Below are 57,302 nucleotides of genomic sequence, written 5' to 3' on the forward strand. Positions count from 1 at the left end.
GCCACGACGTCGATCTCGGGCGCCTCGCCGTCGCGGGAGAAGGTGAACCGCACGGGCAGCGCAGGCCGGGATCGCCGAACGGCACGTGCCCGAACTCGCCGCCGGCTCCGGTGGCGCCGAGCACGGGGGCGCCGCCGACGAGCAGCACCCCGCCGATGCCGACCTCGACGGTGAGGTACAGCGCCACCGGCACGCCGCGCGCCGCGCCCCGCAACGCCTCGGCCACGCCGGCCAGGGATGCGTCGTTGCCGACGGTCAGCGGCACGCCCCCGGCCGACGCGGCCAGACCGGACAGGTCGACGTCGCGCCATCGCAGGGTCGCGGCCTGCCCGACCGTGTGCCCGCGCACCGTGCCCGGCACCGCGACGCCCACAGCGACCAACCGGTCGCCGTGGCGCGCGCGCAGCCCGTCGAGCGCCGCGCCGACCTCGGCGAGCACCTCGCCGGGCGGGCCGCCGCGGTGACGGTGCCCGGGCGCCGGGGCGAGCTCGCCGCCGATGGCCGCGGTGGTCACCGTCCACGTGGCGTGGGTCAGCTCGACGACGGCCACGAGCGGCCCCTCGGGGTGCGGCACGAGCACGGTGCTCGGCCGCCCGCGCCCTCCGGTCGGTGCGGACGCCCGCTCGCCCAGCAGCCGCGCGGCGCGCAGCCGGCCCATGATCTCGGTCGCCGAGCCGCTGCTCAGCCCGAGACCGGCGGCCGCCTCCGCGCGGGTCACGCCTGGGTGCGCGTGCGCGTGGCGCAGCAGCGCGAGCGCGCCCTGCACGCGCAGCGCCTCGGCCCGCATCGTCGTCATCGCACGCTCCCGGTTATTATGCTCGCGAGACGAGTTTATTTATCCGAGGGGGTACGGCCAAATGTGGCGCTTCGCCGCGGTACTGCTGGACATGGACGGCACCCTCGTCGACTCCGACGCCGCCGTGGAGCGCGCCTGGCTGGCCTGGGCCGCCGAGGCCGGCGTCGCCGTGGACCAGATCATCCCGCACATGCACGGCAACCCGGCGCCGACCACGATCCGCGCCGTGCGGCCGCACCTCGACCCGGCTGGCGTGGAGCGGGCCGCGGCGCGGCAGCTGGAGTTGCAGTACGGGGACCTCGACGACGTGGTGCCGATCGGCGGCGCGGCCCGGCTGCTGGTCGCGCTGAAGGAGCTGGACCTGCCGTGGGCGGTGGTCACCAGCGCCGACCGGCGGCTGGCCCTGGCCCGGCTGGGCGCGGCCGGCATCGACCCGCCGCTGCTCGTCACGGTCGAGGACACGCCGCGCGGCAAGCCCGCCCCGGACCCGTACCTCGAGGCCGCCGCCCGGCTCGGGGTCGCGCCGGCCGACTGCCTCGTCGTCGAGGACTCCCAGCCGGGCCTCGACGCGGGCCGCGCGGCCGGGGCGACGGTCGCCGCGCTGCGCGGCCTCGACGGCGACGTGCGCCTCGGCGACCTGGGCGACCTCGCCGACCTGCTCACCGCCGCGGGCCGGTAGCGCCGCCGCGTCGGCGCCGATGCATCCATGCAACCGTGTGAGGCACGGACCGGCGGTAGGGTGTGCGGCTGTGGCTGACGACGAACTGCGGGTGCGACGGCGGTCCAGCTTCAACGAGGACCCGGACAACTACCACGCCGCGCGGCCGGGTTACCCGAGGCGGGTCTACGAGGTCCTCGCCGACTGCGGGCTGCGGCCGGGGGCCCGCGTGCTGGAGGTGGGCCCGGGGACCGGGCAGGTGACCGGCCGGTTGGTGGCCGAGGGCGCGTCGGTGGTGGCGGTGGAGCTGGGTGCTGGCCTGGCGGCCCGGCTGCGGGCGAACCTCGCCGGTCGGGACGTGACGGTGGTGGAGGGCGACTTCGCGACCGCGCAGGTGCCCGGCGACGGGTTTGATCTGGCGGTGTGCGCGACCGCGTTGCACTGGCTGGATGCCGGTGTCGCGGTGCACCGGCTGGCCGGCCTGGTCCGGCCGGGTGGATGGCTGGCGGTGTGGTGGAACTTGTTCGGCGACCCGGATCGCACCCCGGCCTGGCGCGCCGAACTGCAGGAGCTGTACCTGCGGTGGATGCCCGATGAGTGGCGGGATCCGGCCGAGATACCGGCGCCGATGCTGGTCGGTGACCGGACGGCGGAGTTGGCGTCGGGCGGCTGGTTCGGCCCGGTCCAGGTCGAGATGATCCGCTGGGACCATCCGTTGACGCCGGCCGCCGCGCGGGCGTTGTGGGCGACGTTTCCGAACGTGCGTGAGCTCGACCCCGTCCGCCGCGAGGCCTTCCTCGACGACGTGGCCGAGGTCGTCGCCGGCCAGCCCGGCGGCACGGTGGTGGACCACTACGTGACGGCGCTGTACACGGCCGAGCGCCGGCCCGACGCCCTGCCGCAGTGACCCGCGGCAGGTGGTCAGGCAGGCGGCCGTGAGTCACCAGGTCATGTCGATCTGGTTCTGGTAGTTGACGTATCCGGCCCGGGCGAACGCGCGCGCCATCGGCACGTTGCCGACGTCGGTGGTGGCCCGGATCCGCGGGGTGTCGTGCCCGGCCAGGACCCGGGTGCCCGCGGCGAGCACGTCGTCGATGTAGCCGTGCCCGCGGTGGCGCGGCAGGACGCCGATGTACGCGATGATCGGGCCGTAGTCGTTGCGGGCCGGGAAGACGAACCCGACCGGGTCGCCGTCGGGCAGCGTCGCGACCCGCCACCGTTCCCGGGGACTCAGATACCGTTCGAGCTCGCCGTCGAAGTGCTCGGCGGCGACCTTGCGCGCCGGGCGCCGGGCGCCGGGCGAGATCGGCGCGGCCGTGCGCGTCGAGGGTGCCCTCGAGCGCCTCGGTCTTCAGGTCGAGGGCCTCCGCCGTACCGCCGAATTCCCGCAAGTGCAGACGGCCCGGACCGGCCGGGACCGGCGTGCCCGGGCGCCACTCCAGGCGGAGCCGCTCGACGAGTTGCCGGGCGCCGATTCGCTCCAGCGCGGCCATGCGCCGGCGCGCGGGTGCCGGGTCGTCGTGCCAGTCCGGCGGCGCGAACCGGATGTACTCCGGCGGCGTCGCCCCGGCCGGCAGGATCTCGGCCAGCGCGGCGCGGACGAGTTGCTCGCCGGCGTCGGCGTGGCCGTCGGCGAAGTCGAAGAAGTCCATCAGGTGCGGGTGCGGTGACCCGGCGCGCGACCACCACGCGGCGCGGGCCACGACGCGGCCGTCGTCGTCCTGGGCGATCCACATCCAGCCGGGCCGGCGTCGCCCGGCGGCGAGGTCACCGGGCACCTCGTCGTCGAGGACGTACGTCAGGCGGCGGAAGAGGTCCAGCTCGTCAGGCCCAGTGATGGGGCGGAAGGTGAGGTGCATGTGATGCTCCAGAGCTCGGTGCGGTGCTTGCGGGACATGACCGGCTCCTCCCTTCTGGCGATCGCTCGTCGCCGCCTCCCGGTCTATCGGCTCACCGCCGCGCCCGCAACGGACTTTTCGCCCCCCGTCCCCGTTTTCCCATCCGGGCCGACCCTGGCCCGAACGCCTCGGAAGTACCGGTGCCGGCGGTGCAACCGGAACGGGTCGTCGTTGGTCGCAACGGTATGCGCTTCATCATGAGGATTGGCTGCGCGCTGTCGCTCACGGGACTCATGGGACTCACGGCCTGTGGGAGCAAGGCCGGCACGGCGGACACACCGGACGCCACCACCAGCGCCACCACCGCCGCGGCGGCACCGAGTCCGGCCGACCGGCTGTGCGGGGATCAGGAGCTCAACGACAAGCAGGTGGCCTTCGCCGGGCAGGGCGGCACGTACCTGGCCGGCTACGTGCTCGGCGAGGGCGACGTCACGCTGGTGCTCGCGCCACAGGCCGCCGCCACCGGCTGCTCGTGGCTGAGCTGGGCCAAGCAGAAGGCCGCCGCCGGATACCGGGTCCTCGCGTTCGACTTCAACGGCGAGGGCCGCTCGCGGCGCACCGAGACGGGCACCAACTCCGGCGACGTCGCGGCCGCCGCGGCATACGCCCGGGCCAAGGGCGGACGCGGCGTGGTGCTCATCGGCGCCTCGCGGGGCGCCACCGCCGCACTCATCGCCGGGGCGCGGCTGGAGCCGCCCGCCACGGCGGTGATCAGCCTCTCCGGGCCGGACTCGTACGCCCGCGAGAACGCCCTGCAGGCCGTCGCGCGGCTGAGCGTGCCGGTGCTGTACGTCGCGGCGACCGGCGACACCAGCTTCGCGACGGCGGCGCAGGCGATGCACGACGCCACGCCGGGCGACAAGCGCACGCTGTCGATCGTGCCGGGCCAGCTGCACGGCACGGCGTTGCTGACCGTCACCGCCGACGGGACCGCGGAGGCGACCCGCGCCGTCGACGACTTCCTGGCGAAGAACGCCCCGCCGAAGGGCTGAGCGTCCGCTACGGGTGGCACGCCCGACATGGCGCTCACACACACTCGCTCGGCGCGGCCCGCAGCACGGTGCCCAGGTGGTCGGCGGCGGAGCACAGGCTGGCGACGGCGTCGGCCACTATCGGGCCGGAGTCGCGCGAGGCGAGCAGTTCGATGAGCACCCCCAGCGTGGTGGCGACGGCGTCGGCCGCCGGGTCCGGGCGCCGGCCGCGCTGCCGGGCGATGCTCTGCTGCACCCACGCCAGCCGCGCCGTCTGGAGCCGGACCACGCGGCCGGCCCCCGCCGCTTCGCGGTCGGCACGCCAGTGCAGGTCGGCGCGGTCGTCGACGTCGAGGCCGGCGAGGGTCTCCAGCGTCTCGAGGCGGTCGACGAGCGCCGCGGTGATGTGCGCCAGCAGCTCCGCGCGGCGGCGCTCATCGGCATGGTCCTTCATGATGTACAGCGGATCGCCCGCGATCCCCAGGATGGTCATGACCCGCAGCAGATCGTCGGTGCTCGGCAGGGTTCGCACGCCGCCAGCGTAGGCCCGCCCGCCGCACGGGCGCTGTGACGAATCCGGCAGCCCGAACGCGGCCCGTGTGCCGGTTCGGCCGAGCCGGAGGGGGGCGCTCGGCTGGCAGCACGTTCGCTTAGGCTGTGTCGAGTTCGTGGCGGCGAGACGTACGGGTGACCCAGTACATTCCCGTGCGAAGGAGGTGGCACCGTGTCACAGCGTGCGAACGGGGAGAACGAGTCGGCAAGCCGGCGCAAAGCCTGGCTGTATTACCTGCTCGTGGGCGGTGCCGGCATCGTGCTGCTGCCGTTCACGGTCGCGCTGCACGAGCAGCTCTGGCCGGAGTTGCTGTCGGCGGTGCTGCTGGTCGGGACCGGCGTGGCCGGCCTGGTGAAGTCGATCCATGGGCCGAAGCCGCGCTCGTTCGTGATCCGCCCCGGCGAGTTCGTCGCGCCTCCGTCGTACTTCGGACTCGCCAACAACGCCGCGGCCATGCCCGCGATCGTCGGCATCCTGCTGAGCGTGGCGTATTCCGACGACGACTGGGGCGTCTACACCTGGATGCTGTTCGCCGTGACCGTGGCGTTCATGTACTTCGCGGTGTATGGGCTCGTCATGCTCATCCGCGGTACCGGCCGGCTGATCCTGCGCCCGGACGGCCTGACCGTCGTCGACGCCCTCGGCACCTACGACGTGCCGTGGCAGGCCATCATGACCGGACCGCTGCCCACGGTGTTCGGCGTGGGCCGGCTCGGCATCCTGTGGCCGGAGCTGATCAGCGGCGGCGGCCCGCTACGCCGGCGCAACCCGCAGCGCATCCAGCTGCAGCTGCAACGCTCGGCGGTGCACCGCGAGTTCCTGCACGACGCGGTCAACCACTACCTCAGCCATCCGGAGGAGCGGCCGGCGATCGGCACCCGCGAGGGCCTGGACGGCCTGCTCGGGGCGCTGCACGTGCAGCGCGTCTGACCCGTCAGGCGGCCATGCCCAGCGAGCGCAGGTGGCGCGCCTCGCGGGCGGAGCGGGCCAGGGCCTGCGTCGTGCGCGGGCCCGCCACGCCGTCGACCGGCAGGCCGGCGCGGACCTGGAAGCGGCGCAGCGCCTGCGACACCTCGGCCTCGAACGCGTTCGGGCGCAGCAGGCCGAGATCGGCGAGCAGCGCGCGCACCTCGCGCGGGTCCGCGGGCGGGACGGCCTCGTCGGTGGCGGAGACGGTGCCGGCCAGCGCGGCGCCGACGACGGTGAGGATGCGGCGTACGGTCATGCTTCGAGTCTGATGCCCCGGGCCCCGGCCGTCGTCAGGGGAAACCCCGCGAAGACACCCTGATTTCACAGGTCGAGGGCGGCGCGGACCGGGTCGTGCTGCCAGCGGCTCGCGAACGCCTCGCGCACCGTCCAGCCGGCGCGCAGCAGCTCTCGCTGGCGCTCCAGGTGGGCGGCGTCGCCGTCCGGGTGCGGCGCGCAGACATAGCCGGTGCCGTCGACAACGAGGTCGACGGTCCAGTCGCCGACCGCATAGGCCAGGCGCACGTCGCGACCGGCCGCGGCCAGCTCGGCGGCGAGACGTACGGCCCATCGCGGCGCCGCGCCGGCCACGGGGCCGGCGGGCGCGGGCGGCGCCGCGGCGTGCGCGAGGAAGTCCGCGACGAGGCCGTTGCCGCCGGTCAGGGACGTGACCACGACGAGGCGTCGGCGGGCCCGGGTCGTCATGACGTTGAACAGGTTGGGGTCGGCGGCGAAGCGCTGGCGGGCCGGGGTGTCGCCGTCGACGAGGCCGAGGCAGACCACGACGGTGTCGGCCTCGGCGCCCTGGAAGGCGTGCACGGTGCCGGAGCGCAGGCCGAGCCGCTCGATCTCCTCGACGGTGAGCTCCTTGAGCAGCGCCGCCTCGATCGCGTCGGCCTGCGCGCGAAACGGCGTGACGACGCCGATGCCGGTATGCCCGGCCCGCGCGAGGGAGCGCACGGTCGCCAGGACCGCGTCGACCTCGGCGCGGTTGACGCCGTCGCGGACCTCGGCGCCGGGCACCCGCACGACGTCGATGGCGGCCTCGCGCTCCGTGGCCGGGGTGCGGGTCATCAGCGACAGGCGGCCGTCGTAGAAGCGCCGGGCGGCGAACTCGATGAGGTGCGGCGCGCACCGGTAGTGCTCGCCGAGCCAGGTGACCGGGGCCGCGCCGACCGCCACGTCGTACGCGCTGGAGCGCCGCACGTCGACCCGGTCCGGCAGCTCGTGCCGGGCCAGGGTGGCGGCCACGTCGACGTCGGCGACGAACGACACGAACCGCAGCTGGCCGGGGTCGCCGGCGACGAGGGCGCGGCGGGCCCGCGCGAGCACCGGCGCGGCGCGGATCTGGTCGATGTGCGCGGCCTCGTCCAGGATCACCAGGTCGAACAGGCCCGGCGTCGGCGGCAGCAGGTCCTCGACGTCGGCGACCGTGCCGATCCACAGCGGCAACGCGCGCACCAGCGCCGGGCCGTCGAGCGCGGCGAGGGCCTCGCGGCGGCGGTTGCGGCCGGCGCGCAGCGCGGCGGCCAGGGCTGCGGCGCTGCGCCGGGCGTCGCCGCCCCATCGGCCGGCGGCCGCGGCCGCGTCGTGCATCGCGGCGCCGGCCGCGTCCCGCAGGCGCGCGTCGGCGGCCAGCAGCGCGGGCCAGACGGGGGCGAGGTCGGTGCCGCCGTTGACGGCCAGGGTGGCCGCGGCGCGGTCGGCCTCGAGGGCCTCCAGCAGTGCGGGGAGCCGCTCGGGCGCGACACCGGCGAGCCGGCGCACCCGCAGCCGTGCGAAGAACCGCGAGGCGAGGGCCTTCCTCACCTTCGGTACGTCGAAATCGCGGCCGAACACCTTCGGGGCCTCCAGCCGCAGGCCCGCCAGCAGCGGTTCCCAGACGGCCATGGTCGCCGCCCGCCGCTCCAGCCCGAGCGCCGCGGCGACGCCCTGCTCGAGCGCCCGGACGGCGGCCGCGGCGGCGGCGAGCTCGGCCTGGCGGGCCTGCAGCGCGCGGGACGTCACGCTGTCGGGGCGCCCGGATGCCAGCGCCAGCGCGAACCGTCCGCGCCGCTCGGCGTCGCCGAACAGCACCGGCTCGGCGCCCGGGTAGCGGCCGAGGAGCTCGCCGAGCACCTCGGCGGCGTGCGGCGCCTGGGTGGCGACGAGGACGGACCCGCCGCGGTACACCGTGTCGAGGGCCGCGGCGACGACGGCGTGGCTCTTACCGTTGCCCGGTGGCCCGGACACCACGACCACCCGCTCGCGCCGGACCCGCCGGACGACCTCGCGCTGGGCCGCGTTGAGCGGCAGCGGGGAGTGCACGTCGGCCTCGTCGTCGGGCTCTTGCGGCACGGTCGCGTCGCCGTAGACGTGGGCCAGCGCGGTGTCCTCCAGCCCGGGCCGGGCGGCCCAGGCGCGCAGCGTGTCGCGCAGCCCGGCGGAGGACACGTCGCGGACCACGTACAGCGCCGCGGCCGCCTGGCCGAGCAGCTCCCGGTCGGGCAGCCGGGCGATCGGGGTGTCGTCGGCGGCGATGCGGTCCGGCTTCAGCCCGGCGGCCTGCGCCGCGGTGGCGACCCAGGCGGCGGTGCCGGTCGCGGCGAGCCACGCCGCGGTGCCCAGCCCGGGCGAGGACTCCAGCACGGCGGCCAGCTCCCGGTCGCCGATGAGCGGCGTGACCTCGAGGTCGCCGGCCGGCACGATCCGGTGGCCGCGCCGCCCGCCGCCGGAGCGCTCCAGCCGTACCGGCTCGGCGACCAGCGGCAGCCGCAGCCGGCGGACCGACCCGTCGACCTCGGCCGAGCCCAGCAGCCACGCCCAGCCGCGGCGCAGGATCCGCTCGTCGCGGTGCAGGGCGTCCAGGGCGGCGAGCCGGTCGGCGGCCCGGCCGCGCGGCACCCGGTCCGGGTCGGCGAGCCAGACCAGCGGCTGGTCGCCCTTGGCCACGTCGAGCACGCGGTCGCGCCCGGCGGGGGCGAGATCGGCGAGCGCGGCGAGGACGTGATCGGGTCGCATCGGTGCCCGATTCTGTCACCGTCGCGCTCCCCCGGCCCGCCCGGTGTCGTCGCGCTCTCCGGTTGCCGGTCAGCTCGCCGTGATGCCGCCGTCGACGGTCACCACCTGCCCGGTGATGAAGCTGGCGTGGTCCGAGCCGAGGAACACCACGGTGTCGGCGATCTCGTCGGGTGTTCCGATGCGGCCCATCGGCACGCGGGCCGCGAACGCCGCCCGGCCCTGCTCGGTGCCGACGTACCGGTCGAGCATCGCGGTCTGGACGGGCCCGGGCGCGACCGCGTTGACCCGCACCCCGGACGGGGCCGCCTCGAGTGCCGCCGATCGGGTCAGCCCCTCGACGGCGTGCTTGCTGGCCGCGTACACCGACGCCCCGGGCTCCCCGGCGTGCCCGACGACCGAGGACATGTTGATGATGCTGCCGCTGTGCTGGGGCAGCATGGCCCGCAGCTCGTGCTTGAGGCTCAGCATGGTGCCCAGCACGTTGGTCTCGAACGTCTCGGCGTACGTCTCGGGCGTCTGGTCCTCCAGGCGCCCGACGAACCCCTCGGTGCCCGCGTTGTTCACGGCCACGTCGAGCCGCCCGAAGCGCTGGACGGTCCCGTCCACGAGCCGCGCGACCTCGTCGTCGCGCCGGACGTCGGTGTGCACGTACGCGGCCTGGGCCCCGGCGTCGAGCAGGTCGGCGACCAGCTCCTGCCCGGCGTCGTCGTGCCGCCCGGCGACGACCACGGCGGCGTGCCGCTCGGCGAAGGCGAGCGCGGTGGCGCGGCCGATGCCGGTCAGCGCCCCGGTGATGAGTACGACAGGTGTGCTCATGTGCCCGTCTCTGCCCCCGGTGGCGCCGCCCGAACCGGTCAGGGGCGGCGCAATGAGGCCAGGATCGCCTCGCGGACGAACGCGCGGCTGGCCTGCTGGGCGCCGAGCAGCGCGGCGTCGTCCCGCACCCGGGTGGTGGCGATCGTGGTGTCCAGCGGCGCCGCCTCGGCCAGGGCGGTCGCGACCGCTGTGCCGAGCAGTTCGCCGCCGGCCTGGCCGACCTCGCCGCCGATGACGACCAGCGGCGGGTCGAGCACCGCGACCACGGCCGACAGGCCGATCGCGATGCGGCCGGCGAGCACCGTGACGAACTCGCGCGCCGCCGGGTCGCCGGCGTCGGCCCGCGCGACCGCGGTGGCCATCGTCCGGGCCGCGCTCGGGGCGGTGATGCCGTGCGCCGCGGCCAGCTCCAGGACCGCCGGGCCGCCGACCAGGTCCTGGAAGTCGACCCGCGCGGCGCCGCCGCCCGCCACGTTCATCGGCATGTACCCGATCTCGCCCGCCCCGCCCCGGGCGCCCCGCAGCAGGGTGCCGCCGAGGTCGATGGCCAGCCCGAGGCCGGCCTCGCCGAGCCAGAGCAGGGCGAAGCTGTCCGCGTCGCGCCCGGCGCCGTGGGCGCGCTCGGCCACGGCCGCCAGGTTGACGTCGTTGTCGACGCCGACCGGCACGCCGAGCCGGCCACGCAGCTCCTCGACCAGCCCCGCGCGCCCCCACCCGGGCACCTCGACGTGGTGCAGCACGTCGCCGCGCGGGTCGTATGCACCGGCCACCGCGATCTGCACCTGCGCGACCGGGTCGCGGGCGACGCCGGCCTCCTTGCACAGCGACTCGACCGTGTCGGCGATCGCGGCGACCGGGTCGGCGCTGGCGAAGTCCACGGCGGACTCCAGCCGCCCGCGCACCGTTCCGGCCAGGTCGGTCACGGCGGCGGTGACGGTCGGGATGTCGCAGTCCCCGCGGTCGCGCACCGACAGGGCCACGGAGTAGGCGGCGTCGGGGTTCACGGCGTACACCTCGGCGTTGGGCCCGGGCCCCGCGCTGACGTAGCCGACCACGCTCACCAGCCCCGCCTCCGTCAGCCGCCGCAGCGCCTCCGAGATGGTCGGCTTGGACAGCCCGGTGAGCTCGCGCAGCTCACCGCGGGTCAGCGGCCCGCGTTCCAGCACGTGACTCAGGGCGGCCGCGTCGTTCAGGGCTCTGAGCAGCTTCGATGATCCGCCGAGGTGCTTCATGGTGGCTCGAACCGTATGGGGGCCCCAAGTCCGGTGTCAATCGCGGACCCGGCGTAAGCCAACAGAACGGTTGAAACGGAGCGGACAAAGAGGACGGGGCCACCGCCGCGGCGATCTACGCGGGATATCATGAAATGTCTGATACAGCCGGGACACGCGCCCGGGCGTGTCCGGCGGCGGCACGCGGGTCTTCGGTGGCGGCGTAGGCGCGCAGGACGGCCTTGCCCCAGCGTGCCCGGAGAGGGACGGTGGAACCAGAGGGGGTCGCCATGCTGCTGGAACACAGTCCGATCGTCGTCGGCGTCGACGGTTCGACCGCGTCGCTGGGCGCCGTGCGGTGGGCCGCGGACGAGGCCGCCCGGCACTGCCGGTTGCTGCGGGTGGTGCACGCCCTGTCGTGGGAGGGCCCGGCCGACGGGCAGGGCCTCGTGCTCGACGCCGCCGCCGAGGCGAGATCCTGGCAGCCGGGCATCGCGGTGGAGACGATGACCCTCGGCGGGTCGCCCGCCCGCGTGCTGCGCGAGCAGTCCCGCACCGCCGCGCTCGTCGTCATCGGCGGGCGGGTGCACGACGGCGGCCTGTTCGACGCCTCGGTGGGCGCGCATCTCGCCGCGTTCGCGCACTGCCCGGTCCTCGTGGTCAACAACGGCTGGCGGTGGGCCGACCCGATGGCCGCGCTGCCCGCCCACTCCCCCGTCGTGGTGGGCGTCGACGGCTCCCCCTCCAGCCAGCGTGCCCTGGCGTACGGCTACGGCGAGGCGGCATCTCGGCACGTGCCGCTCATCGCCCTGCACGCCGGGCGGGCCCGGCCGCACGAGGCGGTCTCGGCGGAGCTCGAGCCGTGGCTGCGCCGGCACCCGGAGGTCGAGACCCGTTTCGACAGCCGCGACAGCGGCGTGCTGGAGACGCTCACGGAGGCGGCCCGCACGGCGCTGATGCTCATCGTGGGCGCGCACCGGGTCGGGTGGTACGAGCAGCCCCGCCCCAACCCGGTGACCCAGATGGTCGTGCACCACGCCGCCTCGCCGGTGCTGGTGACGCGCAGCGTCTAGCGGGCCCGGGCGGCGCGTGGCCGGTCAGCTGGCGCTGCCCTCCCGGGCCTCCTGGAACACGCCGGCGGCGGCGAGCTCGCCGATCACGTCGTTGAGGTGGTCGATCTGCTCGTCGGTGTTGGCCGCGGTGACCTGCACCCGGAAGCCGACCTGGTCGCGTGGCACGCCCGGGTAGGGCGCGAGGGTCACGAACAGGCCCCGCTCCCACAGCAGCTCGGAGACCTCGACGAGGTCGCGGTCCAGCGCGATCGGCAGCTCGATGATCGGCGTGTCGTCGGTGTTCGGGGTGAACACGCCCAGGCCGCGGACGTGGTTGAGCACGCGCATCGACATGCGGTAGAGCTCGGCGCGCAGCTTGTCGCCGCGCTCGGCGTTGACGTCGAAGCCGGCCAGCACCGTGGCCAGCGACGCCGTCGGCGACGGGCCGGAGTACAGGTAGGGGGCGGCGGACGCCTTGAGCCGATTCTTGAGCACCGTCGGCACCGCCAGGAACGCCAGCAGCGACGAGTACGCCTTGGAGAAGCCGCCGACGAGCACGACGTCGTCGTAGGCCTCCCCGAAGTGCCGCACGATGCTGTTGCCCGCGGCGCCGTAGGGGCTGGTCTCGTCCTCGCGGCGCTCGCCGATGACCCCGAAGCCGTGGGCGTCGTCGACGTAGAGGATGGCGCCGTGCGCCCGGCACAGGTCCAGGTATTTGCGGATATCGGGGATGTTTCCGGTCATGCTGTTCACGCCGTCCATGCACACCAGCACCGGCGCGGCCAGGTTTCCGCCGGCCAGCAGCGACGCGAGCTCGTCCAGGGAGCGGAACCGCGACAGCGTGGCGCCCTGGGCGCGCGCGAAGACGCAGCCGTCCCAGATGGTCTTGTGCGCCCGGGAGTCGACCAGCAGCGTCCCCCGCTGGGCCAGCGCCGGGATCGCCGAGAGGTGGATCTGCGTGATGGTCGGCAGCACGAGCGCGTCGGGCGCGCCGAGCAGCGCGGCGAGGCGCTCCTCGATCCGCGGGTACAGCGCGGGGTTGCCCAGCATCCGCGACCACGACGGATGGGTCCCCCACCGGCGCAGCTCGTCCTGGACGGCGTCGATGATCTGCGGCTCGAGGTCGAAGCCCAGGTAGTTGCAGGAGGCCCAGTCGGTCAGCCAGTGCCCGCCGACGCGGATCCGCCGCCCGTCGATCTCGTCGATGACGGCGTCGTAGAAGCGGGTCTGCGTGCGCAGGCGGGCGATGCCGCTGTACCTCGGGTCAAGATCGACTTCGGTGGCGAGATCTGTGACGTGCACGTGTCCTCCGGATGGTTCAGGCCGCGGTGCGGCCTCGTCGTTGAGGCCCCGACGCATCGTCCGACAACCATTGACTCGCGTCACCGTAGCTCAATGGCCGCGAGAACAAGTAGCCCTGGCCGTGGTCGCACCCCATCGACACGAGGAGTTCCCGCTCGGCGGGAGTCTCGATCCCCTCGGCCACGACCTGCAGTTTCAGCAGCCGGGCCAGCTGAACGATCATGTTCACGACCGCGTGCTGCTCGGTCGAGGAGACGACGGTGTCGATGAAGCTCTTGTCCAGCTTGAGCACGTCGACGGGCAGCCGGCGCAGGTAGGACAGCGACGAGAAGCCGGTGCCGAAGTCGTCGATGGCGATCCGCACGCCGGCCTGGCGCAGCGCGGCGAGCTCCGCGGCGACCTCGCCGTCGTCGTGCAGCAGCAGGCTCTCGGTCATCTCCAGCAGCAGGGCGCCGGGCGGCAGGCCCATCCGGTCGATCTCGGCGAGCACCCACTGGGCGAAGTCCGGCGAGCGGAACTGCCGCGCCGAGACGTTGACCGAGACGTAGACCTCCTCGCCCGGGTACGCGATGCGCCACTGCGCGGCGGCGGTGATGGCGTTGGTCAGCACCCAGGCGCCGAGCGGCACGATGAGGCCGCTCTCCTCGGCGACGGAGATGAACTCGTCGGGCGGCACCATGCCGCGGGTCGGGTGGTTCCACCGCACGAGGGCCTCGAAGCCGCGCGTGCGGTCGTCGGCGAGCGTGACGATCGGCTGGAAGTGCAGCAGGAACGCCTTGTCGGCGATGGCCCGGTCGAGGTCGGCGCGCAGCTTGTGCCGCTCGACGACCGCGCTGTGCAGCGAGGACTCGTAGCGCCGCCAGCGGTCCCGGCCGGCGTCCTTGGCCACGTAGACGGCGAGGTCGGCGTGGCGCAGCAGGTCCTGCGCGCTGGCCGCCTCGGCGGTCGTGGCCACCCCGATGCTGGCGGTGGCGGTGACGGTACCGTGGGCGAGCCCGAACGGCGCCTGGAAGCTGCGCAGCACCCGCTCCGCGACCCGCTCCACGTCGCCGGGCGTGCCCGCCCGGCGCACCAGCGCGGCGAACTCGTCACCGCCGAGCCGGGCGACGGTCCCGGCCGCCCCGTAGGAGCCGTCGACGGCCCGCAGCGCCTCGGTGAGCCGCTGCCCCACCGCGACCAGCAGCGCGTCGCCGGCGCCGTGGCCGAAGGTGTCGTTGACGACCTTGAAGTCGTCGAGCTCGACGATGAGCACGCCGACGGTGGCCCCGGTCTCCGCGCCGGAGGCGACCGCCTCCTGCACCCGGGTCAGGAACACCTCGCGGTTGGGCAGCTTGGTGAGCGCGTCGAAGGTCGCCCGCTGGTACAGCTCGGCCTGCAGCCGGCTGCGCTCGGTCACGTCCCGCAGCGTGACGACCAGGCCGCGCACGGTCGGCTCGTCGCGCAGGTCCCGGAACGTAGCCTCGACCAGCGCCGGCCGCCCGTCCGCGCCGGTCACCCGCAGGTCCTCGCCGGGCCGGTCGGCGCCGCCGGTGCGCACCTCGTGCAGCCGCCGCCCGACCTCGACGGCGCTGCCGCCGGCGAACGCGGACGGCAGCGCGGTGCCGACGAGGTCGGAGCCGAACAGCGCCTGGGCCGAGGGGCTCGCGTAGCGGACCAGGTCGTCGGCGCCGACGATGAGGATCACGTCGGTGGTGTTGAGCACGAGGGTGCGGAAGTACGCCTCGCTGTTGCGCCGCCCGATCTCCTCGCCGAGCGCGATGCGCTCCAGCGCCATGGCGGCCTGGGTGGCGAGGATCTGGGCGACGTCCTGCAGGCCGACCAGCATCACCTCGTCCGCCGCGATGTAGAGCGCCCGCTCGGCGTCCCGCCCGTCGGCGAGCGCGAGCGGGCAGCACAGCGTCACCTCGAAGTCGCCGAGCGCGCCGGCGACCTCGGGGTCCACCGCGGACGTGTATGGCATCGACACCTTGTCGCCCAGGGCCGGGCCGAGCGCGACCGCGTGGGAGCGGCCGGGCGGCAGCAGCTCGGCGACGGCGTCGCGCACGGTGCGGGCGACCGCCTCCTCGTCGGTGGCCATGAGCAGCGCGGCGCCCGCGCTGCGCAGCCGCCGCTCCCGCTGGACGGTGAGCCGTTGCGCGCGAACCGCCCGGCCCAGCCGCAGCAGGACCAGCCCGGACAGCAGCGCCGACACGGCGGCTATGGCGGCGGCGTCGCGCACCCGGCCTCCCCGCATCTCGACGAACAGCACGATCGGTGCGATGAACAGCGACAGGCCCAGCGACAGCAGCCGGCCGAGGCGCTCGTCCCCGCCGCGCTGGACCTTGGGCTCGGTGAGCTGCCGCATGGAAGGGTGCAGCGCCGCGACGCCCCACAGCACGTAGAACCCGGCCCAGCCGATGTCGACCGGGCCGCCGGTCGACCAGTCGCCGGCGAGCTGGCGCAGGCCGTAGCCCACGTCCGAGCTCAGCAGCCCGATCCCGCCGGCAGCCAGCAGCGCGATCGCGGTGTTGAAGCGCACCGAGGCGATGAGCCGCGCGCCGACGAGCAGCACGACCATGTCGGCCAGCGGGTACGCGATGGAGATGGTCCGCTCCAGCGCGGACAGGTTCTCGTTCTCGACGTACGGGCGGATCAGGAAGATGTATGACAGCAGCCCGAGCCCGGCGGTCAGCGTGATGGCGTCGAACAGCCCGGCGGGGTCGCGGCGCACCACGCCGAGACGGTAGAGCCAGATCAGGGCAGCGGCGATGAGTGCGTAGACCGTAAGGTAGAACGCGTCGGCGACCGACGGGAAGCCGGGCCGGTGCAGCAGCCTGGTCAGCACGTCGGCGGCGAGGTCGCCGGTGATGAAACACGCGACCGCGGCGGCCAGCAGCAGCCACGGCGCCCGGCGGCGCGGCCGGTGCAGGTAGACGCCGAGCAGGATCCCCGCGACGCTCGCGAAGCCGATCGCGGACCACAGCACGAGGTGGAGTCCGGGCAGCGCGAAGTTGGCGATCACGAGGACCACCATCGTGCCGACGTACCCCGCCAGCACCCCGCGTGCCGACCCGCTCACTCCCAGCTGCCCTTACCTGAATCCCTTACCGGACCCCGCGCTTGCCTGCGGCCAGGCAGACGCTACCCAGTTCATTGCCGAATGAGGAGTACCTGGCAGGATCGTTCCGAGCGGCCCACACGACGCCATTCACGCCTTTTGCGCATTTGGCGGTTTAGATGGTACTGACGAAGGCCCGCCACATCTACACCGCGCGACGGAATGTTTTACGCACGGCAACCGATTTCCTCATTCATTCACGCGTTCTTTCGCGGTCGTTCGCCCTCGACGACGGGCAGCCTGTTGGATCGCCGCGAGGAACGCCTCCGCGGCAGGGCCGGCGACGTCGGCGGCCGAGCCGGCGAGGTCGCCCTATGTGGACAGCCGGGACACCGACCGGATCTTGTTCATCGCGTCGAGCGCGGCGACCTTGTAGGACTCCGCGAGCGTCGGGTAGTTGAAGACCGCGTCCACCAGGTAGTCGACGGTCCCGCCACAGCCCATCACCGTCTGTCCGATGTGGACGAGCTCGGTCGCGCCCGTGCCGAACACGTGCACGCCGAGGATCTTCCCGTCCTCCGGCGACACGATGAGCTTCAGCATGCCGTACGAGTCGCCGATGATCTGTCCGCGGGCCAGCTCCCGGTAGCGGGCGATGCCGACCTCGAACGGGATGTTGTTGTCGGTCAGGTCGTCCTCGGTGCGCCCGACGAAGCTGATCTCCGGGATCGTGTAGATGCCGATCGGCTGCAACGAGTGCATGCCGCGCACCGGCTCGTCGCAGGCGTGGTGGGCGGCCAGCCGGCCCTGCTCCATCGACGTCGACGCGAGCGCCGGGAAGCCGATGATGTCGCCGACCGCGTAGATGTGCGGTACCTCGGTGCGGAAGTGCTGGTCGACCTTGATCCGCCCGCGCTCGTCGGCGCTCAGGCCCGCCTTGTCCAGCGCGAGCAGGTCGGCGGCGCCCTGCCGCCCGGCCGAGTACATGACCGTGTCCGCCGCGATCCGCTTGCCACTGGCCAGCACCGCGACGGCGCTGCGGCCGTGGCGCTGCACCGAGGCGACCGACTCGCGGAACCGGAACGACACCGACAGGTCGCGCAGGTGGTACTTCAGCGACTCGATGATCTCCAGGTCACAGAAGTCCAGCATGCGCTCGCGCCGCTCGACGACGGTGACCTTGGTGCCGAGCGCGGCGAACATCGACGCGTACTCGATGCCGATGACCCCGGCCCCGACCACGACCATCGACCCGGGCACCTTGTCCAGGTTGAGGATGCCGTCGGAGTCGATGATCGTCTCGTCGTCGAAGTCCACGCTGTCCGGCCGCGCCGGCCGCGTCCCGGCCGCGACGATGATCTTCTCCGCGGACACGTGCGACTCGCCCCCCTGGTCGTCCTCGACCACGAGGGTGTGCGGGTCGGCGAAGCGCCCGGTGCCCGGCAACAGCCGCACCCGGTTGCGGGCCAGCTGGCTGCGAATGACCTCGATCTCCCGCCCGATGACGTGCGTGGTGCGGGCCGCGAGATCGCTGACGGTGATGTCCTCCTTGACGCGGTAGCTCTGGCCGTACATGTCCCGCTGGTTGAGGCCGGTCAGGTACGTCACGGCCTCACGCAGCGTCTTGCTCGGGATGGTGCCGGTGTTGATGCAGACCCCACCGATCATGTTGCGCCGCTCGATGACGGCGACGCGGCGGTCGAGCTTCGCCGCCGCGATGGCGGCCTTCTGTCCACCCGGCCCGGAGCCGAGGACGAGGACATCAAAGTCGTACATGCGCCACAGTGTCCCGGCCGCGCCCAGGATCGTAAAGCAGGCGCCCGTTATGGTCGTCGGCGTGAAACGACTTCTTCAGGCGGTGTCGACCATCCTCGACCTGCTCCGCCCGTCAGGTCCCGGCCCCCAGGCCGCCCCTCCGGTCACGGCGCCGCCCCGCCCGCGCCAGCCGGTGCCCGGCCCGCACCGCCCGGCGCCCGGCCCGCCCCCGCGGCACGAGACGCAGAAGCTGCTGACGTACTCCCCGCAGCTGGACGGCGACGCGGACCCCGGCGAGATCGTGTGGACGTGGGTGCCGTACGAGGACGACCCGAGCCAGGGCAAGGACCGCCCGGTCCTGGTCGTGGGGCGCTCGGGCAGCTCGGTGCTCGGCCTGATGCTGTCGAGCCAGTCCGAGCGCGACGGCCAGCGCAACTGGTTCGCGCTGGGCCCGGGCTCGTGGGATCGCGACAATCGCCCGAGCTGGGTACGCCTGGACCGCGTCCTCACGGTCGAGGCCCACGGCATCCGCCGCGAGGGCGCGATCCTGGACCGCGAGCGCTTCGACCGCGTCGCCGCCCAGCTGCGCTCGGGCTACGGCTGGTCCTGACCGCCCGCCCGTCCGGGCCGCCATGATCGCCGGATCTATCGGCTTTCGGACCGTGCGCCGGGCGGGTCGGGTGCGCCGCGCCCGACCCGCCCGCGGCACCGCGTACGGCTCAGGACTTCGCCGGGGCCATCGACAGCATCCGGCCCAGCTCGTCGCGCATGACCGCGGCCGCGGCGTCGAAGTCCTCGGCCGTGGTCTCGGTGCCGTCGCTGGTCACGACCCGCCAGGTGCCGTCGGCCGACGAGGACAGCGTCGCCCGCGCCGGCTGGGCGCCCAGCGCGAAGTCCGCCGCCGGCGAGGCCGTGAACGTGGCCAGCGCGGGCCGGTGGCGGTGCAGGAACCGGTCCGCGACCGCCAGGAGCGGCTCGCGCGCGTCGGCGCCGGGCGCGAGCGGGGAGACGTCGTAGCAGCGGTACGCCCGCGCGGCCACGAGCACCCGGATCCGCTCGGCGTCGAGCAGCAGCGCGCCGTCCGCGTGGTCGTCGGCGGTCAGCCCGACCTGCACGAACCCGCGCGGCCGGTGCAGCCCGGCGGCCACCGCGGCCACGGCCGGGGCCAGTTCGAGCCGGTTGCCGTCGACCGGGACGGCCAGGTGGCGCAGCAGCAGCGACCCGACCCCGGCGCTGAGCACCGCGTCGGTCCGGTCGGCGTCGGTGAGCCCGAGCAGTCGCGGGGTCTCCCCCGGCCGGTCCCCGCTGGCCAGCAGGAACGACAGTTCGGCGGCGGTCATACTGAGCTGTTCGGTGGCGGTCCCGTCCATGGTGTCCATCCCGTCGCGATCGCGGTAACGACAAGCCGCGGTGATACGCCGCTGCGAGAGGGGCACACACGCGTCGCTGTGCACAACGGCTCGGGGCGCCCGGGGTCACGCGCGGAATCGCCCGGGTCCGTGGTCGCGAGCGCTCGAGCGTCCCCCGGGAAGCGCCCGGACGGCGCGCCGCCGGGATCGGCGCTACCGCGGCTGCAGGACCCGCGGGTGGCGGATGCCGGGGTGGCCCTGCGGCAGCGAGCGGCGCAGCACCCACCAGCTGACCGCCAGGCAGGCCGCCACGAGCGGCCAGGTCAGCACGGTCTGCGCGGCGGCGAGCCACAGCACCTGCCCGGCCCACCAGAGCGGGACGAAGACGAGCAGCCGCACGAGGTACTGTCCGACCCAGACCCAGCTGGCTCGCTGGTACGCCCGCAGCAGGTCCGGGTCGGCGCGCCACCGCGCCTTTTGCCCGAGCACCGTGCCGACGACCAGGCCGAGGAAGGGCCAGCGCACCAGGATGCTCGCCGCCCACGCCAGCGCGCTGGCCGCGTTCGTGAGCACCCGGACCCCGAAGAAGTCCTCGGCCCGCCCGGTCCGCAGCGCCACCAGCGCCCCGACGCACACGACGAGCAGGCTGACCACGGTGCCGATGGGCCGGCGCCGCTCGGCCACCCGCCACGCCGCCACGCCCGCGCCGGCCAGCACCGCCACGCCTGCCCCCAGCGCGATGGAGCGCCCGCCGCCGAGCCAGCCGGCCGCGAACGCGAGCACCGGGACGGCGGTCTCCACGGCCGATCGCCAGCCGCCGAGCAGCTCACTCAGTGTCTCCCCGCCGGCCTCGCCGGCCTCGCCGTCGCGCGCCATCCGTCCCCCGCCCAACCGGTCCAAAACGTAGGTAAGCCTGCCCTATACGCAACGGTCAAGGCAAGGAACGGAAGGCGCGCCGCGGTTCAACCGTGGCTGACGGTGAGGGCGTAGAACTTGACCTTCGCGCCGTTGGTGGTGCTGTCGGAGGAGGACTGGTTGTACGAGCCGGCCTTGAAGTACATCCCGTACTGGTTGAACGACGACGGGATCGCGTAGCTCGTGGTGCTGCCGTTCACGGTCAGCTTGATCGTGTTACCGCCGGAGATGGCGATCACGTAGCTCCACTTGACGCCGAGCGGCACGTTGCCGACCGTGTGCAGGGTCTGGCCGCCGTCCGGGGAGTTCTCGGCGCCGAGGATGATGTCGCCGTTCGGCCGGTAGTACAGCTCCAGCAGCGGTTTCGTCGACGGGCCGCCCGTGCCGAGGTGGACCTGGCCGACGCAGACGTTCTTCGTCACCGACGGGACGCGCAGGGTCGCCGACAGTTTGTGCGAGCCGGCGAGCCGCCAGTCGGCGGCGCCGCCGCCGGCGTTCATCTCGCGCAGCTCCGAGCGCGCGTAGTTCGAGTTCGGCGTGGTGACGCCCTTCTCCGGGGCCCAGAACGTCATCGAGCCGTCCGTCTTGTCCGTGAAGAAGTACGCCGGGTCGGTGTACCCGTTCGCCCCCTTCAGCTGCGACGGCTGGATGGTCGTCGGGGCGCCGGGGCTGCCGGTCGGCAGCTGCAGCTGCCAGATCGACAGGTCGAAGTTGCCGCCCGGCGCGACGTTCGGGTTGAGGCCGGAGCCGGGCGTGGTGGGTGTGGTGGTACCGCCGTGCTGTTTCGCGACTTGAATCAAGTTTCGCTCAGTCGCGTGGAAGCGCGTCCGGGTCGATCAGCGCCGCCGCCTCCCCGCCGACGATGTCCTGGCGCAGCTGGTCGAGGCGGCCGAGCAACGACACCGAGTCGAGCACGGCGAGCGCCGTCGGAAACACCGTGTGCACCTGCTCCACCGCGGCGATCAGCCCGGCCCGCAGCGAGCTGTCGTCGGACGACCCGCCGTCGACGCGCTGCTCCAGCAGCTCGCCGAGCGCGGCAAGCAGCGCCTGGAGGGTGTCGCGGTCCAGTGCCGGCGCCGGGCCGGCCCGGTCGTAGAGCCGGTCGACCGCCAGGGAGATGGCCCGCACCTGCAGGGTCATGCGGGTCAGCCACAGCTGCTCACGCCGCACCTCGTGCACGTCGCGGCGCAGCCGGCGGGCGAACACGTTGAGGATGGTGACCTCCTCCAGCCCGGCGATCGCGGCACCCGCCTCGGCGCTGACGTCGTTGAGCCTGCGCGACTCGGCGATCCAGTCGTGGCGCTCGCCCGGGCGGAGCGGCTGCTCCGTGTCGGCCCGGTCGGCCAGCTCGCCGGCGATGCGGCGCAGCACGGTGACGCAGGCCCGCCCCCAGGTGCCGAGGGCGGCGCGGATCTTGCGGGTGTGCGGCGGCTCCGGCACGACGACCGCGATCGTCAGGCCGGCGGCCGAGCCGATGGCGACGTCGATGAAGCGCCATTGGCCGTACCCGTGGGCGACCGGCGCCAGCACGAGCACCGCGAGGGTGGCGATGGTGACCTGGTTGCGCGCCAGCGGCGTGTTGGTGATCTGCCGGGCCACGGCGAGCGCGGCGAACGCGGCGAGCGCCAGCGACCACCAGGTGAGCCCGAGCAGCTGCGTCCAGCCGATCGCGAGCGCCGTGCCGACGAGGTTGGCGAACAGCAGCTGCAGCCCGGTGGCGATCGAGCCGTACACGCTGGCCTGCAACGTCAGCACCGCGATCACCGGCGCGAAGAGCACCGCCGCGTTCTCGCCGAACTGCCGGGCGGCCACCCAGGCGGTCGTCGCCGCGGCGGTGGTCTTCAGGACGGTGAGCCAGCCGGGCCGGCTCTTCGGCACGCTGGCGAGCAGGGTGCCGAGGGGCTCGGTCACCACGGCGTGCGGTCTGCGCGGCACGCCTCGATCCTCTTTCTCCGTCGGCCTTCTCCGTCGGCCCAGGTTGCGGACAGACGATCGGAACGTCGCACGCTATGGTCCTCGCGTGCGGAACTACGACCATCCCAACCTGTTCAACTTCCGCGATCTGGGTGGATACCCGATTCCCGGCGGCCGAAGCACCCGCTGGCGGCGGCTGTACCGCTCCGACTCGCTGAGCCGCATCGACCCCGCCGACGCCTCCTCGTTCACCGCGCTGGGCGTGCGCACCGTCATCGACCTGCGCCGGCCCCGCGAGATCGAGCGGGATGGGCGCATCCACGCCTTCGACGGGCTCACCTACCACCACCTCAGCCCGGTGCACGCCGAATGGGAGGAGGCCACCGACAACGACGAGCCCAGCGACGCGCGCTGGCTCGCCAATCGCTACCTCGACCTCGCCGAGCAAGGCCACGGCGCGATCCGCGCCGCGGTCGAGGTCATCGCCGAAACCGGCAACGCGCCGGTCGTCGTGCACTGCGTCGCGGGCAAGGACCGCACCGGCGTGGTGTCGGCGGTGACGCTCGGCGCGCTCGGCGTGCCCGACGAGGTCATCGCCGAGGACTACGCGCTGACCAGCGCCGCGACCGACCGGAGCATGGCGTACCTGCGCGGGCTGCACCCCGAGATCGCCAGGATGCCGAACCGCTGGCTGCTCTCCCCGGCCGAGACCATGCTGCTCTTCCTCGGCGACCTGCGGGCCCGCCACGGCTCGATCCGCGCGTACCTGGGCCTGCCGGAGGAGACGTACACCAGCCTCGAGGGGAGCCTGCTGGAAACCACGGCCTGACGCGCGATCGGATGTCCTCGTGTTGGCTCTCGTGTTGTTGACCAGAGAACTAGTGGTCTACGATCATCGAACTTGGGAAGCAACCGGAGGGGGACATCATGCGCGTTCTACTCCATCCCGCGGAGCATGAGATCCGCCTGGAGAACCTCTTCCACGCACTCAGCGATCCGGCTCGCCTCGAGGTGGTCCGGACGCTGATCGCGCTCGGCAGTGAGCAGTCCTGCAACTCACTCGGCGAGGCGATGGCCAAGTCCACGTTCTCCCATCACCTCAAGGTGCTGCGCGAGTCCGGCGTCACCCGCACCCGGGTGGCCGGCACCCACCGTTATGTCACGGTTCGGTCGGAGGAGCTCAATCGCCGGTTCCCCGGCCTGCTCGACCTGGTCGAGCGCAGCGGCCCGCCGGCGTTGACCGATGCGGCTGCCGCGGCCCTCTCGGCCGCCCGCGCCTAGCCGCCAGATCGAGGCCTGGGGCTACGACTGGCCGATGCCCTCGATCAGGGCGCCGGCCTGCACCGGGTTCAGCCGCGGGTCGCACAGCGAGGTGTAGTGGTCCAGCAGCTGCCGCTCGGTCTGCGGCCCGGGTCCGCCCAGGCACTCGGTCACCGGTCCCGCCGCCAGTTCGAGGTGAATACCGCCGGCGATCGGTCTGTGCGGCGTGCCGGTAGGCCGCGACCAGCCGCCGCGCGTCGTGCTGCCGGGCGTGCGGCGTCGCCTGGTCCCCGTTGACGATGTGCCCGCGGAAGGCCGGCAGGTGCACCGGCCCGGACGACTCGACAGGCACCGAACGCGGCTTCGCGTACTGCCCTGCGATCCGCGCCACCGGGACCACCGGACGCCCGACGACGCGGGCCAGGTGCTCGGCCAGGCCGATCACCATCGCGGCCTTGGCCACCGCCTCGGCCGTCCCGTCGGCGAAGCTCTCCGCGCAGTCGCCGGTCTGGAGCACGAACGCCCGCCCGTCGCCGGCCGCGGCCAGCCGCCACGAGATCGAGCCGATCCAGCGGCTGAGCGCGCTCGTCTTCGTCACCAACATCGGCACCGACGCGGCCGGCCCTGGCCGAGTTGACCGCGCCGTTGCTCGACGACCCGGAGGTGGTCGCCGGCCTGCTGGAGCGCTACCGCGCGGGCGGCGGCCGAGCCGGCACCCGCGGGGCGATGAGGACGAACGAGGGGTCCGGGATCGACCCGGACCCCTCGTTGCCGGGTCAGCCGGCGTGCCGATGGCGCAGGGCGCCGGCGCCGGCGAAGACCGCCAGCGAGACGACGTACGCGGCGACCGTGAAGCCGGCGACGCCGAAGAAGCCGTCGACCCGCGTGAGCAGAACGCCGCCGACCACCCCGCCGATTGTCGACCCCACGTACATCGCGGCGTTGGACAACGAGGACACGGTGCCCCGCGCCGTGGTGGTCTGCGACTGCAGCATCGCCATGAAGATCGGGAAGACGAACCCGCCGATCAGGAAGATGACGGTAAGCAGGGCGACCGCGACGGCGCGGCCGGGCGCGAACGGCAGGGCGGCGTACAACGCCAGCAGCGCGACGAAGGACAGCAGCAGCGAACGCTGCTGGCCAAGCCGGCCGATCAACCGGCTGCCGAACAACGAGCCGATCGTGTTGCCCACCCCCAGCGCGATCATCGCGGTGCCGACCGACGCGACGTCCAGGCGGAAGTCGCGGGTGAACCAGGACCCGATGAACGAGAACGCCTCGAAGTTGCCGGTCTGGAAGACCAGATAGGCCAGCAGGTAGAGGACCAGGGTGCGAGTGCGCAGCACGTCGCCGTAGGTCTGCCGGATGCTCCGCCGCGCCGCCCCGTTCGGCGGCACCGAGGGGAAGAACCGGGCGAGCGCCGCCCATAGCAGCACGGAGACGCCGCCCAGTGCCCAGAACGGCGTGTGCCACGACGCGGCGGCCAGCCAACTGCCGATCGGGATGCCGACGACCTGGGCGATCGACAGGCCGGCGGTGGCCGTACCCATGGTGCGGACGATCAGCTTCGGCGGCACCAGCACCGGAATCGAGGCCCAGATCTGCGGGGTGACGAACGCGGCGCTGACCCCGGCCAGGAACCGGAACAGGATCATCGTCCAGAAGCTCTGTGCGACGCCGCACAGGGCGGTCGCCACCGCGAACGCCGCCAGGCCGGTGAGCAGTACGCGCCGCCGGTCGAGCCGATCGCTCAGCGGGCCGGCGAACAGCGCCAGGCCGGCGTAGCCGAGGGCGTAGGCGCTGACCATCCAGCCGGAGATGCCGGCGCCGACCCCGAACGCATGCGACAGCGTCGGCAACAGCGGGGCGACGAGGAAGGTGTCGGTGCCGATCACGAACAGTGTCGCGAACGACAGCACGGCCACCGTGCGTACGCCCGGGCCCACCGGTGCCCGCGGATCGGGCACCGGGGTGTCGGCCGGTCGTGACGTGTTCGCAGAGGTGAGAGATTCGCTCATGTCATGCTCACCGCCCAGTACGGGTTGAGCTTGCCTTCGGAGGTGATGCCATGCCGCCTTCTATCCACCGTTTCCTTGTTCGTTGATTTTCGAACTAGCGAAGAAACTAGCATGGCCGGGTCACGCGAAATAGCCCGATCGCCGGTCCGGGACGGTGGTGAACGCCGGCGTCGGCCGCGCCGCACAAGGTCAACTGTTCGGTTGATTCCGGTTGGGCCGAGAAGTTGACATAGTGCGCCTCGATCATTCGCGGGGGAGGCAGAAGTGAAGCGAATCGCGGTGCTGACGTGCGCCTTGGCGCTGCTCGGCACGCTCGCCGGCTGCGGCGGGCCCAAGGCGGGCGACGGCGACCTGACCAACGACTGGGCGATGCTCAGCGCGCCCAAGGTGCCCGAGCCGAAGGCCGGCGACTGCTGGACGACCACGACGACGTCGGCCCGCAAGCTGAAGGCGGGCGACCTGATCCAGACGCCGTGCGACATGCAGCACGTCTTCGAGACGACCAAGATCGGCCACTTCACCGGCACGGTGGCCGAATCCAGCTCGCCGCCGGCACCGTCGCAGCTGACCGAGGCGTGGGCCGACTGCGACAAGTCGGCCGGGGACTACCTCGGCGCCGAGTGGCAGGCGGGACGGGTGTACGTCGTGGTCTCCGCGCCGACGAACCGGCAGTGGACCGGCGGCGCGCGGTTCTACCGCTGCGACGTCGGCGCCCTGCGCACCGAGGGCGGCACCTTCGCGCCGCGCCACGACTCGATGAAGGGCGGCCTGGCCGCCGACGGTGACCTGCGGCTGGGCTGCGGCACCCAGGTCGGCATGACCACGGACCGCTGGGACGACATCACGCCGGCGAAGTGCACCGACCCGCACGACGTCGAGTACGTCGGCTCCGTCAGCAGCCCCGCCAACGAGTACCCGACCGGGGACAAGGCCCTCGACGCGTTCGGCAAGTCGTGCGAGGCGAAGATGCTCGCCTACACCGGCATGAGCCGCAGCCACTGGGCGTCGGTGAGGGCGCTGTACTACGGCTACTGGATAGCCGCCGCCAGGGACGAGTGGACGGCCGGCAACCACACCGCCCGCTGCTATCTCATGCTCGACAAGAGGAAGATCACCCGGTCGCTCAAGGGCGCCGGCGACGTCGTGCTGTAGATCGCATTGCGGGCGGCGGGCCCGGCCGGTTATCTTCAACTGGATGTGATCACCGGCCCTTCCCGCGCCCGCGACCGAGGCACCTGCCCGGCGGGCGGAAGCGTCTCACCGCCGGTGGTCTTTCTTGTCTCTCGCTCCCCTGCTCGCCCATGACCTCGTGCGCACGTTCGGCACCCGCCGCGTGCTCGACGGGGTGTCCCTCACCGCCGCGCCCGGCCGCCGCATCGGCCTGATCGGCGAGAACGGCACCGGCAAGTCCACGCTGCTGCGGCTGCTCGCCGGCGCCGACGAGCCCGACGGCGGCACCGTCGTGCGCCCACCCGGCAACGACACAACGGGCTTCCTGCACCAGGAGATGCCCTACGACCCGGACGCCACGCTCGCCGAGGTGCTCGACGACGCGCTGCGCGAGGCCCGCTCGTGCCTGGCGGCCATGGACGCCGCGCTCGCCGGCGGGCGCCTGGACGAGTACGCGACGCTGCTCGAGCGCGCCCAGGAGATCGAGGCCTGGGACGCCGACCGGCGGGCGGAGATCGTGCTCGCCGGGATCGGGCTGGCCGCGGTACCGCATGATCGGCCCCTGCGGACCCTGTCGGGCGGGCAGCGCGGCCGCCTGGCGCTCGTGGCCCTGCTCGTGCGGCGCCCGGCCGCGCTGCTGCTGGACGAGCCCACCAACCACCTCGACGACGCCGCCGCGGCGTTCCTCGAGGAGCAGCTGCGCGGCATGCCCGGCGCGGTCGTGCTGGCCAGCCACGACCGGGCGTTCCTCGACGCCGTCTGCACCGACCTGATCGACCTTGACCCGGCCGTCGACGGCCCGGTGCGCTACGGCGGCGGGTACACCGCGTACCAGGCCGAGCGCCGCGCCGAGCGGGAGCGCTGGGAGCGCCGCTTCGCCGAGGAGCAGGAGGAGCTCGCCGACCTGCGCCGCGCGGTCGCGGTCACCGCGCACCAGGTCGCGCACAACCGGCCCAAGCGCGACAACGAGAAGATGAACTTCGGCCGCACCACGGGCCGGGTTGAGCAGCAGATCTCCCGCCGCGTGCGCAACGCCGCCCGCCGCCTCGACACCCTCACCCGCGAGCAGGTCCGCAAGCCTCCGCCGCCGCTGCGGTTCCGTGTCCGTGCCCTGGGCGCCGAGGCCGCCGACGCCGACGGCCCGCTGGTCTCGGCGCGCGACGTGCGCGTCGCGGGCCGGCTCGCCCTCGACCGCCTCGACGTCCCGGCCGGCGACCGCCTCCTGGTCACCGGCGCGAACGGGGCGGGCAAGTCGACGCTGCTGGCCGTGCTGGCCGGCCGGCTGCCCGCCGAGGGTGTGCGGCGCCGCCCGGGCCTGCGGCTCGGCCTGCTCACCCAGGACACGACGTTCGACCGTCCCGACCGCACCGCGCTGCGGACCTACGAGACGGTCCTCGGCGCCGATCTGGCCGAGTCGGTACCGCTGCGAAGCCTCGGCCTGCTCGCACCGCGCGACGCCGCGAGGCCCGTCGGCGAACTGTCCGTCGGTCAGCGCCGCCGACTGGCCCTGGCCCTGCTCATCGCCGACCCGCCGGACCTGCTGCTGCTGGACGAGCCAACCAACCACCTGTCCCCCGCCCTGTGCGACGAGCTGGAGGAGGCCCTGAACACCGGCCCGGGCGCGTTCGTGGTCGCCAGCCACGACCGCTGGCTGCGCACCCGCTGGCCGGCGCGGACCCTGCACCTGCCCTGACCGCCGCGTCCTCGCCGGCACGACCACTGCTGGCAGACTGAGCCGATGGTGTCGATCGAGACGGTGTACGAGCGGCTCGCGGAGCTGCCCGCCGCGGAGCCCGGCCACTGGTACCTCGCCTCCGCACTCTGGCAGCTCGACCCCGGCGCCGCCGTACCCGCCGCGCCGCCGCCCGCCCGGCTGAAGACCGACGTCACCGCCCTGGTCGAGTACATCGCCGCGCACTGGCCGCAGCGGGCGATGTTCGCCGGGGTCCGCCTCCTCGAGCGCCTCGAGCTGGTGCGGCTCGAACACGACGACACGTACGTGCTCGCGATGATCTCCGCGCTCGGCGACCGGCACGACCCCGCCGCCCGCCTCGACGCGATCCGCGGCGACGACGAGCTGCGCGAGACGTTGCTGTGGCAGGTCTTCAAGATCGAGGGCGGCGGCGAGGTGAGCCTGGCCAACGTCGACAAGTTCAGCTATCCGGACGCGACCTGGGCCGTCTGCCTGCGCACGCTCGTCGCCGACGGCACCCTGCCGCGCGAGCGGGTGCTGGACGGTTGCCTGCGCGCGCTGGCCCGGGACTTCGGCGCCTACCGGGCGGGCTTCTTCTCCCGGCTGTACACCGTGCTGGCCCCCACCGCCGCCGAGCTGACCGCCGCGCAGCCGGCGCTGCGGCACCTGCTGTCGTCGAGGACGGCCGCGACGGTCGCCTTCGCCGTACGCCATCTCACCGCCGTGGAGCGGGCCGGCGCGCTGGAGGACGAGGCGTTCGCGGCCTCGTGCGCGCCCGGCCTGACGGTCGCGGCCAAGGGCTCCCCGCTCGCCGTCCTCGGCCTGCTGGAGCGGATCGCCCGGCGCCGCCCGGACCTGGCCGCGCCGGTCGCCGCGGCCGCCGCCCCCGGCCTCGAGCACGCCCACCGCGACGTGCAGTCCAAAGCACTGCACCTGCTGCGGGAGCTCGGCGCCCGCGAACCGGTCGCCGAGCGGCTCCATCTGCTGGAGCCGACGGTGGCCCGGGATGCGGCGAACTGGCTCGCCACGCCCCCCGCACCGCACGCGAAGACGCCCCGACCGGGCCCCGACGCGACCCCCGCACCGCACGCGGAGGCGCCCGGCCGGGGCACAGACACGACCTCGGCGCCACACGTAGAGGCGCCCGGCGGGGCCCTTGACGCGATCCCCGCGCCGCCCGTGCAGGCGCTGGGGGCGCCGGGGCTGGGACCTGGTGTGAGTCCTGCGGCGCTCACCGCGGGCGAGCGGGCCGCCGCCCTGCTGGCCGGCGAGACTGACCCGTGGGAGATCGAGCTGCTGCTGGCCACCGTCGCGGCCGGGACCGCCGCGGACGAGCTCGCGCAGCTCGCCGGGTCGGCCCGCCGGGCGCTGCGCGGCGAGTTCGCGTCGCTGCGGCGCAACATCGCCGCGGTGCTGCTCGGCGCGGACCTCGACGTGCGCGGCGACCTACCGGCCGCCCGGCTCGCCGAGGTGCTGGCCGTCTCGGTGGGACGGGCCCGGCCCGGCGTCCTGCTGGCCACCCCGAGCGATCCGACCGGCTGGCTCGACCCCGGCGAGTTCGTCGCCCGCATGGCCGCGGCGGCCGGGCCGCCCGCGCACCACGACCTCGTCGCGGCCCTGCTGAAACTGCACCCGGACGGCCGCCCCGCCGCCCTGCGCACCGCTCGCGACCTGCCCGGCGACGCCGGGGCGGCGGCCCGGTACGCGCTCGGCGGCCCGCCCGCCCCCATCGGCGACCCCGCGGTGTGGGTGGCGGCAGTCCGCTCCCGGGCGCCGCTGGACGACGACCCCCACCTCGTCGCCGCCGGCCTCGGCGGGGCCGGCCAGGGGCACGCGGCCCGCCTCGGGCTGGCGGTCACCGCCCGCTCGACACGCTACGACGAGGGCGACCGCCAGCGCACCGTCACGTGGTGGGACACCGAGGTCGAGGTGCGACCGGCGGGCGCGACGACGGCGGCGGACCGGCCGACCGTGTTCACCCCCCAGGCGCAACAACCTGACCACGGCCCGGACTGGATCCCGTGGACGGCGCAGGTCTGGCCGCACGACGCCGAGGTGTTCTTCGCGCGGTCGATCGACGAGGTGTGGTACGCCGCGGGGCCTGACCGCTCGTACGGGGCCGCCGCCGTCCTCGACGCGCTGCGGACGCACCCCGGCCGCCTCGGTCCCATGGCCGCGGCCGTGCTCGCCTGCGGGCTCACCGCGCACGAGTTCGGGCACCGGCTGCGCGCCGCCGAAGCACTCGCGGCACTCGTACCGCCGGGCCGGCTGGACGCCGGGCTGCTCGCCGACGCCATGGTCCGCATCGCCGGGCACGCCACAGCGACGCGCTGGTCGGCGGCGCTGCGCGACGCCCGCGCCGCCCCGGCCGTCGCGGACGTGCTCGCCCGCACGCTGCCCCGCCTGCCGCGCGCGCATCCGGGCCTGCATTCGCTGCTCGCGGCACTGCACGAGGAGTCGGTCCGCGCGGGCGCCGTGCCCGGCGGCGACGGCCTACGCGCCTGGCTGGCCGGGTTCGCGGGCCCGTCGAAGACGGCACGCACGGCCCGCGCCCTGCTGCGCGAGGCCGGCGGCGCACGGTAACCGAGCGACTCCCGGCGCGTTTCCCGCCGTGCTGCCCCGCCGCGTTTCCCGATGTGTTGTCGCCGCGTTTCCCGGTGTGTTGTCGCCGCTGCCGCTACGGGAGGTCGGCCGTCTCGCCCGTCTCCTCGTCGGTGACGTGGACCCGCTGCCAGTCGGCGGGGCGGTGGCGCGGCGTGGCCAGGACCGCGGCCAGCCGGGTCACGCCGTCGCGCCACCAGTCGGCGGCGGGCACGCCGAACAGGCCGGGGTCGAGCTCGGAGCGGATCGTCACGTCGAGGCCGGACCACAGGAGCTCGTCGCCGGTCAGCTGCGGCTCGCCCGGCGGCGCGACGTCCACGACGGTGGAGCGGGACAGCTCCGTGTACCACATCCCGGCCCGGATGATGTCGCCCACGGGCCGGCCGTCGCCCGAGATCGGCGCCGTGACGCGGGCGCCGCGCACCGACGCCGACAGGCCGCCGCCGGTGTGCAGGGTGAGCTCGACCCGCGACGTCTGCTCGGCCAGCCGCAGCAGGTCGGTGGCCGTCCAGGCGGCGATGACGAGCGGCCAGTCGGCGGCCGGAAAGGCGCCGAAGTACATCCCCGGGTGCGCCTTCACCGAGTCGGACACCGACCGTACCCGTGCGCGCAGGCGCGGTAACCCGTTGTCAGCCACGCCGGAGATTGTGACAGTCGCACCCGTCGATGCATAGCCCGCGCCACCGGATTTAACATCACCGTCACGGCACGCCGGGGACCGGCTGCGCGGCGGGGCGCAGCAGGGCGGCGATCTCGCGGACCGCGTCCCGGCCGGCGCGGTTGGCGCCCACCGTGCTCGCCGACGGGCCGTAGCCGACGAGGTGCAGGCAGGGCTCGCGGACCACGCGGGTGCCCGCCATGCGGATGCCACCGCCGGGCTCGCGCAGGTGCAGCGGGGCCAGGTGGGCGAGGTCGGCGCGGAAGCCGGTGGCCCAGATGATCGCGTCGAACGGCTCGAACCGCTCACCCCACATCGCGCCGCCGGGGACCAGCCGGTCGAACATCGGGTGGCGGACCAGGGCGCCACGCTCCAGCGCCGCGCGGGCCAGGGCGGTGTAACCCAGGCCGGTCACGCTCACCACACTGCGCGGCGGCAGGCCGGCCTCGACCCGCTCGGCGACCCGGGCCACCACGGCGCGGCCGTGGTCCTCGGTGAACTCGCCCTCGTGGAAGACCGGCTCGCGGCGGGTGACCCAGTAGGCGTCGGGGAGCTCGGCCAGCACGTGGATCGCCGAGTTGCCGCCGCCGACCACCAGCACCCGCTGACCGGCGAACGCGGCCGGGCCTCGGTACTCGGCGTAGTGCAGCCGGCGCCCGGCGAAGTCCGCGATGCCGGGATGGAAGGGGACGTACGGCGCGCCCCAGGTGCCGGTCGCGTTGATCACCGCCCGGGCGTCCCACACGCCACCGGCCTCGGCGACGACCCGCAGGCCGTCCGCCGAGCGCGACACCGAGCGGACCCGTGCCGGGCGCAGCACCGGCAGGTCGAAGGCGCGCTCGTACGCGCGGAAGTACTCGGCCACGACCGGCGCGGCCGGGCCCGACGGCGGCGGCGTGAACGGCATGCCGGGCAGGTCGAAGATGCGGTGCAGCGACTCGACGCCCAGCGATGGCGAGCGGTGCCGCCACGCGCCGCCCGGCTCCCGGCCGGCGTCGAGCACCACGAACGACAGGCCACGCCGCCGCAGCGCGTGGGCGGCCGACAGGCCCGCCTGCCCCGCGCCGATCACCACCACGTCCACGCCAGGTAGAACCCCGCCGCGGACGCGTGGCATACCGGACGGTGACGGACCTTACTTCGCTTTGCGTGCGATCTGGCCGCCTCCCGGACGGGGCCACGGCCGCGTAAGGTGTGCGCGTGTCCGCCGTCATCAGCCCGACCCAGCGCCAGCTGACCCCCGAATCCGTCGCCGCCGTGCTGCGTGAGCGTTTCGGCCGCACCGCCGTCCACTGTGGAGCGCTCTCCGGCGGCACCTTCGCGGCCGTCTGGCGGGCCACCCTCGACGACGGGACCGAGGCGGTCGTGAAGATCGGCCCGCCGCCCGGGGTGCCGCTGCTGCGCTACGAGCGGGGCGTGATCGCCGCCGAGGCGCGCTACTACCGGCTGGCCGGGGCCGCGGGCGGGGTGCCCGTGCCGCCGGTGCTCGACGCCGACGACGAGGTCGTCGTGGTCGGGCTGCTGCCCGGCCGGCCCCTGACGGAGCAGCCGGAAGACCGAAAGGCCGAGGATTCGGTACGGCGGGAGCTCGGCGCCGCCCTTCGCCGCCTGCACACCGTGACGGGCACCCGGTTCGGCTACGACGGTGACGGCCGGGCCGGCGGCGAGACGTGGCCCGAGGCGTTCGTGGCGATGACCGCCGACCTGCTCGCCGACGCCCGCGACTGGGGCGTCGCCCTGCCGGTGCCCGGCGAGCGGATCATGGCCGCGTTCGAGCGGCACTCGGGCGCCCTGGCCGAGGTCCGCGAGCCGGTCCTGGTGCACTTCGACCTGTGGGACGGCAACGTGCTGTGCGATGCCGGCCGGCTCACGGGGCTCGTCGACGGCGAGCGGTACTTCTGGGGCGACCCGCTCTACGACCTCGTGTCCCCGGCGATCGGCCGGCGGATGGAGGAGGAGCCCGGGCACCCGGTGCTGCTCGGATACCACGGCCCGGCACCGCGCGCGTTCACGGCGGCGGAGCGGGCGCGGCTCATGATGTACCGAATCCAGTTCTATCTTCTGCTGTTGACCGAGATGCCGAGCCGAGCGATGACCGGCGAGGTAGCGCGCGAACGCCGCGAATGGGTGACACCATTGCTGCTGGCGGACCTGCGTGACCTGGGCTGAGGTGAGGATGTCGATGGGTGTGCCGGGCGGTGGGCGAGTCCTGGTCGGGTACGCCGCGCTCATGACGGCGCTGGCCGCCCTGCTGTTCGCCCGGCCCGACCTCGACTCGGTGGCGTGGGCCGGCATCGGCCTGTGCGCGGCCGGCGCCATCGTCGCCGGCATCGCGCGCGTCCGCCCGCAGCGCCCCGGCCCGTGGTGGGCGCTGGCCGGCGCGCTCCTCGCGATGACGGTCGGCGACTTCGCCTACGGCCTCGTCTCGTCGAGCGGTGGCGCGGCGACCGCGGCCGAGCTGGCCTACCTGGCCATGCTCCCGATCGTGACGGTCGCCCTCATCGGCCTGACCCGCGAGAGCGCCTTCCTCGACGACCGCTCCCGCCTGCTCGACCTGCTGGCGCTGGGCACCGCGGCGCTGCTGGCGAGCTGGGTGTTCATCGCCTCGCCGCGGATGGCCGGCGGCGTCATGACGGCCGCGGGGTGGTCGGTCCAGGCCGCGTTCACCCTCGGCGACGTGATCGTGCTCGTGGTGACCGTCCGGCTGGTGACCGCCGCCCCGCGCAACGCCGCCGCGGTCCTGCTCGCGATCGGCGCGGCCGGGATGCTCGTCGGCGACGTGGCCTACGGCATCGCCGAGGCCCACGGCGGCCTCGAGCCGGGCGGCCCGGCCGACCTCGCCTACGTCGTGCTCTACGCCGCCTGGGGCGCGGCCGCGCTGCTGCCGTCGATGGCCCGGCTGACCGCTCCCCCGCCCGGCCCGGTCGGCGCCGCCCGCGGGCCCGTCCAGGGCCTGGGCATGGCGCCGCTGCTGGCCTGCGTCGCGTTCGCGCCGCTGCTGCTGCTCGTGCAGGCGATGACCGGCGGCGTGCACGACGGCCCGGTCATCGCGGTGGCCTCCGGCATCACCCTCGCCCTGCTCGTCGTGCGGCTCAGCGACGCGGTCGGCAAGCACGCCGGCGCTCTGCGCCGCGAGCGCGCGCTGCGCCAGGCCGGCACCGTGCTCGTCGGCGCCGCCGACGCGGGTCAGGTCGCCGCCGCCGTGCAGGCCGCGGTGCGCACCCTGCTGCCCGAGGGGGCGAAACACGACATCGTCGTCGACTTCAGCCTCACCGACCTGCTGCCCCTGGGCGAGCTGTCCGCGCCGCGCGTCCGGCCCGTGGCCGACATTCCTCCGCTGTGGGGCGCCCGGCTGGCCGGGTACGGCCACGTGCTGATCTGCCCGCTCGACGCCGGCGTGCTCTACGTCGCCGGCGCCCGCCGCGACCTGCTCACCGCGCTCGACGCCGTGTCGGTGGTCGCCGGGCAGGCCGCGCTGGCGCTGGCCCGCATCGGCCTGACCGAGGCCGCGAGCCGCCGCGACAGCGACGAATACCTGCGCGCGGTCACCGAGCACGGCAGCGACGTGGTCCTGGTGCTGGACGACGACCAGCGCATCCGATACACGAGCCCATCGGTCGCCGACGTGCTGGGCATCTGGCCCACCCCGTTCGCCACGCTGCGCGAGATCGTCGCACCGCAGGACCGCGACCAGGTGCTGCGCACCGTCCAGCGCGCCCTGAGCGGCGACCGCGACGGCACCCGCGACCGGTGGAGCCTGCGCCGCCCCGACGGCGCTCGCGTCCTGGTCGACGTCATCTTCCGCGACCTGCGCGACGACCGCCTGGTCCGCGGCATGGTCGTGACCCTGCGCGACGTGACCGAGCAGCGCCGCGCCGCGCACGAGGTGGTGCGCCGCGCCTTCAACGACACCCCCGGCGCGCAGCAGCGCGACCGCTCGGCCCCCGGGTTGCGATGATGGACGTCGTCGAGGCCTGGGAGACGGCGCTGACCCCGGCCGACCACGAGGCCCTCTCGGCCCTGCTGGCCGCCGCGTCCTACGGGACCACGGTGACCGGCCAGCGGCCGGACTTGACCAGGCGGACGGCCAGCGAGCCGACGAAGCGATGGCCGAAGCGGCTTGACGAGCCGACCACGACCGCGTCCGCGCGCAGGTCCGTGGCGACACGAACCAGCTCCGCGTAGGGGTCGCCGCGCACGGCGATGAAGTCGGCGGAGAGGCCGATCTGCAGGGCGCCCTCCTCGACCTCGCGGCGCAGGTCCTCGATCGACTCGTTGATGGCCTGCTCGACGGCGCCCGCGGCCTCGGCGACCAGGCGGCTCGCGGCCGGGGCGCCCGTCACGTAGACGACGACGAGCCGGGCGCGCTGGCGGCGGGCCAGGCCCGCGGCATACGCACCGGCGCGCATCGAGGTGTCCGATCCGTCGACACCGACCACGATGACCTTGGGTCCGTCGGTCCCGAGTTCGAACTGCACGCGAACAGCATGCCTTAAGCGTCCCGCGCCGCCGCCTCGGGGCGGTGGCCGTTGTGCGGCTCGTCGTCGTCGGCGAGGCAGCACCGCGAGCGCGCGCCTGCTCAGATCGTCACGGGCAGCGGCCTCGCACCAGCGGCGCGGTGTCGCGGATCGTCCGGTAGAACGGGTACGGCTCCTGGCGCACGGCCGGATCGGTGAAGAAGCGGGCCTGCTCGTCGCCCCTGCGGGCGGCGGCGTTGACGCCCGCTCGCATGGACCCGTGCTTCGTCGCCCAGCGGATCGCGGTGCCCGGCAGCCCCAGCAGCATGACCCACCTCCTTGGTACCCAACGGTACCAAGGAGGTGGGAGGTGGTCTACTTCGCTCGCAGGGTGATCTCGGTGATCTCGCTCGGCGCGAACACCCGGAACGGCGGCCCCCAGAAGCCGGTGCCGCGGCTGGTGAACAGCTGGGTGCGCGCCCCGTGGCGGGTCAGCCCCTGCACCACCGGCTGGTCGACGCGCACGAGATAGTGGAACGGCCAGATCTGCCCGCCGTGGGTGTGCCCGGACAGCTGCAGGTCGATCCCGTGCGCGACAGCGGCGTCGATCTGCTTCGGCTGGTGGGCGAGCAGCACCACCGGCAGGTCGGGATCGGCGCCCTCCAGCGCCAGCGCGTGGTCGGCGCGGTGCCCCTCGAGCCCGGCCCCGGCGGCCGTGCGGTCGTCGACGCCGGCCACGACGAGCTGGTCCCCGCCGCGCTCGACGACGATGTGCCGGTTGTGCAGCGGCTCCCAGCCGAGCGCCCGCATGTGGTCGAGCCAGCCCTGGGCCTCGCCGAAGTACTCGTGGTTGCCGGTGACGTACACCCGCGCGAGCCGGGCCCGCACGTCGCCGAGCGGCGCGGCCTGGTCGGTGCGCTGCGCGACGGTGCCGTCGGCGATGTCACCGGTGTGCGTGACGATGTCGGCCTCGAGCGAGTTGACCACCTCGGTCACGCCCTTGGACCACGCGACGCGGTCGATCGGCCCGTAGTGGGTGTCGGTGAGCTGCACGATCCTGAGCCCGTCGAGCCCGGCCCCGAGCCGCGGGATGCGCACCTCGACGCGGCGCACGCGCGGGACGCGCATGGCCTCTCGGTAGCCCCAGACCCCGAGCCCGGCGGCGACGAGCACGGTGAAGCCGGCCGCGACCCGCGAGCGCACCGGGTCGCCGACCCCGCCGGCGAGCAGCGCGAGGCGCAGCAGGTCCCCGGCCACGGCCCAGACGAACAGGATCCACACGGCCCCGAGGATCGTGTCGCCGGTGCGGGCCGCCCAGTCCACGCCCCGCCCGTGCCCGAGGAACATGGTGACGGGAAACACGACGAGCGCCGCCGCGAAGACCACGGTCCCGAGCACCCGCACGACGCCGGGCCACGCGTTGCCGGCCATGACGAGCGACCACCACGGCACCCCGAACAGCAGCCCCAGCACCACGGCGAGCGTCGCCACGAACGCGAGCGGCCGCAGCAGCGAACGCCGCCGAACGGCAGGACCCGATACCGCCTCAGAAGTCGCCATTGAGAAATATTGGCACGCCGTGCCACGCGCTTGCTGAGAGCCACCTGAGAACGGCCCGGCGGCCGGCGGGTGACGCCCGGATGCCAGCGCCGGCGTCAGCCCCGGCGGACGTGGTGGCCGCGGGAGGCCGACGCGGCCGCGGCCAGCAGGGTCATCACCGCCGCGGCGCCGAACACCACGACCAGGCCGTCGTGGAACGGCTGGGCGATGAGGTTCGGGAAGAACTCGTGGCCGGTCAGCGTGGCCACGTTGCCGGGCGGGAGCGCGGCGAGCACGGTGCCGCCCAGCAGGTGCTCGATCGGGTTGCTGCCCAGGAACGCCGCGAACAGGGTGCTCACCGGGGGCAGCGACGCGACCGAGGCGGCGACGTCGTGCGGTACACCCTGGGCGGTGAGGCCCGTCGTGAGCGTGTCCGGCAGGGCCCGGGCGAGGCCCGCCACCATGAGCGAGAAGAAGACCCCGATCGACAGGGACGTGCCCGCGTTCTGAAACGTGCCCCGCATGCCGGAGGCGACGCCGCGCTGGTCCGCCGGGACGCTGCTCATGATGGCCGACGTGTTGGGGGCGGCGAACATGCCCTGGCCCAGGCCGCTGAGCAGCAGCAGTCCGGCGAACAGCGGGTAGGGGAAGTTCACCGGGATCAGCAGCAGGCCCGCGAACGCGGCGGCGACCAGCCCCAGGCCCGTGGTGGAGAACAGGCGGGCGCCGAAGCGGTCGGAGAGATACCCGCAGACCGGTCCCGCGACGAGGAACCCGGCGGTCAGCGGCAGCATGAAGATGCCCGCCCACAGCGGCGTGTCCTCGAACCGGTACCCATGCAGCGGCAGCCAGATGCCCTGCAGCCAGATGATGAGCATGAACTGCATCCCGCCGCGGGCGATCGCGACCAGCAGCGCGGCCAGGTTGCCGGCGGCGAACGCGCGGATGCGGAACAGGCCCAGGCGGAACATCGGCGCGGCCGGGCCCAGCCCGAACAGGCGCGACTCGATGACGACGAACGCGACCAGCAGTGCCACGCCGAGGCCGATGCCGGCGAGGACCTTCGGGCTCGTCCAGCCCGTCGGGTGGCCGCCGTAGGGCTGGATGCCGTACGTCATCGAGGCGAGGATCAGCGCGGTGCCGGCCGCGAACGTCAGGTTGCCGGCCCAGTCGATCGGTGCGCGGTGGCGCTCGCCCGTCTCGCGGAGGCTGCGGTACGACCAGATCGTGCCCACCACGCCGACCGGCACGCTGACCCAGAACACCGCCCGCCAGTCCACGGCGGCGAGCACCCCGCCCAGCAGCAGGCCCAGGAACTGCCCGGCGAGCGCGGTGATCTGGTTGACGCCCAGCGCCATGCCGCGCTGGCCGGCCGGGAACGCGTCGGTGAGGATCGCCGCCGAGTTGGCGGCGAGCATCGCGCCGCCGAACGCCTGCACCATGCGCCAGCCGATGAGCCACAGGGCGCCCGGCTCCGCGCGGAACGGGTCGACGGAGAGCGCGATGGAGGCGATCGCGAAGATCAGGAAGCCGGTGTTGTACATCCGGACGCGGCCGAACATGTCGCCGAGGCGCCCGAGCGCCACGACCAGCACCGCGGACACGAGCAGGTAGCCCATGATCATCCACAGCAGGTAACCGATGTTGCCCGGCGCCAGGGGGTCCAGGCCGATGCCGCGGAAGATGGCGGGCAGCGAGATGATGACGATCGAGCCGTCAATGGCGGCCATGAGCATGCCGAGCGTGGTGTTCGACAGCGCGACCCACTTGTACCGGTCGCCCTTCGTCCGCTCGAGCGTGGCGGTCACAGCTGCTCCGTCAGCCGGTCCAGCAGCCGGGTCGCCTCGGTCAGGGCGCGCCGCTCGTCGTCGTCGAGCCGGCCGATCGCCTCGGCGAGCGCGTGCGTCTTGAGCGAGCGCCGGTCGATGAACAGCCGCCGGCCCTCGTCGGTGATGCTCATCAGCACCCGCCGGCCGTCACCCGGGTCGGGCGAGCGCGAGACGAGACCGCGCTGCTCCAGGGCCTGCAGGGTGACCCCCATCGCCTGCGGCTTGACCCGGTCGCCGGCCGCCAGCTCGCCGGGGGTCGCGGCGCCGTCGCGGTCGAGGCGGGACAGCACCGAGGCCTCGGAGAGGGTCAGCTGCCCGGGCACGTGGGTCTGGCGCAGCCGCCGGACGAGCCGGCCGACCGCGACCTGCAGCGCGGCGGCGGTGGTCTCGTTCTCCATATAGTAAATGTAGACTGATAAACCTGGACTGAAGAAGGGGTGGCGCGGGTGAAACCGCGCCACCCCTTCCCTCGTCGGTACGGCTCAGAAGCCGACGGCCACCAGCAGGTACTGCGGGTTGCCGTGCGAGACGAACGAGGACTGCCCGGCGTAGTCGTCGTACGGGAAGCCGTACGCCAGCTGGTTGATGCCGTGGTCGTGCCAGAACTTGGCGTAGTAGTTCGCCGGCGCCGCCTGGTAGTACAGGCTCGGCGTCGACCAGTCCGACTGCGGCCGCTGGCGCACGTGCCGGTTGAGCGCGGCGCAGTTGCCCGGGTCGTTGGCGAGCACCCCGGCGCAGCCGAACACGTCGGAGGTCGGGGCGTTGATGCCGTACTGCGACGCGTACGCGGTGAAGTAGTTCTGGTTCACCCCGCCCGTGCGGAAGGTCGGGTCGCTGCCGGGCGCGATGATCCGGTACGGCGCCTGGGACTGGGCCAGGACCTTGAACTCCTGCGGCACCTCCGCGATGAACTTGGCGAAGGTGGCCTCCCGCGACTCGGTGAAGGTCTGGTAGTCCTCACCGACCTGCACGTCGTAGCCGTCCTTGGCGTGCAGCCGCATCGCGATCTTCAGGCCGAACGCGTCGACGCGGGTGGTGTTGCCGTTGAACACCGCCGGGCCGACGGTGAACTCGATGAAGTCGTAGTACTGGCTGTTCGGGCTGCCGACGTAGAAGTACATGCGGCCGGCGGTGTTGGCCGGCATGTCGAAGTACGGCTGCTCGGCGATCGAGTGCACCTGGCCGTTGTAGCTCCAGTACACCTGGCTGTCCGGGTACTTGCCGTTGGTGCGGTTGAGCACCTTGACCATGACCACGTTCTTCGCCGCGGGGATGGAGTTGGTGTCGCCCCAGAACTGGTCCGGCGGCGGCGGGCTGCTCGGCGAGGTGCTCGGCGAGGTGCTCGGCGAGGTGCTGCCCGGCGCGCTCGGCACGGAGCCGCTCACGTGGACCGCGAACTCCCACAGCGAGTACCCGTACGCCGTGCCGCGCGCCGTGCCGTTCATGCGCACGTAGCGACCGCTGCCCGACGCGGTGATCTGCTGCACGCCGCCGGTGGCGGTGGTCGTGCTGTAGATGTTCGTCCACGACGTGCCGTTGGCGGACACCTGGATCTGGAACGCCGTCGCGTAGGCGGCCTCCCAGTTCAGGTCGACGCCGCAGATGCTGGCGGTGCCGCCCAGGTCGACCTGGATCCACTGGGGGTCGCTGAACGCGCTGGCCCAGCGGGTGCCGGTGTTGCCGTCGAAGGCGGCCGAGGCCGGCGTGCCGGCGTTCTCCGTCGACGACGCCGTGGCCGGCCGGCCCTGGGCCGCGTTGGCGGTGCCGCAGCCCCCGCCGGTCGTGCCGAACGAGCCGAAGACCTGGAACTCCCACAGCGAGTACCCGTACGCGGTGCCGCGCGCGGTGCCGTTCATGCGCACGTACCGGCCGGAGCCGGACACGGCCAGGGTCTGCACCCCGCCGGTCCCGGTGGTGGTGCTGTAGATGTTCGTCCAGGTCGTGCCGTTGGCGGACGTCTGGATCTGGAAGGACTTCGCGTAGGCCGCCTCCCAGTTGAGCACGACCTGGTCGATCGTGGCCGTCTGGCCCAGGTCGACCTGGAGCCACTGGGGGTCGCTGAACGCGCTGGCCCAGCGGGTGCCGGTGTTGCCGTCGGTGGCGGCCGAGGCGGGCGTGCCGGCGTTCTCCGTCGAGGAGGCGGTGGTCGGCTTGCCCTGCGACAGCAGGGTGCTCGCGGCGCTGGCGCTGCCGATCGTGAACGCCGCGTAGCCGACGAGCACGGCCGCCACGGAGAGCGCGCTCACGATCAGCGGGCGCCGCCGTTTCCTGTTACCTCTGTCGATGTCCTCGTGGGTGGGTGGTCTGGACTTGTCGAGCATCAATGCTGCTCCCTGACGTGGGTTGGGGCGTCGGCGATCGACGCCGCACCTCGGAATACGCCGGGTCGGGCGGTGGACCGGCGCTGGCGGGCGTTGGTCGTCGGCAGGGATGAGAGAGCGCTCTCTCACGAGCAGCCTTATCGATTCGCACGCTCACGTCAAGTGGCGGGTTTTGATGTCTGGTGCATCGGGCAGGTCCCGTCACAGGTGCTTCCTGGGAGGTGCACGTTGGCTGACACACAATCGGCATCCGCCCCCACCGGCGGAATCATCCGCAGCCTGATCCCCGCCCGGATCGACCGGCTCGCCTGGGCCCCGTTCCACACCCGGATGGTGCTGGCACTCGGCACCGCCTGGGTGCTCGACGGCCTCGAGATCACCATCGCCAGCGCCGTCGGCGCCGTGCTCAACAAGCACGAGACCCTGGGGCTGTCCAGCACGCAGGTCGGCGCGATCGCCACCGTGTACCTGCTCGGCGAGGTCTTCGGCGCACTGTTCTTCGGCCGCCTGTCCGACGCGCTGGGCCGCAAGAACCTCTTCATCGTGACCCTCGGCGTCTACCTCGCCGGCAACGCGCTCACCGCGCTGACCTGGGGCAGCGACGCGACCGGCCTGGCCTTCCTCTACCTGACCCGGTTCATCGCCGGCGCGGGCATCGGCGGAGAGTACGCCGCGATCAACTCCGCGATCGACGAGATGATGCCGGCGAGGTACCGCGGCCGTGTCGACATCGGCGTCAACGGCACCTACTGGGGCGGCGCCATCATCGGCACCCTGGGCACGTACGTGCTGCTCAACCACGTCTCACTGAACATCGCCTGGCGGCTGGGCTTCCTCATCGGACCGATCATCGGGCTGCTGATCTGGAACCTGCGCCGGCACCTCCCGGAGAGCCCCCGCTGGCTGGTCATGCACGGACGCGAGCAGGAGGCGGAGGAGGCCATCGCCCGGATCGAGCGCGACGTCGAATCGACCGGCCAGACCCTCGCCCCGGTCGACGAGTCGCACGCGCTGGAACTCCGCCCGTCCTCCGGGCACGGCTACCTGGCACTGCTGCGCGTGCTCTTCTCGCGCATGCCGGCCCGCTCGACGCTGTCGGCGACCCTGATGATCACGCAGTCGTTCCTCTACAACGCGATCTTCTTCACGTACACGCTGGTGCTGTCGAAGTTCTACCACGTTGACGCCGAGAAGACGCCGATCTATCTGATCGCCTTCGCGCTGGGCAACCTCGCCGGCCCGCTGCTGCTGGGCCACCTCTTCGACTCCGTCGGCCGGCGCAGGATGATCGCCGGCACATACATCCTCTCCGGCGCGCTGCTCGCGGTCTCCGCATGGATGTTCGACGCGGGCCTGCTCAACGCCTTCACGCAGACGCTCGCCTGGTGCGTCATCTTCTTCTTCGCCTCGGCGGGGGCCAGCGCCGCGTACCTCACCGTCTCGGAGATCTTCCCGCTGGAGATCCGCGCCAAGGCGATCGCGGTGTTCTTCGCCATCGCCCAGTGCGTCGGCGCGATCGGTCCGGTCTTCTACGGCTGGCTGATCGGCGAGGGCACGGACCCGGGCAGGCTGTTCATCGGCTACCTCGTCGGCGCCGTCGTGATGATCATCGGCGGCGTGGTGGAGATCGTGCTCGGAGTCGACGCGGAGGGCAAGTCGCTGGAGCACGTGGCCACCCCGCTGTCCGCCGTGACCACCCGCGCCACCGGCTGACCGCCACCGCCCCGAGCCCGCCAACCGATCAGGATTCGAGAAGCACGGGCCACCGGGCGCCGCTAGCGTGAGGGTCATGGACCTCACCATTCACAACACGTTCCTGCCGCACGACGACCCGGAGGCGGCGCTGGCGTTCTACCGCGACCTCCTCGGCTTCGAGGTCCGCAACGACGTCGGCTACGAGGGGATGCGCTGGATCACGGTCGGCCTCCCGAACCAGCCCGACACCTCCATCGTCCTGCACCCACCGGCCGCCGACCCCGGCATCACCGACGACGAGCGCCGCGCCATCGCCGAGATGATGGCCAAGGGCACCTACGCCATGATCGTCCTGGCCACCGCCGACCTCGACGGGCTCTTCGCGCGGCTGCAGGAGCGCGCCGAGGTCGTCCAGGAGCCGACCGAGCAGCCGTACGGGATTCGCGACTGCGCCGTGCGCGATCCCGCGGGCAACCTCGTCCGCATCAACGAGCGGCGCTGAGGTCACTTCGACCAACGAATCTCAGGAGCGAACGCATGAGCGACTCTTCCACCCAGGGAATCAAGACCGTGCTGCACCCCGTATCCGATCTGGAGGCGGCCAAGGCGGTCTACACCGCCCTGCTCGGCATGCCGCCGCAGACCGACTCCTCCTACTACGTCGGCTACGAGGCCGCCGGTCAGCAGATCGGGCTGGTGCCGGGCGGCGCGGCGCAGGGCATGAGCTCGCCGGTGGCCTACTGGCACGTGCCGGACATCGCGGCGAAGCTGGCCGAGGTGACCGCCGCGGGTGCCACCGTGAAGGAAGCCGCACACGACGTCGGCGGCGGACGCCTGGTGGCCACCGTCACCGACCCCGACGGCAACGTGCTCGGGCTGCTGCAGGACCGGTAAGTGGTGGGGCCCGGCCGGCATCGTCCGGCCGGGCCTCTCCCTGCCCAGCTCCCTGCCCCTGCCCAGATCCTGGCCGCGCCGACACCGCCGACCAGCTAGACCGGCGATCATGTAGACAGTAGACCGTAGACAGTAGACCGTCGCCGTGACCGCACCGACGAAGGAGAACCGAACGTATGGCCAGGAGGACAAGCACGCAGCCGTCCGAGCTGCGGGTCGCCGACAGCCACGATCTGATCCGCGTGCAGGGCGCGCGCGAGAACAACCTCAAGGACGTCAGCGTCGAGATCCCGAAGCGCCGGCTGACGGTGTTCACTGGCGTCTCCGGCTCGGGCAAGAGCTCGCTGGTCTTCGCCACGATCGCCGCGGAGTCGCAGCGGCTGATCAACGAGACCTACAGCGCCTTCGTGCAGGGCTTCATGCCGACGCTGGCCCGGCCGGAGGTCGACCTGCTGGAGGGGCTGACGACGGCGATCATCGTCGACCAGGAGCGGCTGGGGAGCAACCCCCGCTCCACGGTCGGCACCGTCACCGACGCCAACGCGATGCTGCGGATCGTCTTCAGCCGGCTCGGGCAGCCGCACATCGGCTCGCCCAACGCGTTCTCGTTCAACGTCCCGACGGTCCGGGCGAGCGGCGCGATCACGGTCGAGCGCGGGGACAGCAAGGCCGTGAAGAAGACCTTCACCCGCGCCGGCGGCATGTGTCCGCGCTGCGAGGGCATGGGCAACGTGAGCGACTTCGATCTGACGCAGCTCTACGACGACAGCAAGTCGCTCAACGAGGGCGCGCTCACGATCCCCGGCTACAGCATGGACGGCTGGTTCGGCCGCATCTTCAACGGTTGCGGCTTCTTCGACGCGGACAAGCCGATCCGCCGGTTCACCAAGAAGGAGCTGCACGACCTCCTCCACAAGGAGCCGACCAAGATCAAGGTCGACAACGTCAACCTGACGTACGAGGGGCTCATCCCGAAGATCCAGAAGTCGCTCCTGTCCAAGGACCGGGAGGCGATGCAGCCACACATCCGGGCATTCGTCGACCGGGCGGTCATCTTCACCACGTGCCCCGAATGCGACGGCACCCGGCTCACCGAGGCGGCCCGGTCGTCGAGGATCAACGGGATCAACATCGCCGACGCCTGCGCGATGCAGATCAGCGACCTGGCCGAATGGGTCCGCGGCCTCGACGAGCCGTCGCTGGCACCGCTGCTCGACGCGCTGCGGCACACCCTCGAGTCGTTCGTGGAGATCGGGCTGGGCTACCTCTCGCTCGACCGGCCCTCGGGCACCCTGTCCGGCGGCGAGGCGCAGCGCGTCAAGATGATCCGCCACCTCGGGTCGTCGCTCACCGACGTCACGTACGTCTTCGACGAGCCGACGATCGGGCTGCACCCCCACGACATCCAGCGGATGAACGACCTGCTGCTGCGGCTGCGCGACAAGGGCAACACCGTGCTGGTCGTGGAGCACAAGCCGGGGACGATCGCGATCGCCGACCACGTCGTCGACCTCGGCCCCGGCGCCGGCACGGCGGGCGGCGCCGTCTGCTTCGAGGGCACCGTCGAGGGCCTGCGCACCAGCGGCACCATCACCGGCCGCCACTTCGACGACCGGGCCTCCCTCAAGGAGACCGTGCGGCGGCCCACCGGCAAGCTGGCGATCCGCGGCGCGACGGCGCACAACCTGCGCGACGTCGACGTCGACATCCCGCTCGGGGTGCTGGTCGTCGTCACCGGCGTCGCCGGCTCCGGCAAGAGCTCGCTCGTGCACGGGTCGATTCCCGCCGCCGAGGGTGTGGTGTCGATCGACCAGGGCGCGATCGGGGGCTCGCGGCGCAGCAACCCGGCGACGTACACCGGGCTGCTCGAGCCGATCCGCAAGGCGTTCGCGAAGGCCAACGGCGTGAAACCGGCGCTGTTCAGCGCCAACTCCGAGGGTGCTTGCCCCGGCTGCAACGGCGCCGGCGTCACCTACGTCGACCTGGCGATGATGGCCGGCGTCGCCACCACCTGCGAGGAGTGCGAGGGGAAGCGGTTCGGGGCATCGGTGCTGGAGTACCGTCTCGGCGGGCGCGACATCAGCGAGGTGCTCGCGATGTCGGTGACCGAGGCCGAGGAGTTCTTCGGCGCGGGCGAGGCGCGCACGCCGGCGGCGCACGCCATCCTCGACCGGCTCGCCGACGTCGGGCTCGGCTACCTCAGCCTCGGCCAGCCCCTCACGACGCTGTCCGGTGGCGAGCGCCAGCGGCTGAAGCTGGCCACCCGCATGGGCGACAAGGGCGGCATCTACGTCCTCGACGAGCCGACCACGGGCCTGCACCTCGCCGACGTCGAACAGCTGCTCGGCCTGCTCGACCGGCTCGTCGACGCCGGCAAGTCGGTCATCGTCGTCGAGCACCACCAGGCGGTCATGGCGCACGCCGACTGGATCATCGACCTCGGCCCCGGCGCCGGCCACGACGGCGGCCGGATCGTCTTCGAGGGCGCACCCGCCGACCTCGTCGCCGCCCGCTCCACCCTCACCGGCGAGCACCTCGCGGCCTACGTCGGCGCCTGACCCGGCCCCACGCAGTCCCTCGCAGCCCTCTCGCCGGCCCGGCGCGGGCGGCGCGGGCGGCGCGTCCGCCGCGGGCAGCCGTCAGCGCGCCGCGCCGGAGGGCGGCGATCAGCTCGGGCGCGGCGCCGTCGAGCTCGGCCAGCCGGGCCGGCGTACGGCCGAAACGGTCCCGTGCCCGCGGGTCGAGGCCGGCGGCCAGGAGCCGCAGCCGCAGCCGCGACTCGTCCGGAACCGGGCACGGCAGCAGGTGCGGCAGCGTGCGGCCGTCGCCGTCGCGGCAGTGCGGGTCGAGGCCGGCGTCCAGCATCGACTCCAGGGTGCCGGACTCGTCGGCGGCCACCCGGCACATCAGCTCCCGGCGTGTTTCGCGCAGTGAGCGGGGCAGCCGGCTCGGGCCGCCGCGCCGGGCCGTGTACGCGCCCGCGCAGCCCGCCGGGGGCGGGTCGCCCAGGGCGGGCATGGCCGCCTCGCGGTCGGCATAGCCGGTCGGGTGCGGGGTGGTCAGCACGCCGTCGCGAAAACTCCGTGCGGTGCCAGTCGGCGCCGCAGCGCACGCCGACCGCCGCGGCCGCCTCGGCGCCGTGCTCGCGGGCGCGCGGGACGAACGACCCCACCGCCCGCGGGGGACGGTGGGGTCGCCGGTGTGCCTAACCGTCAGGCTCCGCCGCCACCGGGCTGGACGACGCCGTTCACCGTGAGGGTGTACGGCGCGTACTGCTGCACCTGCTCCGTCGGCTCGTCGTAGGCGACGATCGCCACGACCTTCGGGAACAGCGACAGCAGCGCCAGCTGGATCCAGTTGAGCTGCAGAGCGTCCTTGCCGTTGTACTCGAACTGCCAGGCGAACGCGCGGGCCTCGTCGATGCCGACGAGCTTGACGTTCCAGTTCTTGACCGTGATCGGCTTGATCTGGGTCGGTGACTTGAACGGGGCCAGGCTGGACCCGTCGCTCAGCAGCGTGCCGCCGAGCTTGATGTCGTCGAGGAGCAGGCCGCCCTCGTTGACACCGCCGTCGCTGACGTAGCGGAACGAGAGCAGGATCGACTTGCCGGCGTAGGCCGACAGGTCGAACGTGTGCTGCTCGAAGCCGTTCGTCGTGCCGTTGAGGCCGGGGCCCAGCGGCGCGGGGACGGTCCTGTCACCGGGGATCGAGGTGTACGTGCTGCCACCGTCGGTGGAGACCTGGACGTATCCGTAGTCGTAGCCGAGCTCGGCGCCGTACTTCGCGAGGAAGGTCAGCGTCGCGTCGGTGGCCGGCACGGTCACGGGGATGACCGCCGCGGCGTTGGTGTTGTTCGCGTTGCCCGAGAACAGCACCGAGTTGCCGGCCCGGTCGGGGTCGTTGCCGACCAGGGTCCAGGCCAGCGGCAGCGTCGGCAGGGTCTTCGCGCCGCTGAAGTTCAGCGAGCGCAGGTCCTTGCCGGCCAGCGCCGTCCCGCCTTTCTGCAACAGCACGTAGTCCGCGCCGTTCGGGGCCGCGCCGGGCACGCTGTAGGACTGCGGGTTGGCCAGGTTGACCGTGGAGCGCAGGCTCTTGGACGTGACGTTCTTCTTGTCCGTCCCGAGGACGATCCCCCACTTGGAGTCGCCGACGATCTTGTCGAGCAGCACCATGCTCTGGTAGTCGTGCAGGACCGTGTACACGTCCTTGGCGCCCGCCGCCTTCACGGCCGCGTCGAGGCTCGCGAGGCCCTGCAGTTCGCCGTCGCGGTGGAGCCGCTCGATGATGCCCTGGCCGAAGCGGTCGTAGAGGTACAGCATCAGCTCGTAGGCGTTGCCGTAGTCGGCGAGCACCCCGTTGCCGTTGCCGCCCTCGCCCCAGAGGTTGAGCGAGTTCTGGGCACCACCGCAGTCGCGGGGGTTCGGGTTGAACGGCGTCTGCACCGGCCCGAAGCCCTGGAAGCAGAACAGGTGGCTGTCGGCGCCCTTGTCGAAGACCGTCTTGGTCCCGTCGACGTAGCCGGTGAGCGTCTGCGCGAAGTCGGACAGACCCTCGTTCAGCCACGTCGTCTCGTTCGGGTCCGAGTAGGACTGGACCAGGTGCTGCCACTCGTGCGCGAACGTGCCCTCGTAGAGGCGCGGGCGTGCCGGGCGGCTGGTGCACAGGTCCGACGTCGGCTCGTCCACCGGGTCGGCGCCGGTGCGGTGCGCCCAGTCGTACGAGTCGATCGTCATGACATTGCGGTCGAACAGCTCGTTGAACTGCACGGAGAAGAAGCCGGCGATGTAGGTCGGCGCGGCCGGGAACCGGTAGTAGTTGTCGTCCCGGACGTTGTCGACCAGCGTCACCGTCTTCTCGCCGCCGCCGGTGTACACGCCACCGTTGCCGTTCTTGTCCGGGCCTAGCAGCGCGTTGCTGCCGTCCCGGTCCGGCGGGGTGGCGAAGGCGGCGGTCTCCTTGGGATACATGTTGGTGTCGAACTCGTGGATGAAGTTCGTCACCTGCGCGTCGGTCACCGTGGTGGTATTCGGCACCTGGTTGCGGCAGTCGCCCGCCGGGAACGAGGTGTCGACGGCGACCCAGACCTCAATGTGCTCGCCGACACCGCGCAGGACATAGTCCTTGCGGTACAGCTGGCCATTGTAGTCGTCGGAACCCAGCCACTGACGAACCGTGCCGACCGGCGGGGTGGCCGCCGCGGCGGGCGCGGTGCGCTGCTTCGCCTTGCCGCTCGCCATCTTCGACGTGTCGACGACCTTGCCGTCCAACGTGAAGTTGGTGCGGGTCAGCTCCCGCACGTCGGACGCGTCCGTCTTGGCCGGCGCCGGGGCCTTCGCGGGAGCCGCGAGGGCCGGCACGGCCGGCAACGTGACGAGCATCGGCACGGCCAGGGCGACGGCCGCTGTCGTGGCCAGGCCTTTTCTCACCATGGAGCCTCCTTACGACGGCACGCGGGACGGGGCCGGATTTCCGCCCGTATCCCGGACGCGCCGGGTTCGGGATCATATTGACAACGCACACTATCGCCGAGGCCGACAGCGACGAACGTCGAATCGAACGTGAAGGGTGTCCGCAAGGGATTGCGGGGCTTGCCGCGCGCCGAAAAACGGTGATTACCGTCGATGTTCGACGGTCCGCGGCCCCGCCGGGTCAGCTCGCCCCGGGCGGTGACGCAGCGTGACGGCCGGCCGCGAGCGTCCGCGACCCCGGACGCGCGAACCGGTCAGCCGGTTGCAGGCGGGCACGAACTCCCAGCGAAAACACCCGGCCGGGCCAATGGCGCCGCCGTCCGACGGAGCACGCACCGCGACGTCCGGTGGTCCGGGCACCGGCCGGACGGACGGGCTTCCCGGCTGGACAGCGGTTCACGGACCGTCACCGCGGAACGTATCGTCGCAGCATGACAGCCCTGACCCTCGCAGTGGAACGACTCGCTGCCGCCACGGTGCTGTCCTGTCACGGGGCGCTGGTGGCGGCCAGCACGATGCAGCTCGAGACCGCGCTGTCCCAGGCGCTGCTGCGGCCGCAGATTCGAATCGTCGTCGATCTGGCCGCGGTGGCCACGATCGACTGCACGGGCGTGATGATGCTGCGCGTGACCGCGGGCATCGCCACCGAACAGGGCGGATCGCTGGTCCTGGCCGGCCCGAACGCGCAGGTGGTGCACACGCTGCGTGAGGGCGGGACGCTGAACACCATTCCGACGTACCGCACGGTGCGGGCCGCGCTCGACGGCGACGCCGGCGCGCTGGTCACCGAGCCCGACGCGGCGCCGGCGCCGTGGCCGTTGAACCGCTCGGAACGCCGCACCGCCTGACCGTCCTCGCTACCTGATCATGCTGGCTACCTGACCGTCCTGGCTACCCTGGGCCCATGGGTTCGGAGTACGTGCGGTGGCGGCCGGCGGCGGCGGTGCGGCCCTTCGCCAGCTGGTACACCGGCTACGACCAGCACGGCCTCCCGCCGGGGCGGCATCGGGGGCTGCCCTCGCCGCACCTCACCCTGATCGTGACGCTCGGTGAGCCGCTGCGCGTCGCGGCGCATCCCGACCCGGCCACGCCGCCCGGGCGCTACGACACGCTCATCGGCGGCCTGCACACCACCCCCGCGATCCTCACGCACGACGGCCGCGGCGCCGGCATCCAGGTCGCGCTGTCGCCGCTGGGCGCCCGGGCGCTGCTCGGCCTGCCGGCCGGCGAGCTGGCCGGCGCCGACCTCGACGCCGCCTGCCTGCTCGGGCCGCTCGCCGACGAGCTGCGCGAGCGGGTGTGCCTGGCCGCCGGCTGGCCGGCGCGCTTCCGCATCGTCGACGAGCTGCTCACCCGCCGGGCCGACCCGGCCCTCGCGCCCGCGCCGGAGATTGCCTTCGCCTGGCGGCGGCTGTGCGCGACCGGCGGCACGGTCAGCCCGGCCGAGCTCGCCGGCGAGACGGGGTGGAGCGGCCGGTACCTCAGCCGCCGCTTCGGCATCGAGATCGGCCTCTCTCCGAAGGTCGCCGCGCGGGTGGCCCGCTTCGACCGGGCGCGGCGCCGGCTGCAGGCCTCGGGCGGCACGCACCCGCTCGCCGCCCTCGCCGTCGAGTGCGGGTACTACGACCAGGCCCACCTCAGCCGGGAGTTCTCCGCCCTGGCCGGGGTCCCGCCGGCGCGCTGGTGGGCGGAGGAGTTCCGAAACGTGCAATCGCCGCTGGACCTGGCCGCGGCAGACTCGGGGGCATGACCGATGACAAGATCCCGCCGCCGCAGGTGTGGCCCACGCTGCGGGCGGCCGACGCCCGCGCCCTGATCCGCTTCCTCGTCGACGCGTTCGGTTTCGAGGAGACCGCCGTCCACGGCGAGGGCGACTTCGTCGGGCACGCCGAGCTGTCGTGGCCGGAGGGCGGCGGCATCATGCTGGGCAGCGACCGCGGCGACGACTCGCCGTGGCCGCTCAGGCCGGGCACGTTCGGCTGCTACGTGGTGTGCGCCGAGCCCGACGCCCTCTACCGGCGCGCGACCGCCGCCGGCGCGACGGTGATCCAGGAGCTGAGCGACACCGACTACGGCTCGCGCGGGTTCGCGGTGCGCGACCCGGAGGGCAACCTGTGGTCGTTCGGCACGTACCGGGGCGAGCCCCGCGCCGTGTAGAGCATCGCCGCGCGGCGCCTCGCCGTGGTGGCCGGGGCGCCGCGCGGCGATCGCTTCACCGGACCGCTGACCCGGTCCCGCCGCGCTGACCGCCGGCCCGGGCGGCCACCAGGTCGCCGAGGAGGCGCTTGAGCTCGGCCAGGTGCGCCGGCGGGTAGACCCGGCCGGCGGGGTCGACGACCCGGCGCACGCCGCGCAGCAGGCGCCAGGCGTCGTCGGCGAGGCCGAGCTGCGCGAGGGCCTGGGCCTCGAGCCAGTCGCAGTACTGGCCCTCGGCGCCCGCGGCGCGCAGCTGGCGGGCGAGGACCACCACGGCCTCGTCGTGGCCGGCGCCGAGCAGCAGGCGGGCCAGGGCGTCGGTGCCGAGGATCCAGTGGCGGGTGCCCGGCGCCAGCTCGCGGAGGCGCTCGAAGGCGTCGACCGCCTCCTGCGCCCTCCCGGCGCCGACGTTGCTACGGCCCAGGTCGAACAGCGCCCGGGCGACGTCGCGGCCATCGGTCGCCTCGGCGAGGGCCGCCTCGGCGAGCTCGGCGTTGCGCTCGGACTTGCGCCGGCGGACCAGCGGATCCTCGTAGCCGAGGTGGACCAGGTGGAGCGCGTCGCGCGGCAGCGCCGGCCACTCGGCCCGCGGGGCGAGCCGCTCGTGGACGCGGCCCTCCCAGTGCAGCGCCGCCGGGCGGAACAGCCGGGCGCTGCGGTGCGCGTACGGCAGCTCGTCGTGCCGGTTGTCGATCTCCACCAGGAGCGCGCCGGCGGTCGTGGCCAGCAGGGCGGAGCGCAGCCGCTCGGGCACCGTCACGGCCCGTTCGTCGGCGTCGACGCTCAGCACCCACTCGGGGGCGCCGGCCGCCGCCACGGCCGCGTTGCGCGCCGCAGCGAAGTCGCCCCGCCACTGCCCCGTGCTGACGGTGGCCCCGAGCGACCGCGCCAGGGCCGCCGACCCGTCGGTGGAGCCGGTGTCGTGCACATGTACGCCGTCGACCGTCCCGCCGAGGGCGGCCAGGCACCCGGGCAGGTTGGCCGACTCGTCCCGGACGATGAGCACCGCGACCAGGTTCACCCCGGCCTCATCGGCGCGACCGTCCCCGCCTTGAGCAGAACGGCCTTGAGCACAACGGCCGTGAACGGAATCAGTGCCCGGCGGTGGCGTGGTACTGGTCGACGATCTCCTGCTTGATGCGGCCGCGGTCGGATACCTGGAATCCGGCCCCTTGCGCCCATTCCCGGATGGCCCGGTTCTGGTCGCGGTCGCCGCGCGTCGTGCCGCGTCCCCGGCCGGGGGCAGTTCGGGCCCCAGCGGTCGTGCTGCGGCCCAGCTTGGTGCCCGCGGAAATGTAGGGCTTCAGCGCCGCGCGCAGTTTCTCGGCGTTCTTCTTGGACAGGTCGATCGAATACTGCACGCCATCGAGGCCGAACGTGACACTCTCATCGGCGGACTTACCGTCCAGATCGTCGATCAGTTCCTGAATGACACGCTTGGCCATGTCGGCCGACCTCCCGGGAGCGACTCGAACGTTGCACACAAAACGGAGCCCGTCGAAAACAGTATCGCCAATCTATTGATTTGACGCCAGATAGCCGGGAGAAAACACTTCTTCACCGATCGTGTTGGCCCAATTACACGAGGCCGGACACGGGCAGCACGACCTGCGCCGAGGCCGCTGAGCCCCGGCGCTGGACCGGGGCGGCGACATCGCGTCCCGCGCGACAGTAACCGTAACGACATATTCTCCGCCGAACCGCCAGCCGCCCGGATCGTAGGCGTGAACCGCGAAACGATGCACCACACCGGCGGGATCGGCGTGCCGCGCGACCCCGACGCCTTTTCCGCCGGCCGGTCGCCGGTGCACGACGAGCCGTCTGGCCCGAGCAGCTCGACCGGCTCGCCCGCCTCGGCGCGGCCCTCGAGGTCGCCCGCCGCGACCACTGCGGGTCGTGGCCGGGCACCTCAACGCCCGCCTCGACGGCTCGTCGTGCACCGGGCGATCGCCGGCGGCTCAGTCCTCGGCGAGCAGGCGGGCCATCGGAAGGCCGCGCAGCATCCGCAGCGGCACGGCCGCGGCGGCGGTCGTGAGCAGCGCGCCGGCCAGGGCGGCGCCCGCGGCGGTGGCGTACACCGCGGGCGGCAACGACCCGGTCAGGGCCGCCGCGGCGCCGAGGCCCGCGCCCGCGCCGCCCACGCCGCCGGCGATGCCGAGCGCGACGGCCTCGTAGGCGGCGAGGCGGGTGACCCGGGCCTCGGACCAGCCCGTGGCGCCGAGCAGGGCGAACTCCGCCGATCGCTCGCGGATGTTGACATACAGCACGTCGGCGACGGCGACCGCGCCAAGCAGCGTGGTCAGGGCGGCGGCGATGTAGTCGGTCGACTGGACCTGCACGGTGATCGCGTCGCCGAGGACCGTGCCGGTGACGGCGCCACGGAAGGCGATCGTGACCACGGCCAGCAGCGTCAGGGCCGCCACGCCGATCGCCAGGCTCAGCGCCCCCATGACGGTGCGGCCCGGCGCCCGGAGCAGGTTCGTCCAGGCCAGGCCGGCCAAGCTGCGGGGGGTGCGGCGGCGGCGCACCGCCACGACGGGCGGGCGAACCGCTGTGGCCGGGTCGGCACGGGCGGCCCGGCGGGCCGGGACCAGGGCGGCGCCGAGCGTGAGGGCCAGCGCGGCCGGGACGGCGCCGAGCGCGGTGAGCCACTCGATGCGCACGCCGAGCGGCCACGCCGCGGCGAAGGCGAGCAGCACACCGGCGACGGCGGCGAGCAGGGCGATGGCGGCGGACTCCGCGCAGACCAGGGCGAAGAGCCTGCGTCTGGGCCAGCCGATACAGGCCAGGACGGCGAGTTCGGTACTGCGGGTCCGCACCGCCGCGCCCGCCGCGTTGCCGACCGCGAGGACGCAGGCGACGAGCACCAGCACGGCCAGCAGGAGGCTCTTGTGGTCGATCGCGGCGACGACGGTCGTGGCCACGCCGGTCCTCAGCCACGGCTCGGCGATGGTGAGCGGCGGGCGGCCGTGGTTGCCGGCCGGCAGCGTGGTGGCGACGCCGGCGGGTGAGGCGCCCAGGGTGAGGTCCACCCGCAGCCCGGTCTCGTCGTGGATGCGTTGCGCGACGGCGCGGACGCGCTCCCGTGACAGGTCGTCCATGCCGACCTCGCCGGCGACGCGGACCCGGACGGTGCTGATCGGTGCCTGGTCGTTCACGCCGTGCGCCGCGTCGAGGTTCTGGTAGGGGGCGCGGTGCAGGGCCGGCAGGGCGTCGAGCGTGGTCAGCAGCGAGGGATGCTGCGGTACGGGGCCGGCGAAGTTCGCGCTCGGCCCGAGCGGCTGGCCGCCGAGGGCCTTGCGGGAGGACGCGTCGGCGCCGGGGCGGCCGGTGGGCGAGTACAGGTCGGCGGGCATCCCGGCCAGGGCCGGCCCGACGTCGACCTTGGCCGGGTCGAACACGCCGACGCCCTGCAGGTACGCCGAGCCGAAGGGGGCCGCTTTGCCGTTGCCGTGCGGGTCGACGCCCCGGGTGACGGGGTCGGACAGTTCGACCGGCAGCGCGTTGCAGGCTGGCAGGTCGAAGCAGCCTTGGCCCCACTCGTCGCCGTCGAGCGGGACGGTCGCCATCGGGGTCGGGGCCGGCCCGACGGTCCAATAGTTCTGGACGCCGGGGTTGGTGGGGATGGACCACGTCCGGTCGTCGGGCCGGGCACCGCCGACGATGACGGTCGTGGGATTGCTGTTGTACCAGCCCAGCGGCGACGCGTTGCGCAGCTCGTCGACGACCTGCGCGTACACGTCCTGCTCGGTGAACGTCGCCGCGCCGGCCGGGGTGCCGGCCGCGGCCTCGAACGGGTCGATGAGGTTGTCCAAGGTGACGCCGGCGGCCACCCGCTCGGCGACGGTGACATCGAGACGCTCGACGCCGACCTGCGCCCGCCGGTCCAGCTGCGGCCTCCCGGCCACGAGCACCGGCACCGCGCCCGGCGCGGACGGCGCGCCGGTGGTGAGGTAGCTCCCGGCGGTCACCGCGGTGTCCAGGCCGTTGAGCCTGGCCTCCTGCTCGGGGTCGACGGCCGCCATCAGCATCGGTACCGGCACGACGATGCCCACCCGCGGCCGCGCGGTCGCGTTGGCGGTGGAGGCCGGGTCGCTCGACCAGCAGGAGACCGAGCGACGCCGCTGCGGATCGAGCGGGTCGACGCCGATGTAATGGGTCTCCGGGACGCAGATCACGGTGTCGCCGCCGCCGGGGACGATCCGGTGGATGGCCGACTCGCGCGGCAGCTCGTGGTAGATCTGGTTGACCGCCATCTCCTCGCCGGGGACCCATTCGAGCCGGTCGGTGGTGACATAGAGGTAGGCGTTGCCGTCGGGCGCCCGGCTCAGCCCGTTGTCGGACACCCACGTGGGGCGCACCCGGAACACCTGGTGCGCCACGCCGGGCCGCACGTAGGGCGCGAGATCGACCGGGTAGACCGTCGAGTGCATCACGTAGCCGACCATGGCCACCGGGGCCGCCACGTCGACGCCGGGCAGCCGCTCGATCCGCCGCCACTGCTCGACGCTGATCCCGCCGTACGTGCTGCCGATCCGGTCGAAGGAGATCAGCTCGCCGGGCGCGTCGGTCGCGGCGGCCGGTGGGCGGACCAGGATGTCGTACCCGGGCCGGAAGTTCTCCCGTACCGTGCCCACCGCCCGCACCTGCGCGCCCCGCGCCGCCGACGTCAGCAGGGCGAAGCTCGCCACCGCGATCACCAACGCCGCGAGCGTGGCGAGCGTGCGCCCGCGCCGGAACCACAGCTGAGCACGAACCATCCCGATCACGAAGCGCTCCAAGGAAGACGGCGGCCCACGGCCGTGCCACTGCACCAGGCGTCGCCACCGCGCCGCTGACGATCCGCTGCCGGGTAACCGTTCGTTAGCGAAACGGCAACGGTGTCCGGCAGCGTACTCGGCAGCGTCCGGCGCGAGTGCCGGACCGTCGCGGAGGTGAAGCCATGGTTCGAATGTTCAACGCGGTCGGCGACCGCCTGCTGCGCGCGGTGCCGCCGAAGGCGGAGGCCAAGGCGTACAACTGCTGGTACCCGAACCAGGTGGAGATCTGCTGCTACTACCCGGAAATGACGGTACCGCGGACCTACTGCTGGGGGCGGTGACCCGCACCCGCCGGCGCGCGTGACGGCGGCGTCCCGGGTGTGCCCCCGCGCCCGGGTCGCCCGCGCGGTCACGCCAGCCTGCCGATCATGACCCCCACGACGCCGTCGAGCGGTGCGTAGCCCCAGACGCGCGAGTCCGCGCTGAGCACGCCGTCGCCGAGGACGCCGGCGCCCACCTGCACCTGCTCGCCGGCCCGGAGGCGGCCGAG

51 protein-coding genes and 1 pseudogene are annotated in these 57,302 nt (G+C 73.5%); 22 read left to right on the forward strand and 30 right to left on the reverse strand.

Translation table 11 applies throughout. The annotated features are described in order from the left end of the window. The coding region (locus ABT297_RS28880) for an ROK family transcriptional regulator (RefSeq protein ID WP_350555255.1) at window positions 1-796 on the reverse strand (796 nt) is incomplete at its 3' end. Between the two features lie 61 nt (window positions 797-857). Here ABT297_RS28880 and ABT297_RS28885 point away from each other — a divergent pair. Both ABT297_RS28885 and ABT297_RS28890 read left to right on the forward strand, forming a co-directional pair. Next, window positions 858-1,475 (forward strand): HAD family hydrolase, encoded by a 618-nt coding sequence (locus ABT297_RS28885; RefSeq protein WP_350555257.1) that lies wholly within the window; start codon window positions 858-860, stop codon window positions 1,473-1,475. Window positions 1,476-1,545: 70 nt separating this feature from the next. After that, complete coding sequence (locus tag ABT297_RS28890) at window positions 1,546-2,361, forward strand: class I SAM-dependent methyltransferase (protein ID WP_350555259.1); 816 nt, start codon at window positions 1,546-1,548, stop codon at window positions 2,359-2,361. Window positions 2,362-2,394: 33 nt separating this feature from the next. On the opposite strand, the gene ABT297_RS28895 is transcribed toward ABT297_RS28890, so the two are convergent. Then, the gene (locus ABT297_RS28895) at window positions 2,395-2,760 is read right to left on the reverse strand and encodes a GNAT family N-acetyltransferase (RefSeq protein WP_350555352.1); all 366 of its coding nucleotides are present in this window, start codon (window positions 2,758-2,760) and stop codon (window positions 2,395-2,397) included. On the opposite strand from ABT297_RS28895, the gene ABT297_RS28900 reads away from it, so the two are divergent. Both ABT297_RS28900 and ABT297_RS28905 read left to right on the forward strand, forming a co-directional pair. Beyond that, window positions 2,729-3,124 carry a hypothetical protein gene (locus tag ABT297_RS28900; RefSeq protein WP_350555261.1) on the forward strand — a complete coding sequence of 132 codons (396 nt, stop codon included), beginning with the start codon at window positions 2,729-2,731 and terminating at the stop codon, window positions 3,122-3,124. The two genes, ABT297_RS28895 and ABT297_RS28900, sit on opposite strands and share 32 nt — an antisense overlap. Before the next feature lie 425 nt (window positions 3,125-3,549). Next, a complete protein-coding gene (locus ABT297_RS28905; RefSeq protein ID WP_350555264.1) occupies window positions 3,550-4,344 on the forward strand; it encodes an alpha/beta hydrolase family protein in 795 nt (264 codons plus the stop codon). 34 nt (window positions 4,345-4,378) lie between these two features. On the opposite strand, the gene ABT297_RS28910 is transcribed toward ABT297_RS28905, so the two are convergent. Next, window positions 4,379-4,855 (reverse strand): hypothetical protein, encoded by a 477-nt coding sequence (locus ABT297_RS28910; protein ID WP_350555266.1) that lies wholly within the window; start codon window positions 4,853-4,855, stop codon window positions 4,379-4,381. Between the two features lie 192 nt (window positions 4,856-5,047). Here ABT297_RS28910 and ABT297_RS28915 point away from each other — a divergent pair, with 192 nt between their 5' ends. Further along, window positions 5,048-5,806: a hypothetical protein gene (locus ABT297_RS28915; RefSeq protein ID WP_350555268.1), complete on the forward strand. Its 759-nt coding sequence runs from the start codon at window positions 5,048-5,050 to the stop codon at window positions 5,804-5,806. A 4-nt stretch (window positions 5,807-5,810) separates the two neighbouring features. Here ABT297_RS28915 and ABT297_RS28920 read toward each other — a convergent pair whose 3' ends face one another. From ABT297_RS28920 to ABT297_RS28935, 4 genes are all read right to left on the reverse strand, one after another. After that, window positions 5,811-6,101, reverse strand: coding sequence for a peptidoglycan-binding protein (locus ABT297_RS28920; RefSeq protein ID WP_350555270.1), 291 nt, complete (start codon window positions 6,099-6,101; stop codon window positions 5,811-5,813). A 65-nt stretch (window positions 6,102-6,166) separates the two neighbouring features. Then, window positions 6,167-8,842 (reverse strand): AAA domain-containing protein, encoded by a 2,676-nt coding sequence (locus ABT297_RS28925; protein ID WP_350555272.1) that lies wholly within the window; start codon window positions 8,840-8,842, stop codon window positions 6,167-6,169. Between the two features lie 69 nt (window positions 8,843-8,911). Next, window positions 8,912-9,658, reverse strand: a complete 747-nt coding sequence (locus ABT297_RS28930) for an SDR family NAD(P)-dependent oxidoreductase (RefSeq protein ID WP_350555274.1) — start codon at window positions 9,656-9,658, stop codon at window positions 8,912-8,914. A gap of 38 nt (window positions 9,659-9,696) precedes the next feature. Beyond that, window positions 9,697-10,890: an ROK family transcriptional regulator gene (locus tag ABT297_RS28935; RefSeq protein WP_350555276.1), complete on the reverse strand. Its 1,194-nt coding sequence runs from the start codon at window positions 10,888-10,890 to the stop codon at window positions 9,697-9,699. A gap of 248 nt (window positions 10,891-11,138) precedes the next feature. Here ABT297_RS28935 and ABT297_RS28940 point away from each other — a divergent pair, with 248 nt between their 5' ends. Continuing rightward, on the forward strand, window positions 11,139-11,942 hold the full coding sequence (locus ABT297_RS28940) for a universal stress protein (RefSeq protein WP_350555278.1): 804 nt from the start codon (window positions 11,139-11,141) through the stop codon (window positions 11,940-11,942). A gap of 24 nt (window positions 11,943-11,966) precedes the next feature. On the opposite strand, the gene ABT297_RS28945 is transcribed toward ABT297_RS28940, so the two are convergent. The 3 genes from ABT297_RS28945 to sthA form a co-directional block, all read right to left on the reverse strand. After that, window positions 11,967-13,223, reverse strand: a complete 1,257-nt coding sequence (locus ABT297_RS28945; RefSeq protein WP_350555280.1) for an aminotransferase class I/II-fold pyridoxal phosphate-dependent enzyme — start codon at window positions 13,221-13,223, stop codon at window positions 11,967-11,969. Window positions 13,224-13,239: 16 nt separating this feature from the next. Continuing rightward, a complete protein-coding gene (locus tag ABT297_RS28950; RefSeq protein ID WP_350555282.1) occupies window positions 13,240-16,281 on the reverse strand; it encodes a putative bifunctional diguanylate cyclase/phosphodiesterase in 3,042 nt (1,013 codons plus the stop codon). Window positions 16,282-16,632: 351 nt separating this feature from the next. Continuing rightward, complete coding sequence (gene sthA / locus ABT297_RS28955) at window positions 16,633-18,036, reverse strand: Si-specific NAD(P)(+) transhydrogenase (RefSeq protein ID WP_350555284.1); 1,404 nt, start codon at window positions 18,034-18,036, stop codon at window positions 16,633-16,635. Between the two features lie 61 nt (window positions 18,037-18,097). Here sthA and ABT297_RS28960 point away from each other — a divergent pair, with 61 nt between their 5' ends. Then, on the forward strand, window positions 18,098-18,625 hold the full coding sequence (locus ABT297_RS28960; RefSeq protein ID WP_502885660.1) for a type II toxin-antitoxin system PemK/MazF family toxin: 528 nt from the start codon (window positions 18,098-18,100) through the stop codon (window positions 18,623-18,625). Between the two features lie 109 nt (window positions 18,626-18,734). Here ABT297_RS28960 and ABT297_RS28965 read toward each other — a convergent pair whose 3' ends face one another. The 4 genes from ABT297_RS28965 to ABT297_RS28980 all read right to left on the reverse strand — a co-directional run bounded on the left by ABT297_RS28965 (window position 18,735) and on the right by ABT297_RS28980 (window position 22,214). Next, window positions 18,735-19,385 carry a hypothetical protein gene (locus tag ABT297_RS28965; protein WP_350555286.1) on the reverse strand — a complete coding sequence of 217 codons (651 nt, stop codon included), beginning with the start codon at window positions 19,383-19,385 and terminating at the stop codon, window positions 18,735-18,737. Between the two features lie 192 nt (window positions 19,386-19,577). After that, the gene (locus ABT297_RS28970) at window positions 19,578-20,240 is read right to left on the reverse strand and encodes a DUF3159 domain-containing protein (RefSeq protein ID WP_350555288.1); all 663 of its coding nucleotides are present in this window, start codon (window positions 20,238-20,240) and stop codon (window positions 19,578-19,580) included. 86 nt (window positions 20,241-20,326) lie between these two features. Then, on the reverse strand, window positions 20,327-21,079 hold the full coding sequence (locus ABT297_RS28975; protein WP_350555290.1) for a polysaccharide lyase family 7 protein: 753 nt from the start codon (window positions 21,077-21,079) through the stop codon (window positions 20,327-20,329). A 7-nt stretch (window positions 21,080-21,086) separates the two neighbouring features. After that, entirely contained in the window at window positions 21,087-22,214 is a 1,128-nt protein-coding gene (locus tag ABT297_RS28980) for an aromatic acid exporter family protein (protein WP_350555292.1), read from the reverse strand. An 85-nt stretch (window positions 22,215-22,299) separates the two neighbouring features. Here ABT297_RS28980 and ABT297_RS28985 point away from each other — a divergent pair, with 85 nt between their 5' ends. After that, entirely contained in the window at window positions 22,300-23,022 is a 723-nt protein-coding gene (locus ABT297_RS28985; protein WP_350555294.1) for a tyrosine-protein phosphatase, read from the forward strand. A gap of 98 nt (window positions 23,023-23,120) precedes the next feature. After that, window positions 23,121-23,474, forward strand: coding sequence for an ArsR/SmtB family transcription factor (locus tag ABT297_RS28990; protein WP_350555296.1), 354 nt, complete (start codon window positions 23,121-23,123; stop codon window positions 23,472-23,474). Window positions 23,475-23,495: 21 nt separating this feature from the next. Here ABT297_RS28990 and ABT297_RS28995 read toward each other — a convergent pair whose 3' ends face one another. The 3 genes and pseudogenes from ABT297_RS28995 to ABT297_RS29005 all read right to left on the reverse strand — a co-directional run bounded on the left by ABT297_RS28995 (window position 23,496) and on the right by ABT297_RS29005 (window position 25,471). Then, window positions 23,496-23,666, reverse strand: a complete 171-nt coding sequence (locus ABT297_RS28995) for a 3-deoxy-7-phosphoheptulonate synthase (protein ID WP_350555356.1) — start codon at window positions 23,664-23,666, stop codon at window positions 23,496-23,498. A 13-nt stretch (window positions 23,667-23,679) separates the two neighbouring features. Then, window positions 23,680-24,057, reverse strand: a pseudogene (locus ABT297_RS29000) (3-deoxy-7-phosphoheptulonate synthase); the annotation flags it as partial. Between the two features lie 172 nt (window positions 24,058-24,229). Next, entirely contained in the window at window positions 24,230-25,471 is a 1,242-nt protein-coding gene (locus tag ABT297_RS29005; protein ID WP_350555298.1) for an MFS transporter, read from the reverse strand. A 264-nt stretch (window positions 25,472-25,735) separates the two neighbouring features. Here ABT297_RS29005 and ABT297_RS29010 point away from each other — a divergent pair, with 264 nt between their 5' ends. From ABT297_RS29010 to ABT297_RS29020, 3 genes are all read left to right on the forward strand, one after another. Then, a complete protein-coding gene (locus ABT297_RS29010; RefSeq protein WP_350555300.1) occupies window positions 25,736-26,623 on the forward strand; it encodes a septum formation family protein in 888 nt (295 codons plus the stop codon). Window positions 26,624-26,747: 124 nt separating this feature from the next. Beyond that, complete coding sequence (locus ABT297_RS29015; RefSeq protein ID WP_350555302.1) at window positions 26,748-28,334, forward strand: ABC-F family ATP-binding cassette domain-containing protein; 1,587 nt, start codon at window positions 26,748-26,750, stop codon at window positions 28,332-28,334. Window positions 28,335-28,379: 45 nt separating this feature from the next. Then, window positions 28,380-30,917, forward strand: coding sequence for a DUF6493 family protein (locus ABT297_RS29020; RefSeq protein WP_350555304.1), 2,538 nt, complete (start codon window positions 28,380-28,382; stop codon window positions 30,915-30,917). Window positions 30,918-31,011: 94 nt separating this feature from the next. On the opposite strand, the gene ABT297_RS29025 is transcribed toward ABT297_RS29020, so the two are convergent. Together ABT297_RS29025 and ABT297_RS29030 are read right to left on the reverse strand one after the other, a co-directional pair. Next, window positions 31,012-31,572, reverse strand: a complete 561-nt coding sequence (locus ABT297_RS29025) for a hypothetical protein (RefSeq protein ID WP_350555306.1) — start codon at window positions 31,570-31,572, stop codon at window positions 31,012-31,014. Window positions 31,573-31,636: 64 nt separating this feature from the next. Further along, on the reverse strand, window positions 31,637-32,677 hold the full coding sequence (locus tag ABT297_RS29030) for an FAD-dependent oxidoreductase (protein ID WP_350555308.1): 1,041 nt from the start codon (window positions 32,675-32,677) through the stop codon (window positions 31,637-31,639). A 116-nt stretch (window positions 32,678-32,793) separates the two neighbouring features. On the opposite strand from ABT297_RS29030, the gene ABT297_RS29035 reads away from it, so the two are divergent. Then, window positions 32,794-33,762 carry a phosphotransferase family protein gene (locus ABT297_RS29035; RefSeq protein ID WP_350555310.1) on the forward strand — a complete coding sequence of 323 codons (969 nt, stop codon included), beginning with the start codon at window positions 32,794-32,796 and terminating at the stop codon, window positions 33,760-33,762. Between the two features lie 13 nt (window positions 33,763-33,775). Continuing rightward, the gene (locus tag ABT297_RS29040) at window positions 33,776-35,551 is read left to right on the forward strand and encodes a PAS domain S-box protein (RefSeq protein ID WP_350555312.1); all 1,776 of its coding nucleotides are present in this window, start codon (window positions 33,776-33,778) and stop codon (window positions 35,549-35,551) included. A gap of 79 nt (window positions 35,552-35,630) precedes the next feature. Here the strand turns inward: ABT297_RS29040 and ABT297_RS29045 are convergent, their stop codons facing one another. The 6 genes from ABT297_RS29045 to ABT297_RS29070 form a co-directional block, all read right to left on the reverse strand. Beyond that, the gene (locus ABT297_RS29045) at window positions 35,631-36,071 is read right to left on the reverse strand and encodes a universal stress protein (protein ID WP_350555314.1); all 441 of its coding nucleotides are present in this window, start codon (window positions 36,069-36,071) and stop codon (window positions 35,631-35,633) included. A 109-nt stretch (window positions 36,072-36,180) separates the two neighbouring features. Further along, window positions 36,181-36,378, reverse strand: coding sequence for a hypothetical protein (locus ABT297_RS29050; protein ID WP_350555316.1), 198 nt, complete (start codon window positions 36,376-36,378; stop codon window positions 36,181-36,183). A gap of 47 nt (window positions 36,379-36,425) precedes the next feature. Then, a complete protein-coding gene (locus ABT297_RS29055; protein WP_350555318.1) occupies window positions 36,426-37,610 on the reverse strand; it encodes a metallophosphoesterase in 1,185 nt (394 codons plus the stop codon). A 95-nt stretch (window positions 37,611-37,705) separates the two neighbouring features. Continuing rightward, window positions 37,706-39,397 carry an MFS transporter gene (locus ABT297_RS29060; protein WP_350555320.1) on the reverse strand — a complete coding sequence of 564 codons (1,692 nt, stop codon included), beginning with the start codon at window positions 39,395-39,397 and terminating at the stop codon, window positions 37,706-37,708. Next, complete coding sequence (locus ABT297_RS29065; protein WP_350555322.1) at window positions 39,394-39,816, reverse strand: MarR family winged helix-turn-helix transcriptional regulator; 423 nt, start codon at window positions 39,814-39,816, stop codon at window positions 39,394-39,396. The genes ABT297_RS29060 and ABT297_RS29065 overlap by 4 nt, the downstream gene beginning before the upstream one ends. A gap of 84 nt (window positions 39,817-39,900) precedes the next feature. Next, window positions 39,901-41,739: a discoidin domain-containing protein gene (locus tag ABT297_RS29070; RefSeq protein ID WP_350555324.1), complete on the reverse strand. Its 1,839-nt coding sequence runs from the start codon at window positions 41,737-41,739 to the stop codon at window positions 39,901-39,903. Between the two features lie 228 nt (window positions 41,740-41,967). On the opposite strand from ABT297_RS29070, the gene ABT297_RS29075 reads away from it, so the two are divergent. The 4 genes from ABT297_RS29075 to ABT297_RS29090 all read left to right on the forward strand — a co-directional run bounded on the left by ABT297_RS29075 (window position 41,968) and on the right by ABT297_RS29090 (window position 46,886). Beyond that, window positions 41,968-43,452, forward strand: a complete 1,485-nt coding sequence (locus ABT297_RS29075) for an MFS transporter (RefSeq protein WP_350555326.1) — start codon at window positions 41,968-41,970, stop codon at window positions 43,450-43,452. A 76-nt stretch (window positions 43,453-43,528) separates the two neighbouring features. Then, window positions 43,529-43,936, forward strand: coding sequence for a VOC family protein (locus ABT297_RS29080; RefSeq protein WP_350555329.1), 408 nt, complete (start codon window positions 43,529-43,531; stop codon window positions 43,934-43,936). A 35-nt stretch (window positions 43,937-43,971) separates the two neighbouring features. Then, window positions 43,972-44,328 carry a VOC family protein gene (locus ABT297_RS29085; RefSeq protein ID WP_350555331.1) on the forward strand — a complete coding sequence of 119 codons (357 nt, stop codon included), beginning with the start codon at window positions 43,972-43,974 and terminating at the stop codon, window positions 44,326-44,328. 176 nt (window positions 44,329-44,504) lie between these two features. Next, window positions 44,505-46,886 (forward strand): ATP-binding cassette domain-containing protein, encoded by a 2,382-nt coding sequence (locus ABT297_RS29090; RefSeq protein WP_350555333.1) that lies wholly within the window; start codon window positions 44,505-44,507, stop codon window positions 46,884-46,886. On the opposite strand, the gene ABT297_RS29095 is transcribed toward ABT297_RS29090, so the two are convergent. Together ABT297_RS29095 and ABT297_RS29100 are read right to left on the reverse strand one after the other, a co-directional pair. Beyond that, window positions 46,849-47,394, reverse strand: a complete 546-nt coding sequence (locus ABT297_RS29095) for a hypothetical protein (RefSeq protein WP_350555335.1) — start codon at window positions 47,392-47,394, stop codon at window positions 46,849-46,851. The genes ABT297_RS29090 and ABT297_RS29095 overlap by 38 nt on opposite strands. Window positions 47,395-47,540: 146 nt before the next feature. Then, window positions 47,541-49,757, reverse strand: a complete 2,217-nt coding sequence (locus ABT297_RS29100; RefSeq protein ID WP_350555337.1) for a choice-of-anchor J domain-containing protein — start codon at window positions 49,755-49,757, stop codon at window positions 47,541-47,543. Window positions 49,758-50,227: 470 nt separating this feature from the next. On the opposite strand from ABT297_RS29100, the gene ABT297_RS29105 reads away from it, so the two are divergent. From ABT297_RS29105 to ABT297_RS29115, 3 genes are read left to right on the forward strand one after another with little or no spacing between them, the layout of a single operon-like run. Beyond that, entirely contained in the window at window positions 50,228-50,644 is a 417-nt protein-coding gene (locus ABT297_RS29105) for an STAS domain-containing protein (protein WP_350555340.1), read from the forward strand. 56 nt (window positions 50,645-50,700) lie between these two features. Further along, entirely contained in the window at window positions 50,701-51,546 is an 846-nt protein-coding gene (locus tag ABT297_RS29110) for a helix-turn-helix domain-containing protein (RefSeq protein ID WP_350555342.1), read from the forward strand. Next, entirely contained in the window at window positions 51,543-51,953 is a 411-nt protein-coding gene (locus ABT297_RS29115) for a VOC family protein (RefSeq protein ID WP_350555344.1), read from the forward strand. Before ABT297_RS29110 ends, ABT297_RS29115 begins: the two co-directional genes overlap by 4 nt. A gap of 55 nt (window positions 51,954-52,008) precedes the next feature. Here the strand turns inward: ABT297_RS29115 and ABT297_RS29120 are convergent, their stop codons facing one another. The 3 genes from ABT297_RS29120 to ABT297_RS29130 form a co-directional block, all read right to left on the reverse strand. Further along, window positions 52,009-53,013, reverse strand: a complete 1,005-nt coding sequence (locus ABT297_RS29120) for a glycosyltransferase (RefSeq protein WP_350555346.1) — start codon at window positions 53,011-53,013, stop codon at window positions 52,009-52,011. A gap of 70 nt (window positions 53,014-53,083) precedes the next feature. Beyond that, window positions 53,084-53,437, reverse strand: a complete 354-nt coding sequence (locus ABT297_RS29125) for a histone-like nucleoid-structuring protein Lsr2 (protein WP_350555348.1) — start codon at window positions 53,435-53,437, stop codon at window positions 53,084-53,086. Between the two features lie 513 nt (window positions 53,438-53,950). Then, window positions 53,951-56,752, reverse strand: a complete 2,802-nt coding sequence (locus ABT297_RS29130) for an FtsX-like permease family protein (RefSeq protein ID WP_350555358.1) — start codon at window positions 56,750-56,752, stop codon at window positions 53,951-53,953. Between the two features lie 182 nt (window positions 56,753-56,934). Between ABT297_RS29130 and ABT297_RS29135 the strand changes: the two genes are divergently transcribed. After that, a complete protein-coding gene (locus ABT297_RS29135) occupies window positions 56,935-57,093 on the forward strand; it encodes a hypothetical protein (RefSeq protein WP_350555350.1) in 159 nt (52 codons plus the stop codon). Window positions 57,094-57,302 lie beyond the last annotated feature (209 nt).

It is taken from the genome of Dactylosporangium sp. NPDC000555, from assembly GCF_040300025.1.
GTDB lineage: Bacteria > Actinomycetota > Actinomycetes > Mycobacteriales > Micromonosporaceae > Dactylosporangium.

Excerpts from the sequence above, each read along its gene's own strand:
- ABT297_RS28885 (WP_350555257.1), top strand. The coding sequence starts at position 858 with ATGTGGCGCTTCGCCGCGGTACTGCTGGACATGGACGGCACCCTCGTC.
- ABT297_RS29050 (WP_350555316.1), bottom strand. The coding sequence starts at position 36,378 with ATGCTGCTGGGGCTGCCGGGCACCGCGATCCGCTGGGCGACGAAGCAC.
- ABT297_RS29020 (WP_350555304.1), top strand. The coding sequence starts at position 28,380 with ATGGTGTCGATCGAGACGGTGTACGAGCGGCTCGCGGAGCTGCCCGCC.
- ABT297_RS29085 (WP_350555331.1), top strand. The coding sequence starts at position 43,972 with ATGAGCGACTCTTCCACCCAGGGAATCAAGACCGTGCTGCACCCCGTA.
- sthA (WP_350555284.1), bottom strand. The coding sequence starts at position 18,036 with ATGTACGACTTTGATGTCCTCGTCCTCGGCTCCGGGCCGGGTGGACAG.
- ABT297_RS28925 (WP_350555272.1), bottom strand. The coding sequence starts at position 8,842 with ATGCGACCCGATCACGTCCTCGCCGCGCTCGCCGATCTCGCCCCCGCC.
- ABT297_RS29005 (WP_350555298.1), bottom strand. The coding sequence starts at position 25,471 with ATGAGCGAATCTCTCACCTCTGCGAACACGTCACGACCGGCCGACACC.
- ABT297_RS29105 (WP_350555340.1), top strand. The coding sequence starts at position 50,228 with ATGACAGCCCTGACCCTCGCAGTGGAACGACTCGCTGCCGCCACGGTG.
- ABT297_RS29065 (WP_350555322.1), bottom strand. The coding sequence starts at position 39,816 with ATGGAGAACGAGACCACCGCCGCCGCGCTGCAGGTCGCGGTCGGCCGG.
- ABT297_RS29115 (WP_350555344.1), top strand. The coding sequence starts at position 51,543 with ATGACCGATGACAAGATCCCGCCGCCGCAGGTGTGGCCCACGCTGCGG.
- ABT297_RS29100 (WP_350555337.1), bottom strand. The coding sequence starts at position 49,757 with ATGGTGAGAAAAGGCCTGGCCACGACAGCGGCCGTCGCCCTGGCCGTG.
- ABT297_RS29110 (WP_350555342.1), top strand. The coding sequence starts at position 50,701 with ATGGGTTCGGAGTACGTGCGGTGGCGGCCGGCGGCGGCGGTGCGGCCC.
- ABT297_RS29070 (WP_350555324.1), bottom strand. The coding sequence starts at position 41,739 with ATGCTCGACAAGTCCAGACCACCCACCCACGAGGACATCGACAGAGGT.
- ABT297_RS28920 (WP_350555270.1), bottom strand. The coding sequence starts at position 6,101 with ATGACCGTACGCCGCATCCTCACCGTCGTCGGCGCCGCGCTGGCCGGC.
- ABT297_RS28970 (WP_350555288.1), bottom strand. The coding sequence starts at position 20,240 with ATGGCGCGCGACGGCGAGGCCGGCGAGGCCGGCGGGGAGACACTGAGT.
- ABT297_RS28905 (WP_350555264.1), top strand. The coding sequence starts at position 3,550 with ATGAGGATTGGCTGCGCGCTGTCGCTCACGGGACTCATGGGACTCACG.
- ABT297_RS28935 (WP_350555276.1), bottom strand. The coding sequence starts at position 10,890 with ATGAAGCACCTCGGCGGATCATCGAAGCTGCTCAGAGCCCTGAACGAC.
- ABT297_RS29130 (WP_350555358.1), bottom strand. The coding sequence starts at position 56,752 with ATGGTTCGTGCTCAGCTGTGGTTCCGGCGCGGGCGCACGCTCGCCACG.
- ABT297_RS29090 (WP_350555333.1), top strand. The coding sequence starts at position 44,505 with ATGGCCAGGAGGACAAGCACGCAGCCGTCCGAGCTGCGGGTCGCCGAC.
- ABT297_RS28990 (WP_350555296.1), top strand. The coding sequence starts at position 23,121 with ATGCGCGTTCTACTCCATCCCGCGGAGCATGAGATCCGCCTGGAGAAC.
- ABT297_RS29125 (WP_350555348.1), bottom strand. The coding sequence starts at position 53,437 with ATGGCCAAGCGTGTCATTCAGGAACTGATCGACGATCTGGACGGTAAG.
- ABT297_RS29040 (WP_350555312.1), top strand. The coding sequence starts at position 33,776 with ATGGGTGTGCCGGGCGGTGGGCGAGTCCTGGTCGGGTACGCCGCGCTC.
- ABT297_RS28930 (WP_350555274.1), bottom strand. The coding sequence starts at position 9,658 with ATGAGCACACCTGTCGTACTCATCACCGGGGCGCTGACCGGCATCGGC.
- ABT297_RS28965 (WP_350555286.1), bottom strand. The coding sequence starts at position 19,385 with ATGGACGGGACCGCCACCGAACAGCTCAGTATGACCGCCGCCGAACTG.
- ABT297_RS29135 (WP_350555350.1), top strand. The coding sequence starts at position 56,935 with ATGGTTCGAATGTTCAACGCGGTCGGCGACCGCCTGCTGCGCGCGGTG.
- ABT297_RS29080 (WP_350555329.1), top strand. The coding sequence starts at position 43,529 with ATGGACCTCACCATTCACAACACGTTCCTGCCGCACGACGACCCGGAG.
- ABT297_RS29055 (WP_350555318.1), bottom strand. The coding sequence starts at position 37,610 with ATGGCGACTTCTGAGGCGGTATCGGGTCCTGCCGTTCGGCGGCGTTCG.